Source organism: Novosphingobium sp. LASN5T, assembly GCF_003856955.1.
Classification (GTDB): domain Bacteria; phylum Pseudomonadota; class Alphaproteobacteria; order Sphingomonadales; family Sphingomonadaceae; genus Novosphingobium.
In genome coordinates, this window is the sequence record NZ_RQSI01000029.1 from 1 (window position 1) to 51504 (window position 51504).

Consider the following 51504-nt stretch of genomic DNA (forward strand, 5'->3'; position numbering starts at 1 on the left):
GAAACGGGATGCCAGTCTGATAGAGTGGCTCGACACCCTATGAAATAATGTGAAGGACGTGGCGAAATGTTCCCCGGTATTACGGGCGTTCGCCGCGTTCCTGCGCATTACCGCGACCTCGCGATAAGCGATCTTATGCGCAGCTGCGCATAAGATCGCCCACGCGTCGGCATAGGCGTCGTAAATCTCGATCTGGGCGGGTGTAAGCTTATGCTCAAGCGGGTCATATTCGACCCCGGCGAAGCTGAGTGCGCGGGCCGTGTAGAGGCCCATGGCCTTGGTGTCGCGCGCCACGATCTCCATCGCCGCGATACCGCCCTCCTCCATTGCCGCAAGGAAAGCGTCTCTGTCCCGGAAGGCGGTGCCTGGCCCCCACAGGCCGAGCCGCGCGGTGTAGCTCAGATTTTCCGGCTTGGTCGCTCCGGTCGCGGAGACATAGATGACCCGGGCGCGCGGCAACGCGATCTGCAGCCGGACGCCGGCAAGGCCCTGTTCGGACCCCTTGGCCGCGCCAAACTCGGTCTCAGTGCCGGCCGCGTTCCCGAGTGCATGCGATTCGTCGAGCAGGATGACGCCGTCGAAGTCTGGCCCCGCCCAATCGAGCAATTGTTGCAGACGCGATGCGCGGTCATGCCGCTGAGAGCGGAGCGTCGCATAAGTGAGGAAGACGATCCCGCTAGCCATGGCGACGGGTTCACCGAGGGGAAACGCATCGAGCGGCTGGATATCGATCGGCACGCCCCCGAGCGCGCTCCAGTCCCGCCTTGCGTCCTCGATCAAGGCCGAGCTGCGCGAAATCCAGATCGCCCGGCGGCGGCCGCGGTTCCATTGGTCGAGGATGATGCCCGCGCCTTCACGGCCTTTGCCGACACCGGTGCCGTCAGCGATGAAGAAGCCCGTCCGGTAAACCGCGCCTTCCGCATCCTCGTGCAACTGGTCGCCCGCCTTGTTGGGGGAGAAGGTGCCTTTGAGATCGCGCTCACACGCTTCGCCGGCATGGATGATCGTTTCGAGCTGGGCGTCAGACAGGGCCGCGAAAGCCTGCGGCTGGAACATCGGACGATAGCTGGGCGCTGGCGGCAGCACGGATGCCATGGCAACCGACTCCACCAATTGGTCCGGGTGGGGCCTTGCGCCGTGAATTTCGATGCGTGCAGGCCGCCAGGGCGCGTAATGTCCGAGCGGATCGCCCGCTGGCAGCGGCGTTGCGCGGATCGTATAGTCGACCGGACTGGCACTTCCATCGGCCGCTATGCGGTCGGGGACAACCAGCGCGCGCTTCTGGATGCCGCCGAAGATCGTCGACGGCGATGGCTTGGCGGAGGCGCGCGGTCGCAGGGGGATGACGGCCGGTGCTGGCGGCTCCGGCTCGGGCACGGAAAGGCGCGGCGGGACGCCTGCGACCAGCGCCGCGGCTTCCTCGATCGTTTGGGCAGTCAAGCGTTCCGTTGGCCCTGTCCAGCCTTTGTCGAGTATGATCAGGCGGACCGCGATGCTGGTGCCATGCTTGGCATAGGGGTTGCCGAGGATCGTGATTTCGACACGCGGCTTCGCGGTCTCGCAGACCATCGTATAGCCGGTGGCCGCTGTACCATCCGCTGCGAAGCTGGGTGGCATGATCGCGACGCAGCGGCCGCCCGGTGCAAGCCGCAGCAGCGCGGAACGCAAATGACGGGCGCCGGCGAAGCGGTCCTTGCCCCGACCGTCGCTCCGGCTGAAGGGCGGGTTCATCAGCACGAGGCTCGGGGAAACGCCGGGGGGTAGCAGGTCGTTGATGAATTCGGCGTCGTGGGTTGTGACAGGATCGCCGAGCAGCTTTCCAAGCAGCGCGGCGCGGCCGGGATCGCGCTCGTTCAGGGTCAGCGCGACACCGAGCCGAACCGCTTGAGCGGCCAGCATGCCGGTACCGGCAGAGGGTTCGAGCACCTGGTCGTCCTTGCGGATACGCGCGGCCTGCGCGGCGAGCCAGGCAAGCGAGATCGGCGTACTGAACTGCTGCATCTCGACCTGATGCTCGCTGCGATAGGTCTGGGTGGGGAGCGCCCGTTCGAAGCGGCGAAGCGAGGCGAATGCATCGGCGCCGTCCGGAACGATGCCGGTCCAGCCTCCAGGTGATTTGAGGAGGATAACCTGTGCCGCCTCGAGCGCATCATAAGCGTCGCGCATCGACCAGTTGCCGGTCGCGTCGGAGGCCGAGAAGGCTTCCTCCATCAGGCGTTTGAGGTCCTGGCGGCGAATAGAGTGGCCGCGTCGGAGCAGGTCAGACAACCGGGTGGCGACGTCGAGAAGACGCGTGGTCTTGGAAGTTTCAGGCTCGTCGGGATGTGCGAGCGCGAGCAAAGGAACAGACATGGCGGAACTCCGGATTGGATCAGGACCATCGCGGCCCACCACTCCTCCTCCCCCTTCCCTCCCGGTGTGCGGTCAGCATGAAAACAGGGCCGTGGCATGAGGCCAGGCCCTGAGTTGGAGGCAGAAGGTGAGACGGAGAACTTAGTGGCGCCCTATGATGATCCGAGAAGGATCACGGCAATCGACGGCTTCTCCTCAGACGGATGGTGCCGGCTGTCATAAGCATTGCGGCCCCCGCGACCGATGGTGAACAGGTCGAAGCTGGGCGATGTCCCACCATTCGCATTGGGGATGGTGGTCCCATCGTCGTGATATTGGATGTCGATGAAGCTCGGCGCAGCGCCGCGCTTATATTCGCCGAAGAAGAAGGTGATGCGGCGCCCATCGCTGGTGCGTGCGCTGATCGTGAAGTTCCCGTCGGGGATATCGATCGGCATGGTAGGCACATCGTTGAAACGGGCGAAACCGATCGATTCGGCGTCGCGTGCGGTCATGATGGGGAGCTGGGTGATATCGGCCATGGTCTGGTTCCTCGGACCTGGTTCGCCGCTTGAGGCGCAAGTGGACGAAAAAAGGGACCGCAACGCGAGGCTGCGGTCCCATGGACGTTGGATCAGGCGGCCTGCTGGAGTTCGTCATCCGAGCCGGTGACGCTCTCGTCATTTGCGGGCACCGGCTCAGGCGCGATGGCGGGCACGCTGAAACGCATGACGTCAGGCACCCAGGCGAGAGCCGCTTCGCGCAGTTCAGCCTCGATGGGGACGGAGCCGCCGAAGATCTTCTCGGCCGAGGTCGCGAGATCATGCTTCTTCGACGCACCGTAGCGGCTCGACAATTCCTTGCCCCCAATCTCTTCGAGATGGGTGAGGATCGCCGCCTTGCTGCTCAGGCGATCGAAATAGTTGTTCGCGGTCGGACGCCACCAGGCCGCTACATCGATTTCGAGCTTGGTGCCGAGATGGTCGATCATGGCCTCGCCAGTCTTGCCCGCGACGACTGCGTGGAGCGTCCGGGCGATTGCCCAGGCGAGCCAGGCCGCACGAACCTCATCGGGAAGCGCGCAGAAGGCGTCGTAGCGCTGACAGGCATCGCCAGCCTCGGTCCAGCTGCGATCGAGCGCCTCGTCGATCTTGCCCCATTCCTCGGCGGCAAGCGTGCCGCTCTGGTAGCCGGTGAGCCCGGAGAAGGGCTTATCGGCCTTGAGTTCGGTCGCAAGGTCGAAACCGCTGGAATGCCGGGTCGCCTTGTCGACCATCCAGAACGTTCCGAGATCGAGGGCGAAGCGCGGATCGCTGGCGATATGAACGCGCAGCAATTCGCTCTTCATCTCGGCCAGTTCCAGGCTGAGACGCTGGCTGTACGCGGACCTCCCCGTGGTGGCGACGACATCGTCGTTGTCGACCTCGCCTTCAGCCTGCTCGTCCTGCTCCTCATCATCAGGCTCGTCGACCGGAGCGACATAGAGTTGCTCGTGAAGGCGCGGCTGGCCGTCATGACCGATGACGACATAGGCGAGCGCCCCCGCCTTCTGCTCCTCGGAGATGATCGGTACGGGTTTCTCGATCGCGCGATATTCCGCTTCGAGCATTTCGACTCGGTTGGCCTGTTCGACCTGGCCGTCTTCATCAGCATCTTCCCAGGCTTCGTTGGCGGCCTCGATTTCAGCCTCAATCTCCTCGAGACGCGCCTGCTGCTCCGCCGTGAGTTCGGGCGCGTCGCCCTTGAGCGGGCGCAGGTCCCAGGTGTCGTTGTAGCTGACATGGGTCGAGGGAATGATGCGGACTTCCGCCAGCCCCTCACGGGTGCGCAGGTCTTCCGCGGCGGCCGCGAGCTTGTCCGCCACGAGACGGTTAAGGAGATCGCCGTCGATCCAGCGCTCGGTCGTCGAGTCGGTGAACAGGTCGAGATCGACCCGGCCGCCTGCCTCGATATAAGCATCGCGCCCGACCAGAAGCGCCTTGGGATCGCTGCCGACATAAGTGTCCTCAACGAGCTGACGTTTGATCTCGTTGACGTTGGCCCGGTAATAGCCATCCTTGAGGAGTTCGAACACCTCAGCCTGCTTGGTACGATCGCTATTGCTGGCATAGGCAACGGCTACATTCAGCGTGATCTCGCCGTTGCGCAGAGCTTCGAAAATCGGATCGGCGAGATCGGCAAGGCGAAGCCGACTGCGCACGAACCGCTCGGTGAGGCCGAAGCGCTTGGCGACGTCTTCGGGGGTCTTCTTCTCGCTCTCGATGATGTCCTGGAAGGCCCGGCAAGTATCGGCCGGGTTCATCGTGAGGTTGAAAAAGTTCTCTTCGAGGCTGGTCTCGATCGCGTCCTTGGCATTGCCCAGAACGAGGACCGCCAGCTGATAGTCGGCAGCGAACACGCCCTTCTCGATCAGGCGATGGACCGCGTCGAGCCGTCGTCCGCCCGCGATGATGCGGTAATGTCCCTTTTTGCGCGACACAGGCACGCCGATGAGGTTCTGGCGGACGCCCTTGACGGCAATATTCGCCTCGAGCTGGGCATCGGCGACGGGATCGCCGACAGTTCGAACGTTGCTCGGGGACTTGGCGAGGTTCGCCGCGGCCACGAGGATGGGTAGTTGGGTCATGTGGATAGTCTCCTGGCGGGGACAGCCTGACCATCAGGCCACTTTCCGCCACCACTCCCCCACTCCCTCCCCTCCCGCCCGAAGCACGTCGTTCCAGTCCTTGAAGCCGGGCGGCGGGAACTCGGTGTCGATATCGCGACCCGGCATCGCGTAGCTTTCGAGTGCGTGGGCGACGCCGATTTCGCCGGCGATGTCATTGTCAGGGAATAGAATCAGGCGCCTGACGCGGTCGGGGATCGCAATCTGATGGAGTCGCTCGCTGCCGAGCGTGGCCCAGACCGGAATCCCGAACAGGATCATTGCGGAGATTGCGGTTTCGACCCCTTCGGCGAGTCCAAGGATCGACGTCGCAGTGCCCAGCATGACTGCCGCGCGCTCGGGGCGGCCAAGCGTCATGCGTGGATCGGCAAGATCGCGGGCGCGCCGCGCATCGTCCCGATCGAAGAATGTGCGCTGGATGGCGATGAAGCGCCCCTCATCATGAAGGCCGCCGTCGTGAAGAGCCGTGATCATAGCGGGCCGGAACTCAACGTCGTCCCCCTGTCCGAGAGGTGTCCGGGGATGGAAACGCAAGGCACGGGGCAGCAGCGCTATTCGTCTGCGCCGCAGATAGATTTCGGCGGGTGTGCCGATCAATGGCCTGGCTTCATCCCATATCCGCAATGCCTGCTGACGCCGCCACAGGTCCGTTGGCATTCCCGCCGAGGCCTGAGAGGCCTTGTCCACATGGTGCAGTGCTTTTTCTTCGAGGCGCAGGATCTCATTGATGACGTCGCGAGAATCGCAGCCGGCGAAGCACTTGAAGAGCAGTGCATGGTCCCCCACGCGGACAGAGAGGCTGGGACTGCGGTCGGCATGGGCGGGACAACGGCACATCGCACCGCCCGGCTTCCAGACGCCCCCCAGACGCTTCACGATATCGGACCCGATAGCCTCGAGTTCCGGATTATATTTGCTTATGGTACGAGCCATGGGCGTGTCCCGAAAATGGGCTGCCCGCCGGTGGCCTCATCGGACGTGAAGAACGGCAGATGGGAAGAGACGGGCAAGCATTGGACGGGCGACCCGCAGATCACCCAACCAATTTCCGCCCACTCCCCTCCATCGCCTTGGCCGCGATGGTGCGACTGGTCTAAGTTTATGGCGAGCACCCATGCTCCCGGCCACCTACCCCAATGGGCCGAGATCTCCGGCAAACAACATAGGCTGGGACTCCAGCCTCTCGCCGATTTCTGGGTAGGTGATATCGAAACGCCGCAGCCTCTCGGTAAGATGCCGGGCGTCGTCGCCAATAGCGACTCTGCGGCGGACGCGGTCCGTCCCGACTAGCTCGCTCCGTAAGCTTGGCGAGGCGCTCGCAAGGGCAACCTCCAAATGAAGCGACAGCGTTGATTCGTCGAGTCGGGTCATCCCCTGAATGGAACAACGTAAGAACATTCTGTCAATGAGTGGAGGGCTGCAGCCTTCCCATATCGTCGGCGGGCATTGTGGGCACGCTTCGTTCCGCGTTGGCGAACACACGCCGCATCCGCAGCATCACGTCGGCCGGTTCGGGAGATTTCCGCCTTGACCTGGGCGATGTGATTGCTCCCGTCGCAGTGATTATTGATGACCATATTATCATCCAGAATGGAGCAAAGGGCATTGCGCAGCATTTACACGCAAAAATTTACAATATGAGCGACGCGACGTGAGTTTCCTTCTCGCATGAGAAAGGAGCTTCCCATGCCCATTCGCATCAGATTGAAGACCTATCGGCTGCGATCCGCGCGGCTCTCGGGACTGGAGAGCGCACAATGATCGAGGGGCAACGAATAACGACGACGGTCAGCCGATGCAGCATGATTGGATTGACCGAACAGGTACAACGACTGCGCGCCGACGAGTTTGGCAAGGATCTTTTCACGATTCCTGCATTCGAGATGTTACTCGATCTCTACACCCGCAGGAGCGTCCATCCGCGATCGCTGACATCGCTCACAGGCGCATCAAGCGCGTCGGAGCGAAACTCCCAACGCATTGTCCACCGCCTGGCAGAACGTGGCTTTGTCGACCTTCATCGTGATCCGTCCGATGGGCGCAGGATCATCGTCGAACTGAGAGAGGAAACGAACGAGATGCTCGATCGCTTCTTCGATCGACTGGTCGAGATGGCTGCCGACATGCCCATGCATCGTAGGCCTCAGAAGTGAAGGTTCGCCTGCTGCATCGCGGCATTGCGACATCCGATTTTCGCGCCTTGCCAGAGGTGAAAATCCGATGCACAGTTCTCATGCGGTCGGGAAATGGCTGGGATCCGGCTGCAGGATATTCCTTCCAAGCATGATGATGGGCTCATCCAAGGCGGTTGAGCGCAATTGTTGGACAATGTTGCCCGCCACCTTTGGGTGGTTTTGTCATGCTGTCTTCCGTTCAAAAAGGCGGCCGTACGTCGGTGCCCTTCGATCTCGTCCGGTGCGCCTGAGCATATGTACGGCGTACAACAAAACGAGGGCGCGTGCGCGCCTGCGGCCGCTGTATACGAGGAACGCCAGTTCGTGGCCATATATCGCGAGGAAGCACCGAAGCTGCGCTCCTTTCTCCGACGACGAATTTGGCTCGAGGACGACCGCGACGACATGGTGCAGGAGGCTTTCGCCAGGCTGGCAGCATCACGATCGGCCACAGCCTGGAGCAATCCCGGTGCCTATTTGCACGGCATCGTGCGGCATCTCCTCGCTGATCGGGTGCGAGCCTGGGCCAGGAGCCGTTCCTTGGACCCCGTGGTCTGCGCAGCCGGCCAGGAAGCGGCCGGGCCAGATGCAACGGCGGAGTTGAACCAAATGCGGGAGCGTTATCGTCTGGCTATCGACGGCCTTCCGCCCAGGACGAAAGAGGTATATTTGTTACATCGTGTTGAAGAACTCGGATACAGGCAGATTGCGGAACAGCTGAGCATCAGTATCCGAACTGTGGAGTGGCATGTGGCGGAGGCCATTACGCGCATCGGCAAGAGCATTGGCAATTCCAATGGCTGAGAACGAACAGCCGGAGGGTCTGCCTCGTATGGATCAGTTGACGCGCGAAGGGTCGCTATGGTTTGCGCGCATGCGCGGCCCCGATGCCCAGAGCTATCGGCCCCAGTTTGAACACTGGCTCTCGTTGGGTGCATCGCACCGCGATGCCTATGAGCGCGCGGGCGAAATCTTTGCATTGGGGCGCTTCCTCGCCAGTCAGAGGGAAGAAATCGAAGCTGAAGCCAACGACAATGGGCCGGCAGGTCATAATTGGAAATGGGCGGCCATCGCAGCCAGCCTTCTTCTTGCGCTCGGCACCGGCAGTTGGTTCGCGAACAGCGAGTTGCGCGGCCCGGCAGGTGGGACTCCCTTGGTGGCACAGGTGGATGCCCACACCGGCATCGAACGGGGTGTCTACGATACGGTGGTCGGTGGACGACGGAACATTCGACTCGCTGATGGATCTTTCGTCGAGCTCGACGAGGGCAGCGAATTGTCGACGACGTTCAGCGAGGGCAGGCGCGAACTGAGGCTCAAGCGCGGTCGCGCGCGTTTCGAGGTTGCACATGAAGGCCGTCCTTTCGTTGTATTGGCCGGCGGCGGCAGCGTGACGGCCCGTGGCACGGTGTTCGATGTCATTCTTGGCAGGGACAAGCGCGTCACGGTACGTTTGTTGCGAGGCGCTGTTGACGTCGAGCGCCCGCAGGGCGCGAAAGGCGGCCGGGGCGCAGCCGCCGCGGTGGCGAGACTGGAGCCCGGCGAGGTGCTGAGCTTCGCGGCCATAACCCCGGTGGCGCTCCCGAGCATTTCGGGCAAGGCCGCGATCGAGCCCGTCATGCTTAAACCGGATCAGCCGCTGATCCGGGAATATGAGCGCACGCCGCTGTCCGCCGTCGTTGCCGAAGCGAACAGGGACTCGGCGACCTCGATCAGATTGGCAGACCCCGTCATCGGGGCTCTCAGGGTCAGCGGGCGCTTTCGCGTGGACAATGCCGATCAGGTTGCGGACCGCCTCGCGATATTGTTCGATCTCGACGTCGAACGAACCAAATCGGACGAAATCACGCTTCGCAAAAGATAGTCCGAGATTTTTACACCCCCTACCCCGTAGATTGCAGTTTTGTTGCGATGCTCCCTGAAACTCCCGCCAGATTGTCGGGAATTTCATAGGGGGCAAGAATGGTCCAGATGCGGTCTCGGTCACGGTTTCGTTGTGCACTCCTCGCTGCGGTGGCGATTGGTACGCTTGTTCCGGGCGCCGCCGCACTTGCCCAGGAGCAACGCCGCGTCGAATACAAGATCGAGGCCGGCGATCTCGGGGAAGCCCTCAAGGCGGTCAGCCGCCAGTCGGGAAAGGACATCATCTTCACTTCCGAGGCAGTACTGGGACGGAGTGCTCCGGCGCTGCACGGAACCTATAGCGCTGACGAAGCGGTTCGGGCGCTGCTGGCAGGTTCCGACCTGGTGGCGCAGTTCCGGAAGGATGTCATCATCATCCGGGGGCGATCGAAGCCGTCGGGGGATCTAGCGGATCGCCCGGCGGATCAGCGCGACATCGTGGTTACGGGCTCGCGGATCAAGGGCGCTCCGGCGACATCGCCAGTCACGATCAGTTCCAGAGACCAAATTGAAAAGCAGGGCGCGACGGATCTTGGGAGCTACATCAGGCTTCTGCCGCAAAACTACAATGGTGGTCAAAATCCGAATGTCGCCGGCGGCGGGGCTCAGGGCAACAACAATAATGTGAGTTCCTCCTCCACGCTCAATCTGCGTGGACTTGGTCCGGACGCGACGCTTACATTGCTCAACGGCCATCGACTGGCTTACGACGCCTTGGCTCAGGGCGTGGACATCTCTGCGATCCCGTTAGCCGCGGTCGATCGTGTCGAAGTGGTGGCAGACGGCGCGTCCGCGCTCTATGGCTCCGATGCAGTTGGCGGCGTCGCGAACATCATTCTGCGTCCGGAGTTCCGCGGAACCGAGATCTCAACGCGCTTTGCAACGACGACAGATGGCGGCGGCAGACAAGCTCAAGTCTCGGCGGTGACAGGATCGACATGGTCGAGCGGTGGCTTCATGGTTGCAGCGGACTATCTATCTTCGGAGCGCATTAGCGCAGGGCAGCGCAGCTACACGGCCCTTATGGACGAGAGCGCGACGCTTGTACCCAGCGTGCGGCAAATCAGCATCGTCGCTACCGGCCATCAGCAGATGGCGGAAGGCGTAGAATTGAAGATCGATGGAACCTTCAGCCGGCGCAATTCAAAATATGATAATCCGTACCTGAATACAGGGGCAGTTACGGAAAACGGACTCCGGTCCAACCCCATCGTTCGCACCTATTCGGTCTCGCCGAGCCTGACCATAGCTTTGACGCCAGTCTGGTCGCTCAATTTCTCAGGGACGATCGCCGATAGCAAAGCGGACCTTCATTCAAGGCGATACGCTGCTTCGATCGAGACGCCGGGACGCCTTGTTTACGGAAACGACCTGAAAGCGTTGGAAGTGGGGGTCCAGGGGACTCTTGCAGAGCTGCCAGGGGGGAAGGTCAAGCTTGCGGCCGGAGGCGGAATCCGATCCTTGGGGCTCGGTGTTGAGGTATCCAACACGCCGTCCGGATCACCCACGATCGTGACCGAACAGTTTCATACGAGGCGGGCCGTCCAGTTTGCCTATGGCGAACTGACGATCCCGGTCATTGGCGCGGAAAACAGCCGGCCACTACTCTATCGGCTTGATTTCACAGCGGCGGGCCGGTTCGAGCATTATGAGGCGGTCGGATCGGTTGCGACCCCAAAGTTCGGCTTTCGCTATGCGCCATCGCCTGATTTGAGTCTGATGGGCAGTTGGGGCCGTTCATTCAAGGCGCCAACTCTTTATCAACAGAACCAGATACGACAAGGCGTATTGTTGCCCGGTTCAATCTTCTCCGATAATCCGAGCGGTCTTCCCGTCCTTTTGCTGGCTGGTGGGGGCACGCCCCTAAGCTCGGAGAAGGCTGAAACCTGGACGGCAACCATCTCGTTGACGCCGCGAGCGCTTTCAGGCCTGCATTTGCAGGCGAGCTATTTTGACGTGGCGTACAAGGATAGAGTTTCGGTACCAATTGTCGGCGCAACGGCCGCTCTGAACAATCCGATATATGCCAATCTTGTGCGCCTGTCGCCGTCGTCAGCCACTGTAGAGGCAGAAATCGCTCGTCTTCCTCAAGGACTTTCCAATTTTACTGGCGCAGCGTTTGATGCAGCCAGCCTCGCGGCGATCATCGACGCCACGGACCAGAATGTAGCTCGCCAGAACGCCCGAGGCATCGATCTCTCCGGCCAATATAAGTTCTCCATCGGTGGATCACAGACGCTGGAGCTATCAGCGAATGCGAGTTACCTCGAGAGCCGCCGCCAGGTGGCAACTGGCTTGCCATTCAGTCGATTGGCCGGCACCATTTTCAACCCACCGCACTGGCGCGCCGAAGGAGGTCTTACATATTCCCGCACGTCCTTCGACGCCTCTCTATTCGTCAACCATATTGGGGGAACCAGCGACACTCGATCGCTCCCCGAGCTCAATGTGGGATCGTTCACGTCATTCGACGCAACGCTAAGATATAAGGCCGATAAAACCAGTGGCATACTCGCCGGGACCGAGATCATGCTTTCGGTTCTCAATGTGTTGGATGAGAAGCCAGCTTCAATCGAGAACTCCGATCCATCGCTGCCGCCATATGACTCGTCCAACTATTCGGTGATCGGACGGCAGGTTTCTGTGACGATCCGTAAGCTATTCTAGTGAGCGTCATGAACAAGGCAGTCCATCTGCTCGCGCTGGCGTGCCTGGTGCCATATTCAGGCTCGGCCGCCCTGCCCAGTGACAATTCCTGCTTCGAACGGCTTACGGCCTACGCCATTGAGCGTCCACGCATACCGGGCTCGTGGATGGAACGGCCACAGTTCGATGTATCGCGAGACGGCAAGCACCTGATTTATGTTGAGCGATCTGCGAACGTTGCCGACAATTCGATCACCGACAGATTGTGGACCATCGACCTGAAGGACGGTCTCAAACGACATTTCGTAAGCGTGCTCCAGACCGCCCGTGACGGAGCTAATTTGCGGTTGCCAAGCCCCTCGTTCGATCCAGATGGAACTCGCGTTGCAGTTCTGGGGGGGAAGGTCACGACTGGCGTTACAGTCTTCGATCTGTCGGATAATCGATCCCGAGCATTCAGCCTGGAAAATGCAGCCATTGCAGATCTGCGTTGGTCTCCAGATGGGAAATCATTGGCCGTACTGGTCACGACTGCCCAAGCCGGTCTGCGACGCACCGCCTTTCAACCATCACTGGATTGGGATGGCTCGAGCCGAAGCACGCCCCGTCAAAGTGTCGCGATCCTTGATTCATCAAACGGTGCCGTCGTCGACGAGGTGCCGACTGCCTATGATCTTGTCGGGCTTGATGCCGATTTTTCCTGGTCGCCCGATGGCCGGAAAATTGCGTTCAGCGCGCAGCTATCGGGAGCGGACAGGTCGAGCCCTGCCGGGCCGAACATCTATGTGTGGGATCTCGTCACTAGGGCGATCAAGGTTCTGTCTGACCGACCGGGACCCAATCTTGACCCGCGCTGGTCTCCTGACGGAAGAAGGATAGCCTATCTGACCTCGGAGCGCCGAGACCTGCTGAAAGGCGGCTTGCAACTGGTCGTTCAGAGTAGTTCCGGCCACGAGCAGGTGATCGTATCGAAGCCGGACGAGACGACAGGTTCCCCCTATCTTCCGACCTGGATCGACGCCGAACATCTTACCTATGTCGCGATGCGTCAGATGGAATGTCCGGTTTTCAAGGTCGATGCCATTCGGGGAACAGCGGCGCTCTTGGGGCGGCAGTCATTAAATTGCTTCGGCGGAAGCAAAATCGGGATTGGTGGTTCGCTGCTCATGACCCGGCATAGCCTCGAAAATCCCGGGGAAGTCATCACGACCGCCGGGAATTTATGGTCGCCAAAAGCGCTGAGCCTTCAGCCGGGCGGCCCGCGCCTTCCTTGGCGCGCTGAGGCGGTATCATGGCAAAGCAAGGACGGCGATTACCTGATAAGCGGCGTGCTTATCCGGGCAGTCGGTCGCCAAGCAGATCAGGCAATGCTTGTTTCCGTCCCAGGCGGGCCGGCCATGGTTACACCGGATAGCTATAATGATGACGCCCCCTTTCTTCCCTATGGCCCTCTTATGAACGGCTTTTCTATATTGATCCCGAACACGAGAGGGCGCGGCGGATATGGACGTGATTTTGAAGCCGCGATCCGCGACCGGAAGGATTATGTGGAAGGCCCGCTGGAGGACGTCCTGGGAGGGGTCGATTATGCGGCGAAAAGGCTCGGCACTCCTCGATCCAGAATGGCTTTAGCTGGCTTCAGCTATGGCGGAATCCTTACCGCTTATGCAGCCAGCAACGTGCATGCATTTCGAGCGACCATAGCAATGGAAGGCGTTGTCGATTTCTACAGCAGAGCGTTGCTGGAATATGGCGGACCAAACCAACAAGCAGCCTACGCCAACATGGGTTTTGGAAATCCCTATGACATTGGTGAGAAGGAACGACTTCTATCACAATCGCCCCTGCTTTCGATCGACGCCCTTCAAACCCCTGTACTCCTGGAATGCGGAGAGAACAGTCTGGGACCCACTGATTGTCTGAAGTTTTTCCGTACCGGCAACACCCGCGGTTCGGCGCCCGTCGAGCTTGCGATCTATCCAAGAACCGGCCATCAGATTCTTGAACCTGCGCTTCGGTTCGACAGCGCGAGACGGCAGCTGGAATGGCTTCGCAGATGGATTCCTGCATCACCATCTGACTCTGATGAAAAGGGTTGCTATGGGCTCCAGTGAGACACCCAGGCTTCGGTATCGATCAAGGACAACAGGCGCGCCTGATCCGCTCCCATGGTCGGTTGATCATTGGAGAGAGCCGAGACGATTTCATCGCAGTCGATGATCTTCTGGCGCGCTAGATGGCCGCTGGTCAGCCGCTCAAGAATCTCGGCTCGATGCAAGGTTATGATCTGGTTCGCGAACCCATCAGGACCGCCCTTAGATCGCCTCTCAAATATCCGATTGGGCAGGATGCGGCTGAAAGCGCGTCGAGCCAAAGCCCTATCTCTTCCTCCTTCAACCCAAGCCCAGGACGGCACGGCAAGGCACGTCTCAAGAACTGGCTGACTCATAAGCGGGTTGATCATCGCTGGATGCCGACGGTCATATCCCTCCAGACCCGATTGTATTCTCAAAATGGCGGCTATGTGCGCTGCCTTTCCCGGCAGGCGCGCGCGACCATCCGATAGCCAGGGATGCTTCACCGGTTTTGTGGCGAGGCGAGCCACCAGATCGGCATGCAAGAAGCGAGAATCAGGTCGCCATTGGTATCCTTTTCCTCGCTCGTGGATCGATCTGATCGTTGCTGCAGCAGCTTCGACAGGCGTGCAGCCCGTCAGTCGGCAGACGTCGCGCCCCGTCCGAAGGGCACCGATACCTATACCGCCAACGAGAAGTCTATCAGCGACGGGATTTGCGGATTGAGTATAGTAGAATATATTGTCGCCACCGTTTCCACTGAAAAACGCTTCAATGCGTCGCTCGCGAGCGACACGGTGTATCGCGCGATCATACGCCAAGGCGTGGCTTCGGCCAATCGGACGGGCAAGGTGGGCAACGCACGACGTGGCGAGATCTATGTCCGCCAGATCATACTGTATTTCGAGAATTTCTAGCCCAATCTCACGCCCAAGATACCTCGTAAAGAGCCTTTCATCGCCATCTGGATCGTCGGTAACGAGGGTAACACCCACAACTTCCGTTCGTCGAGCTGGGATACTGGCCGCGACGATGGATGAATCTAGTCCCCCAGAAACACCGATCAGGATTGAGGGATATTTCGAAGACCATGACGAAACCACGTTCTGGATAGTTCGTTGAAGGATTTCTGCCTGGTCGGAGATATCGGATACGAATCCCAACGGTGTATAATCCCAGGGAGACCACAACTCTTTAACGCTCATCGAAGCATCGCAAATGTTGCATGCAGTGCCAGGCAGCAGCTCAGCTAACCCCTTAAGTGGCGTCACGGGGCCTGGTAGCCCCCGCGTGTATAGATGGATCGCTAAGTCTTCCCACGATACTGCGGGTTTCCAAAGTCCAGTGGCGGCTATGATCTCGGGATCGGAGCCTATCACGCAGGAACCAGCAGCGCCCGAATGGTAGGCCGGCAGCCCGCCAGATGGATCGCGCATAACGTTGAAATCAGTTCCATCACTTAAGAGAGAACAGTAGGATCCCCAATAGTTCTCAAGGAGGGCGCGCTCGCCTCTAGCAGAGATCAGCTTCTGCTGATCCATTTTCATTTCGCCTATGGGTTCTGGTGGACCGTGGCGGTCGAAGAGTGTCCCGAGAATTACGCCACGATCTCCACCGAGGCGAATGCCGTAGCCGGGCGACACGAAAGCCCGGACTCCACATGCATCGAAGCATAATTCGAGCCGGAAGCGTTCCGCAGCTTTCTCGACCCGCCTCCGGTCGGGAATAGCCCGATCAATCAGAAATCGCGGAGCGCTCACAGCGCGCATATCGGGGTGTATATCCGCGTGATGTCGATTGAATCGCCAACAACGACCGAACCTTGCTGCACCCAACAGTGGGCGGTGAACGGGTTGATCCGCACACCGATCACTAGGGAGGGATTGTGGCCCGCACGCAAGCACCGTCTGATGATCGCAATCGCCCGCGGTAGGCAACGATCATGGCGGCCAAACACAAAATCGCTGACCTCGAAGGCCGCTGACACGGCAAGGTTCGAGGTCGGAATACACGCTGAACGTCGGTGGGCGAACCGCAAGCGCTCTTGCGCTATCAGGCGTCGAACGTCAGCGATGGCTCGGCGTGCCGCGATCCGCTTTGAGCGCAGCCGTTCGAAGAGGGCTGCAGCAATTTCGATTGCTGGTGCATCATGGATGGAAAGCCGACCAAGATCGCCATTCGGCTCGACGACAGAAGCGGGTGTCGTCAGTCCGCCTTTCCTTGCATTTTCGCCTTGAATTATCTCCAGGGATATCAGGTCGGCGATCAAGGCATCTTCGGAGATCTCGCAGCGCTTTCCGTTCGCTAAGATCAGGCGTTGAAATGCTCGATCGACATCCTCAGGAATGCAAAAATACCGGCTCGTATCCTCATCAAGAAAGATGGTCCGACCATCAACCGTGCAAAAGTGCAATCCAGGCTTGATGTGAAGGTCCATCGCTAACTTTCCATACAGAAGGGAACGTCCGCAGCGATCGAGCCAACGGACGTTCCGAGGCATCCTGGTCAGTCGGCGGAGAGACCGCCGAAGATCGGACGAAGCCCGTTCTGGTTGTCGTTGACCGACATGGCGCCGCCCTTGGTCTGCTGCATGACCCCGCCGAGATCGAGGCGCTTCACGTCACGCTTGTCGTTCTTCCGTTGCATGGTTCATTCCTCTTCAATTGCCGCACTGATTTGTGGCCAAAGGAGGATAAATTGATCTCTGAGCGATCTCCCGAAATATACCCCGACAAGATGGCTGGAAATCCACACGATTCCCTTTCCAAAGCACGACAAATTGTCCAAGATGCTGATTACACGAAGATTTTAGACAGGCTGACGGTCTTCCGCTCATCTGAAAGCGGACTTCTGCCGGTCAATTCTCCGCATATGATAAGCCTCAAGCCTGCGCCGCATGCTCTTTTGGAGATCCGTCACCGAAATATTTGTCAAAATTCTGACCTCTTTCGCGGCGTCGCGGAGATCTTGAATTTCGCCGATTCGGACATAATGGAGCCGTTCATTCAGGTTGCTGACAGACAAGACCGCAAACTCATTGCCCGTCGCCGATGCAAGGGAAAGAAATAGCGAACCCACCGCGTGCGAGATTGCTACGGGCGTCCGTTGCAGATTCTGCGGGGTCGCCTCTTCAATTGCTCGTTTCAACGCTGATAGTCTGACTTCGTGAACCAGACCCATGAGAAGGCTCATGTTCCACGCATATAGGTGGGCCAACCTTTCACCACTATACATAGGTAATCGAAGACCACCGTCGGGGTGCGGCTCTATCAATCCCTCGCCCATCAACCGACAGAGGGCTTCCCGCGCAGGCGTTTTGCTTGCGCGATATCGGTCTGCAATCTCTTGCACATCGAGCCGGCGCCCTGGGGAAAATACGCCCGCAGCGTAATCTTCTTTCAATGATCTGTAGAGCATTTCCTGAAGCGGCGGATCCATCGCTGACATCATAATCCAGCACCCGCAGGAATTGCCGCCACCTGCCAGGCCGGGGTGAGGGCGCGCGTGAGATGATCAAGGTTCCGCTGCGCGATCATCTCGATACACATCCGCTCAAGATCGCTGAGGTCGCCCATCGCGAGCTGTCGCGGAAAGCACATCCGTTGGCCCGCAAAAAGCAGCGGTATCAGGATATGACCCGTCGATAGTCCGAGCCTGTAGGCGCAGAGCAGATGGTCGTCGAGCCGCGAGCGGGGATTGCCGGCCTCGATCTCGCGAAGCCAGCGTACACCCATGCCAAGTTCTCTCGCCAGATCGCGTTGCGTCAGGCGAAGTCTCTTCCGTGCCTCTTCAATTTGCCGCCCGGACTGCACTTTGACGTACAGGATTGGACATTCGGCAACGGAAGTCGCTAAATCATGCGACATGTCCGCGTCTCCTTACGGGAGATACCGCCCGCCAAGGCAATTCGTTAAATTGAAAGCTAAGGTGTACTTACCACCACCGTCAAGACACAACCTCGGCCACTTTGTCGCTATTTATCCGGCAAGATCATCAACCTCCCGACTTGCCGGTGTTCGCGCTCCAGACTGCAATGCGCGATCGAAGGCGTTTATCAGGTCTGATTTACCTGCCTTGGGGATCTGCATCAGCGCCAGGAGATAAATTGTACCGAGATTGGGTTGGCGACCCTCGGGCGATGTCTTCTGTACCCGTTCGGTAATGCTTGTGGCGATATCCCAGAGCCGATTGGACGCTCCGACATGGTGCTCTTCGGCGCCACCTAGACAATCAAGCTCCTGGAGCTGCATTTGGTCGACGATTTCGGTGGTTGACAAGGTGCTGAGATGTTCGACCGCAACATGAAGGGTCGTTCCCCACGCAATCAGGGACCGGGTAACGCGAATCAGGTGGCAATGCGAGTCGATAAGAACGTCGAGCCCTGCCGGCGAAAGCCGGAGTTTGAAACTGCGTCTAGCTCGAGCCATCACTCCTTCTCCTGCCTTAGCTGTTGCATTGTCCCGCGCCGGCGAGCCGAACGGGAGCATTTTCACGACGAATGGAAGCAGAAACGGCATTATAGTGCCGCTTCTTTCCAAATTTGATCTTTTCAACGCATCGCGAGATCAACTCCTCACTTTCGTCGTTCCGATGCTTTGTTTCACCGCTTCGGCACTTCAGTGCCCTCCCTATTGCAGCGGCGATACCTGATCGTCATGCCCTGGGACGCACCGGATCGGTGGCCACTGCGGACTCAAGTCCCGGCCATCCACCCGGCCTAACCAAACCCCGAACCCGAGCGCCTCGCGGCGCCACGAGGAGACATGTGCCATGGACTTCCCATGCCCATTACCGGCGCTTGCGGCAGCCCTGCTGCTCTGCGCAAGCGCTGTACCGGCCAGCGCTCAAACCTATCGGCCCGATGCGGAGGCTTACCCTTGCACTCGCGGCCCCCAGCTCGCCGTCGTTCAAAGCGACCTTGGCTTTTCCATCCGCGAAAAGACCGCACGCTCTTTGCCGCCTGTCGCCCCTGCCGCAATCAAGATCGGCAGCGCGCTAACGCTCGACAGCCGACTTTTCGCGTGCACCTCCCTCGTTCGTCCGGAGCCCAACCATGTTCCGCAGCGCTAAGCTGATCTCGGCTGCCCTGCTCTGTGCAACGGCACCCGCCTACGCTCAGGATAGCGGTGCCGAGCCCCTCACGGCCGCGGCCGCAGAAGCTCAGCGTCAATTGCGCCAGACCTTCACCAACCTGACCTTCGAGGACTTTGGTTCGGCGCCTGTCAAAGGCCCAATATATCAGGCCGTTGCGGGTGGACGAGTCATCTATTTCGCGCCGGAGAGCCAGCATCTCCTCTTCGCAGCGATCTACGACAAGAATGGCGTCAATCTGACAGCGTTGGCGCAGGACACCAGCGCCAGGAAGCGCGTCGGCGCCATCAATCCTGCCGATGCGCTGGTCGTGGGCCCCGCAGGCGCCCCTAAGGTGATTGAGTTCACCGATCCCGACTGTCCCTATTGCCAGGCGCTCGAGCGCTTCTGGCTGGCGAAGGAGGCCGAAGGCAAGCCGGTCCAGCGCCTCGTCTATTTCGTGAGCGGCATCCACCCGCAAGCGGCGGCCAAGGCCGAGCACATCCTGTGCTCGCCTGACCCCCAGGCGACCTTCAAGGCGGTCTATGCCGGCGCGCAGCCCGCATCGCTGCTCAAATGCCGGGCAGGTGCCGAGAAGGTTTCACGCGACGCGGACACGGTCCGCAAGATGGGCGTGTCGGGCACGCCGACGCTTTTCGTCGATGGGAAGCTCGTGTCGGGGTTCCAGCAAGCAGAGCTCGAGGCCTTTCTCGACGCCGAGAGCCCCAAACCCAAGCCCAGCCCCTGACGGCGACAGTTGACGATTTTGGCGGACCTCGCGTGCGCGTTCAACGCGCCGCCGGGACCGAGATGCCGGCGGGAGCGCGCCTCCAGGGGCCGTCCAGCACTGCCGCCGGCCGGACACGACCACCGATCGGTACCGGCAAGCATGTCCTGGACGGCCCCACGCACAAGGAGACTGCATATGTTGACTATGCTTCGGGGAAGGACGTTCCGCACGATCGACGCGGCGGTCCTTTTCCTCCTGGCCGCGATCGCTGGTACGAGCGTCGCTTACGCGTTCCAGGCCCCTGCCGCAGGCGACCTCGGTTACGACATCTACGACATCGTCGTGAACCAGGGTGTAAAGGGTCCGCTCGGCTTCGTGGGCGGCGTTGCCGCCTTCCTGTTCGGTGTCTCGCGGCTCTTCTCGAACATCATGATCGGCATCCCGACGATCGTGGCGGCGGTCTGCCTCATCAAGGCGGATTCGATCCTCCAGACCTTCGGCATGTTGATCTGAGACCAGGACCGGGCGCGCCGGGCGGGCCGGCCGCCCTCACGAGACGGAAGGCGATGGTCGCCTTCCGGAACCCACGCCCAGCGGCGTGGTGAAGCAAGGGAGAAGGGCGTGGACGAACGTCTGCCACAGTTCCTGCATCGGCCGCTCCAGATCCTCTGGTTCGACAGTCAGGAGTTCATCGTCGTGATGTCCACGATCTTCGTCGCGGTCATCGTCGGCGGGATCATCGGCTGGGCTCTCATCGGCGCCCTTCTCCTCTTCATCCCCTGGAAGCGGACCAAGCCGCGCGGGTTCATCCCGCACCTGGCCTGGCGCTGGGGCCTCGCCCGCTTCCGCAACTATCCGGGTCCGACCCAGACCCGCTTTTTCGAGTAAGCGAGATGGCTTTTCCCTTCAGGCGCAAGCCCCAGGCCGATATGATCGGCGATACGCGGCCGAGCTGGCACCTGCACCGCTACCTGCAGGGATCGGCCAACCTCTTCGAGGAAAATCGACTTCTCAAGGTCGCGATCGCCGGCCTCTTCGGCATCACCGCGGTCCTGGGCACGGTCATCTACACCTCGAACCAGAACACACGAACGGTGATCGTCCCGTTCGGCGCGGACGGCGACCTCTATGTGACGGGCAACAAGCCCTCCGAGGCCTATCTCCGGGCGATCACCTTCAACATCGTCGGCCTTGCCGGCACCTATTCCGCCTATTCGGCTGACCGGCAGTTCCACGAGCTGCTGCGGATCGCGCATCCCAGCGCCTATAATGGCCTGCGCGACAGCCTGAACCGGCTGCTCGATGAGCTCGGCAACAATCCGACGCTCTCGATCGCAACCTATATCCGGGGCGACCAGCCCGTCACCTGGACGGGCAGCGAGATCCTTGTCCCCGTCGAGAAAGTCCGCGTGATCGGCGGCGTGATCCGCAAGTTCCGGGGCAATCTGCGCATTCGCTACGCGCTCGAGAATGGCCGTTTCTGGCTGACCGCCCTGCAGGAGGAGAATTTCAATGCCGATATCCGGTAATCGGGCGAGGCGTGTCCGCCTTGCCGGGGCACCCGCCTTTTTGATCTTGGCCGCGACAATCCCTGCCGCTTCGCCCGCCCTCGCCCAGTCGATCGCGGCTTTGCCCGACCAGACAAGCCGCATCCGGCTGTCCAACCGTGACGTCAATCATATCGTCTGCGTGGGCGGCGAAATCGAGGACGTCAAATTTTCGGCCGAAAAGGGCCTCGCCGTCGAGCGCGGCGGTTCGGACGCCTGGGTCAAGTTCCTCGTGCTCGAGACCGACGATATGGGGGCCAAGACGCGCACCTATGTGACGACCCCTTCCGAATTCTTCGTCTCGTGCAACGGCGCGATCTACCCGCTCTATGCCGAACCGGCCGATATTCCGGCACAAACGGTGACGCTGGTTCCCGGCGGCGCGCAGCGCGCCCGCGCCAATGACGCGCTCCTGGGACCGCTGGTCGAAGAGGAACGGGCGGTCGGGATTGCGCTGGCGATCCTGCAGGACCGGGTACCGGCCTCCTTCTCCGAAGTGGCGCCCTCGCGCGACCGGCTGATCCTCGCTGATCTTCCGACCGCCTCGCTGTCGGAACGACGCCGCCTCGAGGTTGAGGGTGCGGGCCTGTCGGTCAGCGAATATCTCGTCCGCGCTGTTGCTACCACCACGCTCGATGAGCGCGACTTTCTCGATACCGCGCTCGGAGCCGACATCTTCGCCATCACGATCGATCGCCTCACGCTGGGTCCAGGTGAGACTGCGCGGCTGATCGTCGTTCGCAGGAGCGTTCAGCCATGACGACGCCAGAGGACACTCCGCAGACGTCTCCGGCCGCGACGCCCCGTGCCGGTGGCGACGAAAGCCTCAACGATACGTCGCCCCGCCCCGCGTTGCTCGATCTGAGGGCGCAGTGGTCGAAACTTACCTCGGATCAGAAGCTGCGCACCAAGCAGTTGGGCGTGGTCTCGACGATCGCGCTGCTCGGCCTCGGCCTCTACACCGCCAGCTCTAGCGGAAAGAAGGAAGCGCCCAAGGCGCCCCAGGCCAGCAATCTTGATATGGGCGCAGGGCTTCGCGGCGATAGCCTCGAGGTGAAACTGCGCGGCGACCTCCAGAAGATCCTCGACGGACAGAGCTTGCTCGGCGACCGGGTCACCGCGATCGAGGAGGGCAAGGTCGTTCCCGGTGGCAGCGCTGGCGCTCACACGCCAGCAGCAGGCGATGGCGGTGATCTCCCGCCCGCGATCCCCGGCGAGGCGCCCGCCTATCCGCCCGTACCTCGCGAGGCAAAGGGCGCGGCGGACGAAATTCCAGCACCGCCGACCCCGCCTGCCGCGCCCCCGGCACCGCCTGCTCCGCCTACCGAGCGCCAGATCGGCGCGATCGGCGCGGCGACCGCCGCGCAAGGAGCGGAGGGAGGCGCGAGCGGCGGGGCTGCATCAAAAAAAGGGAAGCGGACGATCTATTTGCCACCTGGTTTCATGAAGGCGCGGCTGCTGACCGGCATCGACGCGCTGGCGAGCCGGGACGCGACCAGTAACCCCGAGCCGATCATCGCCCGGGTCCAGGCGCCCGCCGTGCTTCCGAACGAGGTGAAGGCCAATCTCGCCGGCTGCTTCGTCATCGGCAATGCGACCGGCAGCCTCGCCAAGGAGCGGGTCGAGATCCAGCTGGTTTCGATCTCCTGCGTGGACTTTGAGAGTCATGCAGTCGTCGATCAGGCGATCAAGGGTTTCTTCGTCGATGCCGACGGCAAGAAGGGCCTGTCCGGCAAGGTCGTGACCCGTGCCGGCGCGACGCTCGCCCGCTCGTTCATCGCCGGCACGATCGCCGGCATCTCACAGAGCGTCGAAGGATCGTTCGGCAGCCTGTCGACGTCAGCGCTGGGCAGCGTGCGGAGCCTCGATGCCGGCGACGCCGTGAAGACCGGCATTGCCGGAGGGCTGTCCAAATCGTCGGACAAGCTCACCGACTTCTATCTCGATCTGGCCCGCCAGGCCGGCCCCGTCGTCGAAGTCGGCGCGGCGAAGGACGTCGTGGTCGTCATCCAGGAGGGCCTCGCCCTCGAGATCAAGCCATCGGTCGGGAGCAAATTCTGATGCTCCCCGCGCCCCAGTCCATAGGAGTCTCCGCCATGCATCTGCTGGCCCATCAGTCTCTTCATCGCTCGCTGCTCTCGCTCAGCCTGCTGGTTGCCCTAGGCGGCTGCGCCACGGTCGGCTCGATGATGTCGCCCTATTCGGAGAAGTTCGACTGCAAGAACAGCGATCACGGTCAGTGCATCCATCCTGACCGCGCCTATGCCGACGCTGTGGCCGGCGTCGCGTCGAAGTCCGACCCCAAAGTCACCAACGACCGCGCCATGCTGCGCGGCCAGGATGCGGACCGAGCGGGCATGCGGTCACAGGCCGAGGCTGCCGGCACTGCCTATGGCAGCTACCGCGACAGCGTCTATCGCGAACTCAAGGGTCTGATCGAGGCGCCCGTCACGCCGATGCTGAAGCCGGCGCGCACGGTGCGCACGCTGATCCTGCCCTATGCAGATCGCCAGCGCCCCGACCGTCTCTATATGCCGCGCTATGTCTATTCGGTGACCGACAAGCCTGTCTGGGTGGTAGGCGGCGCCCTCATCGCCTCGCCCGACCGCGCATCCCAGGCGCCGATCCTCGGCCAGGTCCGCGATACCAACGCGCCGGACGGCGAGCCTGCACCGGCTCAGGAGTCCGTCATCGCTCCTTCTGCCCCGGCGCCTGTCTCCCAAACGAACGCCCCGCCCGCACCGGAGCCGAAGCCATGAGCGCGCTTAGCTATAAGCGGTTGCGCAGTGCCGTCCGGCGCGACAGCTTTTCAGATCATCTCCCGCTCGTCGCATGGGATGAGGATACGGAAGCATTCCTGTGCATCGACGACACCTGGGGTCATGCCTGGGAGCTGGTGCCGACCGCCTATATGTTCGCCCATGTCCAGGGCGCGCTGCAGGGCTTGCTCAATATCCATTTCCCCGACGGCACGGTCCTGCAGCTGCACACCTTCGCGGACCCGCTGATCGACGGCGCGCTGGATGCGTTTCTTGACCTCAAGATCCGCGACGATCCGCTCATTCAGGCATCCGCGCGCCATACCCGCGCCTATCTGAGCGAGGGACGTCATGGCCTCAAAGCGCTGCACGGCATCCCGGTCCGCAACTTCCGGACATTGCTGTCGATCAAGACAAGGCGCCCGCTCGGCGAGGATCTGCGCCGACAGGTCGAGGAGCAATTGTCGAAACTCGGCATCCGCAGATTGCCGCCCGAGGACATGGTCGCCTTCTATCGTCGAGTCTTCAACGGCGTCGCGAACCCGGCGCCAGGCGTGTTTGCCGATGGCACCACCGTCGGCGCGCCGCCGATCGCGAAACAGATCATCGATGCGGGACCCGATCTCGTGTTCGAGGGCGCGGAGGTGTTCCTCGGCAATCAGGTCGCGCGCTGCCTGACCCCCAAGGCGCCGGCGCGGCGGATCACCGCCGAACGGGCCAACCGCTTCATGGGCGGGATGCGCGGGGCGTCCGAGGACAGTGACCAGATCGGCGGACCGTTTCTCTACACGCTCAACATCCTGTTCGATCATTCGCAGTTCGAGATTCATAAGCGCGCGCAAATTCTGTCGGCGCAGAAGGCAGCCGGAAGCTTCGCGGTCGAGGTCGGCAAGCAGATCGAGGAGATCGGCTGGATCCTTGACGAGGCGGGCAACAGCAAGTTCGTCCGCGTCATTCCCACGATTTGGGTGTTCGGCAGGGACCGCGCCCATGCCCGCGATCTCGCCGCGCGCGCCAAGCGGCTGTGGGAGGGCGAACCCTTGCCCTTCTCGATGCAGGAGGAGAGCTATCTCAACCCGACGCTACTGGTGATGAGCCTGCCTTTCGGGCTTTACCCTGACCGAACGACGCTACGCCTGCTCGAGCGTGACTTTCGTATGCCGGTCAAGACTGCGGTGCTGATGGCGCCGATCCAGACGGATTTCCGCGGCGGCGGGCGACCGGCCCTGCTCTACACAGGGCGCAAGGGCCAGCTCGTCACGCTCGACCTCTTCGATCCGCGCATCAACAATTATAACTTCATCGTCTCGGCCGAGAGTGGGGCCGGCAAGAGCTTCCTGCTCAACAATCTGTGCCAGCAATATTTCGCCTGCGGCGCGCTGATCCGCATCATCGATATCGGCGGCAGCTACCGCAAGCTCTGTACCCTCTGTTCGGGCCGGTACATCGACATTGGCGAAGAGCATCTCGTCCTCAACCCCTTCGATATGGGATTGGCGCTCGACGGCGACGACAAGCAGTCGGCCATCACCATGGCTGTGGCGATCGTCGCCGAGATGGCGAATGCGGCCACCCGCAAGGGCGTCACGACATCGGAATGGAATCTGCTGAAGTCGGCCGTCCAGTGGACGATCGACACGGGTCGCGCCGACCATGGCATCGACGCGGTGCGCGAGTGGCTCGGTACTTATCCCTCGCAAGTGGAGACCGCGCTCGACAGCGTCGATCACCTCGTCCCCGTCGCGCGTGAGCTCGCCTTCAACTTGCGCGATTTCGGGTCGGGCGGCGCCTATGGCCATTATTTCAACGGCCCCTCGACGCTCGACATCCGCAACGATGAATTCGTCGTGCTGGAACTCGAGCGCCTGAAGTCGATGCCCGACTTGTTCAACGTCATCGTCATGGTGGTGGTGAACGCGGTCACGCAGGAACTCTATCTCTCCGCCCGCGACCGTCCGCGATTTGTGCTGTGCGACGAGGCCGCGCAATTCATGACGCGCACCGACGGGCAGGATCTCTCGCGCCTCGCCGAGGCGTTCGGCCAGGGCTATCGCCGCGCGCGCAAATATCGGGGCTCGTTCGGTATCGTGCTCCAGTCGATGAACGACCTCACGCTGTTTGGCGGAACGGGCCAGGTCATCCTCGAAAATGCCGCGACCCGCTTCCTGTTGCAGGGCTCGACCTACGACCGGGCCGTCGACAACAAGATCCTCGATTATTCGGGCTTCGTCCTCGACCTTTTAAAGTCGGTTCGCAACTCGAAGCCCAATTATTCCGAGGTGTTCATCGACTCGCCGCTCGGGCTCGGCATCGCCCGGCTCGTGGTCGATCCCTTCTCCTACTGGATCAACACGAGCGCGCCCGACGAAGTGGCGGCGTTCGAGGCGTTGATGCGCCAGGGGCTGTCGCCACTCGAGGCGGTCTGCCGCCTGGCCGGCGTCGATCCATCCGAAATCCTGGGCGCGCCGACCGTGCCCGGCCTGGTGGAGGGCTGACCGTCATGGCCCGCTATACCCCGCACCCCGACCAGCTGCCGCTCAACTGGTCCGACAATGAGGCCATCGAGCTGATCGTCGAGCAGCGGCTCGCCGAGCGGTTCGAGGCGGAGTCCTTTCAGTGGCGCTTCCGGCTCGTGATGATCGAGACCGTGATGATGGGCCTGCTGGTGCTGGTGGCCGGGCTCCTTCTCAAGCAACCGACCATGATGGTGCTTCGCGCCTCGCTGCTCGTCGCGGCGTCCTGCATGGCGACGGGCCTGCTGTTGCTCAGTCTGTCGGCCGGCACCGCTAAGCTGATGAGCCGCCTTCGCCGGAGACGCGGCAAATGAATGGGCTTACCTCTTCCACGCCCTCGCAGGCGGCGATCCGTCTAACGGTCAGCGGCTTCCTGCTGATGCAGATCCAGAGCGCGCTGCTGCTGATGTCGCCATCGCTCGACCGTGAGTCCGGCATGCTGATCTGGATCCTCACGCCAATTGCCGTCTCAGCCTTCGTCGCCGCCCTGATCGGCATCCCCGAGCCGCCTGAAGGACATTGGAGACAGCGTCATGGCCGATAACCTGCTCCGCCGGCTTCGCCCTGGCCCGATCCTTGTTGCCTTTCTCGCCTGCAACGCCCTGGCCGCAGCCAGTGCGCTGGCGCTCACCGGGCCGGTGGCGGGCGGCACACGCAGCACCATCGGGCGCACCTGGCCAATCGCGGAGCCGGATGCGCTTGCCGAGATCGAGGGCAAGGTCGCGACGCTGCCGGGCGATATGAGCACAGCCTTTGGCCCGCGTGACAAGTGGACCGCGCTTAAGGCTGCTCCGCTGGGAGTAGCGGGCGCCGATCGGGTGCGCAGCGTCGTGCCCTTCTACACTCTCGAATTCGATATCACGCTGCCGGACGGGAAGACGCTCTACCCCAAGGGCTTTACCTTCAATCCGCTGACCTATGTGACGCTGCCACAGCGCCTCGTCGTCGTGCACCCCCGCGACCTGGGCTGGGCGCTGCGCAATGCCCGGGCCAGCGATTTCATCCTGCTCTCGGCGCTTGGGTCACAGAATGGCGACGCGATCGACCTCTCTGAAAAGACCGGGCGTCCGATCTACATCCTGGAGGAACGGGTCAAGCAGAGGTTCGGACTGACGGTGGCGCCGGTCATCGTCGAGCAGTCGGGCACGCGGCTCATGCTCACCGAATATGGTCCGAAGAGCCGGGTGACCGTGGTCGCGGCGAAAGGAGCGACGCGATGATTGGGCGCCTCCCCATCTTCGTCACTGGCCTCCTCATCGGGCTTGCGATGACGCTGGCCTGGCCGAGCCCGGCGCGCGCCTCCAAATGCGAGGCGGGCACCGTCTTCAACCCCATCACCAAGGTGCGCTGGACCTGCATCTTTCCGATCACGGTCGGAGGCATTCGGGTCGGAAGCTTCGACAAGCTCGACAAGGCGCTCGACGCGCAGTCCGCGTCCAAGCCGCTCTGTGCCTGCCGCAAGGGCATCCAGTTCTGGTTCGGCGTCAAGGTCTCCTACTGGTCGCCGAACCGGATGGTCGATGTCGTGACCGAACCCGGCTGCATGATGGCTCTGGGCGCCGATCTCCTGCCGACCGGCGGCAAGCTCCAGGGCAGCCAGTCGTCGATCTCGGACGGCACCAACACCCGCAAGATGTTCGCGCAAATGCATTATTACATCTCGCCGGTCTGGGCGATGCTTGACATGTTCACAGACCTGCCCTGCCTCGAGAATGACGGCTTCGACGTGGCCATGATGACCGAGGTGCTGCCCACCTGGCAGTCGGGGACGCTGGGCGCGATCATCCAGCCCGAGGGCATCCTGTTCGGCAATCCCGCCGCCGGGCTTGCCTGCATGGGCGACAGCGCGGCGGCGGCGGCCGGGAAGGTCATCGACCCGCTGTTTTGGTGCATGGGGAGCTGGGGCGCGACCTATCCGATCGCCGGCGACATCCATTTCGACGACAGCGTCGAGGCATGGGCGGGGCTTGCCGCGCGCGGTGTGTTCATGATGGGCCGTCTCGGCGCGCTCACGATCAGTTCGGCCGATGGCTGCTCGTTCGTGCCGCAGCCAGTGTGGACCAAGAGCCGCTACAAGCTCCAGATCATGGAGCCCGTGAAGGGCGGCAAGTGCGTCAATATCGGCCGTCCGGGATCGCTCTGGTCCTCGGCCAAGCATGCGCCTGGCAAGGACAATGCCCAGTTCATGCTCTTCGAAAAGGTGATCTGCTGCGCCGGGATACCGGTGCCATGAGCCGATCATTTTCCCCCGTTCCCGCACGCGCCAGCCATCCATTCCGGAGGTCTGTTCGCCAAGGCCCCTACGGCCGAGGGCTGCCGTGCGGGACAGGAGCGGCGCCGCCAAGCCCCCCTGGCGGCGTCGCTCCACCCCCGGCCAGCGCGGCCGCAATGTCCCGTCGGCAGAAAAGGCGTATCCTCTCCGCCTGCTCCGTCGTCGCGGTCGCGCTGGCCATTCCCTTCGCCACATCCGCCTCGGCACAAACGATGGAAGACCGTGCGCGCACCGCAGCGCAAGCGTCGCGTACAAAGACCAGCGACAGCGAGGCGCTCCAGCAGAATTATGTGACGCCGGGGCTTGCGGGTCAGTCGATCTCCACGGTCGACAACAGCCGCACCTTCGCGCCCAACATCGCCTGCCAGAAAACCGCGACGATGCTGGAGGTGCTGGTCCAACCCTCGGGGACCGGCGACCTGGGCTCGGTCACGATCGCGCGCGACACCGATCTCGACGGTACGGTCGACAGCACGTCAAAGCTTCCCGTCCCCGTGTCGGGCATCTGCGCCAATGGTGTGGTCTCCTGCCAGCCGGGCAGCTGGAACGGGTGCAGCTTCTTCCGCTGGGACGTGGACGCAGCCAACGCGCTCAAGCTGACGGCGGTCGATATGCCCAAGCTCGCCGGCTGCTACTGCATCAACAATAGCTGCGGCGCCAATCTTGCCTGGGGCAATATGCCCTCGGTCCTGCGCGATCTGGGCGGCGGGATGATCGGCGCACTCACGACCGCTGACCCACGCTATGGCGTCGCCGAAGCCGTGATCGATGGTCCGGCGATCCGATATGTGGGCGCGCAATCGACCGCATGCTCGTCCAACCCCGCTTTGCCCCAGACCGCCTACCGGTCCAATCCCGCGACCATCGCCTCCGACGCTTATGCCGCCTCGACCGGCAATAGCGTGTTCCAGGCGCTCAAGGGTTCGGCGATCGGCACCGGCACATCCCTGCAATATCGGCATTGCACGATCGAGCGGCGGGCGACCGTGCTCAAGCCCGGCGCGGAGGACATTATCAGCCGGACCGCCGGCGGCTATTCGACGATCCAGAACGGATCGTCCTTCGATTTCCTGATGGGGTCCCCGGCGGACAACAGTCTGGCTGGCGGGAGCTGCACGCTCATCGATTTCCGGATGACACTGCATGTGAGCGAGCCGGACCGGATCGTCGATGCACGCCTCACACAGTTCTTCGCCGATGACTGGGCGCAGGTACGCATCGACGGGCAGCTTGTCGGTTCGGGCCCTTCCGCCTGGACCACCCTTGGCCTCCCGCCCTCCAAATGCGAGCTCAAGAAGACCTTCTATGCCTATCCCAATCTCGACCTGAAGCCCTGGCTCACCGCCGGCGATCACGAGATCTGGTTGCGCGTCGCGGTCGCGGAAGGCGGCGAGGGTTTCGCGCAGGTCCATGTCGATGTCGACAATAGCTGCAAGACGCTGGAGCAGCTGGTCGACGGATGCGGGACGATCGCCGCCGATCCGCAATGCAAACTCGACAGCGAATTGGTCGATGGCGTCCAGACCTGGATCAACGGCGTCGCGACGGGCCTGAAGCCCCTGCCCCAGACCCGTATCCTGGGCGGCCCCGCCTGCCCGACCGATCTCACCCGCGACTTCTTTCTGAAAGACCGCACCTATCGCTGTTCGGTCGATGACATCGCCAAACCCGATACGAGCCGCGGCACCTATATCATCGACCATTCGACCGAGACGATGCTCGCCGACCGCGCCCGGCAGAGCGATGGCAGTTTCGCGACCTCGACCCGCGCCTTCAGCCTGCCAGACAGGGGTTCCGTTCCGGCCTGCGAGGCCGTCTGCAAGACGCGCGCGCCCAAAGCAAACAACGCGGCTGCGCCGGATGGAGTCGTCGGCGCCAAACAGAATGTGCCAACCGGCTACGACACCTTCTTCCACGCCTGCACGTCCGACAATCAGTGCCCCGCAGGTCCGGGTGAGGAAGTGGTCTCCGCCTGTGGATGCCTTGACGACTTTCCCGAGGCGGTCGTGATGATGCAGACCGTCCGCCTCGCCGGCGCCGACCTCGTCTGCACGGGGAGCGTGCAATGATCGGCCTGCCCAGCAAGAGAAGCCGGCCCCTCGATCCGCGCGGAGCTGCGCTCGCGATAGCGCTTTGCCTGGGCGCGAGCATCGCCTTCCCGAGCGCCGCCAGTGCGCAGCAGATCTGCGCCGCCGATCTCAACAATAATGGCGATGCTGCCGACGAAGGCGAGCAGGCTAGCTGCCTCGCCACGACAAGCGGCGCGTGGCTCTGCCCGATCCAGCAGGTCGACTGCGTGGCCGACGCCGCCGGACAATATAGCTGCCCGGCCGGACCGCAATTTGCCTGCATGGTGAAAAGCACAGGCGGCCCGCCGGCTTGCTCGCCCAATCAGTGCGCGGACCTCGCGACCAACCCGATCGTCAACGAACCGCCGATGGACGATCCGGGCAGCCAGCCCAATGGGGGCATCGATGCCGACGGCAATTGTATGGGCCAGATCGAGATTTTCTCCGGGCGTGGCGTGCGCTGCCGCCCGGCCGGGCTTTCGACCACCTTTTCCAATTGCTGCAAGGACAAGGGCAAGATCGTCAAGGACGGCATGGGCTCGTCGATTGGTTCGATCGGCACCAAGATCGCCGTCGCCAAAGGCGTGTTCACGGGCATGAAGGCGGCCTATGTCGCCTTCAAGGCGGGCGCGACCGCGAGCCAGGCGGCCAGCGCCGGTGCGAACGCGCTGATCGTTGGGCTCGACCCAACCTCGCTCGCGGTCAGCCTCGCGATCAATTTCATGATCGAGTTCCTTTTCTCCGGCTGTGATCAGCAGGATATGGAAACCGCCATGCTGCGGTCGTCGGGCATGTGTCACGAAATCGGTAGCTACTGTACGTCCAGCTTCCTGGGGATCTGCCTCCAGAAGGCGCGCGGCCATTGCTGCTTCAACACAAAGCTCGGCCGCATCATCCAGGAACAGGGCCGTCCCCAGCTTAAGGCCTTCAACGGCAATCTTTGGGGCACGGCCAAGAAGCCGATGTGCCGTGGGTTCACGCCTGAGGAGTTCCAGGCGCTAGATTTCAGCAAGATCGATCTCTCCGAATATTATGCGGACATCGAGGCCCGCGCCCAATCCGACATCCAGATAGACATGGGGGAGCGCGTCAATGCGTATCTCAAAGCCATCAATCCGTAACGCCGCTCTCCTCGTGGCTGCAGGCGCCGCAACCGCCGCGCTGGCACAGGATGCCACGCCCGTTGCCCCTCGCGGCGATGCCAGGGGATCCACCGCCGAGCAGGGCCAAAAAGCCATGGATCGGCTCGAGGGCATCGTCACGCGAGAGAAGGAGGCTGCGGGACACACGCCTGACCCGAGGCTGCCGCCGACTGACGATCCGGCTGTCCGTCGGCGCGCATTCGAAGGCCTGCGAGGCCGGACGCCTATGCCGGAGATGGAAGCACGCGCTCGCGCCGCCCAGGCGCGCGGCGAGGCGAGCCTTGCCGCCGAGCGAGAGCGACAGGCCAAAGCGCTCCGTCAGGCGCTGGGGCTCGAGCCCGCCGAGGAACAGGCGCTCGCCAAGGCCGCGCCGGCCGTTGCCGCCAGGGGCTGGGTGCCGGTCCTGTTCGTGTCTTCCTCCATGCCGATCTCGACACTGCGCAACTACGCCGCTCAGTTGGCGAAGGTTCACGGCGTCATGGCGTTCCGCGGCGTACCCGGGGGGCTCCGGAAAATGGGCCCGATGGCGAAGCTGACCGCGCAGATCCTCAGGCTCGATCCCGGCTGCGAAGGTCCGAACTGCGTGATGCGCGATGTGCAGCTGATCATCGATCCGATCGTGTTTCGCCAACATGGCATCGCCCAGGTCCCCGCACTCGCGATGATCCCGGGCGATCCGACCCAGGCCTATTGCGAGCGCGACGACGACAGTCCCCGCGCCAGCCATGTCGTGTTCGGCGACAGCGCTCTTTCCGGAATGCTCGAAGAATATGCCCGCCTCGGCGGAAAAGAGGAGGTCAGCCATGCTCAGGCTCTTCTGGTTGCTCGCTAGGTGGACGGCCGGCTTATGGCCACGCCTGCGGCGTCTTCCCCGCAAGGCCGCGGTCGCGCTCGGCGCTCCCGGCCCGGATCAGCCTGCGCGCCCCGACCGCCTATGGCGCGCGATGCTGGTCGTGTTGCCGCTCGCCCTCTGCGCAGCGCTGGTGATGCCGCAAGTGACCCTGGTCATGACCCCGTCGATCGAGGCCTTTGCCGTGCGCAAGAGCCCGGGGCCGATCCTGCGCGGCGACTATGTGATGTTCACCCTGCATCACCCGATCGCCGGGCCGAAGCCAGTCTCCGTTACCAAGCATGCGCTGTGCCTCCCCGGTGATCGGCTCACCATGTTCGAAACGCCCTCACCGCTGACCCAAAACGGCTGGGACGGCCATTATTATTGCAACGGCCAGTTGCTCGGCGTCAGCCTGCCCCAAGCCCATAACGGGCTGAAGCTTGACCATATGAAGTGGAGCGGCCTCATCCCCGCCGGGATGGCCTATGTCGGCTCGACGCACCCGCGCGGGTTCGACAGCCGCTATTTCGGGCTGCTGCCGATCGCAAACCTTACCAGGATGGAGCGCATCCTGTGAGCGCGCGGCGGCTGATCGTCGCGGCAGCGACATCTATCGTTCTTGCCTCGATGCCGGCGAACGCCCAGACAGAAGGGCAGGCTCAAGGACAGCGCCAAGGCTATTGGTGGTATGAAGCGCCCCGGCCAAAGCCTGAGGAAAGAGCCGAGCCGGACGGATTGGTCAAACCCGTCATACCACCGATGGCGGAACTGGCTACCTGGACCCCGCCGAAGATCCGCAAGCTCATCGAAGAGCAGCGCGATTATGCCGCGACCGTGCTGACGGTCGATGCCGTCGCCGATTTTTGGCGGCTTCAGGACTTCGCGCGGCGCAAGGCGCGCGCGTTCGCCGGCGTGACGCAGATCGCAATGCTGCAACATCCCGAGCTCAACTCGAAGTCCGCAAACCCCATGGTCGGCGATGCCCGCTCGGAGCTTGGCGCGCAGAAGGACGCCATCCGTCGGTCCTACCTGCGCGCCCATGCGGGCGAGTTCGCGCTCGTCATGTTCTCGCGTTCGACCTGCGGCTATTGCCGCGTCCAGTGGCCGATCATCCAGCGTTTCCAGGAAGAGATGGGCTGGCAGGTCACGCTCATGGATGTCGACAAGCGGCCGGATGTCAGCCAGCGGTTCGGGGTAGAGATCACGCCCACGACGATGATCATTCGCCGTGGAAGCCAGCAGCGCATGGTCATTGCGTCCGGCGTGGAGGCTTATCCCAATCTCGCGCAGATGGCGTATCAGGCGGTGCGCCTGCTGCGCGGCGATATCCGGCCCGAACAGTTCATGACGGGTCCGGGCGAGGATGCCGGCTTCTTCGACGCGCTCGGCAACGGCCCGGTCTCCGCCACCGACCCCCGCGCACTCGGCGGCGATCTTGTCGACGCCTCGACCGGACAGAAGCCGTGATGCGCGCGCTCATCCTCCTCGGCATCCCAGGCCTGGTGATCGGCATGGAGTCTGCGTCCGCACAGACCGTGACGCCCGATGACGCGATGCGGGCCGCGATCCATCCGGTTGGCGATGCAAAGACGATGCAGGCATGGCTGTCACGAGTGCCCGTAACGCGCGACTTCCCGGACGATTTCACCGCGACGCTGCGCGGCCACGGGGCCGCGTTCGTGATCGAGATGACCACGGCGCCCGGATGCGTGCCCTGCGGCGATCTCTGGAGCAAGCTGACGGCCCTCGGCACGCGCTATGGCTGGCAGGTTCGCACGATTGGCGCCCAGGAGGCGATGATCCGGTCGGGGCGCCTTGGTCTCCCCTGGGTCGGACATCCGGTCGCCTGGGTGCGGCCGATCGCGGACGACATCCGCGTCGTGCCGGTGGCGATTGGCACCGACCACGCGCCCAACCTCGCGCGCAATCTCTATCTTGCCGCAAAGATGCTGACGGGCGTGAGACCCGCGGTCGGCGTCCGCGCCATGTCCAAATTCACCGGCATCGTGGGGCTGCCGGCGACCCGCAACGGAAGGCACTGAGCAATGGCGGCCTCAGTCCTTCCGCCCCCAACCCAGATTGTCCGGAGTCCGCCATGTTCGGTCGGTATCGCACCGCTGCGCGCGCGCTGATCGCGCTTGTCCTTGCCACATTCGTCTCGACCGCGCCTGCCCATGCGCAGAGCTGGGCGGAAAGCTGGTTCGACAATGTCACCTATACCTCTCCCGGTTCGTTCGAGGACCAGACGCGCGGCTATGTGACGGCCGGCGGCATGTCGGGCCGTGTCGACGTCCATAATGATTATCTCATGTCCGTCAGCCTGCCAAAGGTGAAAGCCGGCTGCGGCGGTATCGACATGTTCCTGGGCGGCATGTCATTCCTTGATCCCGACTATCTGGTCCAGAAGCTCGAGAGCATTCTGCAGGCCGCGCCTGCGGTGGCGTTCCAGTATCTGCTCGAAACGCTGGACGAGAAGATGGGCAACATCATCTCGAAGATGGAAGCAGCGACCAATTTCCTGAACTCGATCCAGGTCAATGATTGCCGGCTCGCCAATCGCATGGTGCAGATAGCCAAGGGCGACGACAACATGTCGGGTATCATCGAGGAGATGACCGGCTATCGCTCGGTCAAGCAGGGCTTCGCCAAGAGCTATCAGCAGAGCCGCGAGAAGATCGAGGCGAACAACAACAACCCCACCGAGGATCTGAAGGACGCGCTCGCCAACTGCCCAGCGGAGGTGACCGACATCTTCCGTACCGGCTCGCTGTTGTCCCATGCCGCCTCGCGCGTCGGCGCTGGCGACTGGGCAAGCGTCATGCGGGCCCGGGTCGGTGACGTCTATATGCGCTGGGACGATGGCGACCGGGTACCGCTGTTCACAGCCATTCCCCAATGTCCCGCGCAGGATACGGAAAGCGCGCAGGACTTCCTGACCGGCCGGGTCCAACGCAGGACGCTCAATTTCCCGCCGACGGGTGCGGATTGCGCACAGGACGGCTCGGGACGGGGTGCCCTCGTGCTCGCCCGCGAGCGCATGCAGTCGATCGCCACCAAGATCCGCACGCGGGCGGCGCTCTCGGCCGAGGAACGACAGTTCGTCGCCAACGTCCGAACGCTGCCGGTCTACCGGATGCTCGAATGGGGCGTGCGCCAGGGCGTCGTCGATTCCGTGATTGCAGATACCGACGAACTGGTCGCGCTCACCCTCGCCTACCAGATGCTCAATGACCTGACCCGCACGATCGATTTCACCGTGACCAATGCCGAGCGCGGCGCGACCGTCGCGGGATCGGCAGACGGCAACAACAAGAATGTCTGTCAGACGCGCATCCTGTCCAAGGGGATCGAGCAGCTGCGTGACCTGAGAGACGAAGTGCTGCGCCAACGCGCGCAGATGCGCCAAAGCTACATGGCAGCTCTCAATCAGGCCAACCTCTCCACCAATTATGCCGGACTCCTGCGGGAGCGCGACCGCGACGCGCGCGATGCCGCCGGCGCCGCTGCCCGCAATCAATAGGACACACCATCATGCGCCGGCTTGCGAGGCTCTTTGCCGCCCTTCCCGCCCTGCTTCTCGCCACGCCCGCCCTGGCGGTCGATACGAGCTTCCACACCTATGACGGCTTCGCCGAGACGGTCGATGCCTTTCGCCTAGTCTCGATGATCTTCAGCGATCCGCGCTACGAGACGCTGGTGATGATCGTCGCGACGGTCGGCATCGGTCTCGGTGCAATCATCGCCAGCGTGCGCGGGACCGGCATGGGCCTAGTCGCCTTCGGCTTCCAGATCCTGATCGGTATCGGCCTGTTTGTCGGCCTCATCGCCACGACCGGGACGGTCCATGTCTATGACCGCGTGCGCAATGCCTATCAGCCTGTCGGCGGCGTCCCCAACCTCCTCGTACTCGTCGCCGGAGCGACCAACATGATGGAACGCGCGATGGTCGAGACGATCGACGACAACACGCTGGACCCCAATGCGAAGATCGAGTTCGGTGCCGGCGGGCACAGCTTCGACCTTTTCCTAAACGCCGTTTCGCCGCGCGGTCCGATGACCGACGTGTTCCTCGACGCGACGATCAAGGACTATGTCCGCCAATGCTATCCGGTCGCCCGTGTGTCGGCGGCTTATGGCGTGGACGATGACCAGCTGTTCCGGACCTCGACCGATCTGCCTGCTTCGTTCGCGGCGATGGCCGGGCCATCCACCTTCTCCACGGTCTACACGCAATCCGACAAGGGTGGAACGACGGTCAGCTGCAGCGACGCCTGGACGCACATCTCCGATCGCCTGTCCGATCCCGTCCTGTTCGAAAGCTACACCAACCAGATCTGCACCCGAACGGGCTATGATACTGGCAATGCACAGCAGATGACGCGTTGCCGCCAGCAGCTTGGGGAGATGGGGCAGATGATGCTTGGCCGGCCGCTCAGCGCGCAAGCCTTTCTGACCCACATCCTGCTGGGCAACACCGTAGGCGACGTCCTGTTCGAGGATTCCCCGGCGAGCGCCGCCAGGGTGATGGCCAACCGGGCGGTCATCTCCAATGGTCTCGCCACCATGTCGGTCGCGAACGAATGGATGCCGACGATCCGCGCCACGGTGTTCGGCATCATGTTGTTCATGATCCCGATCGCGCTGCTGTTCATCCTGACGCCCATCAACCTGCGCGTGGCGAGCTTTGCCCTCGGTATGTTCGTGTTCGTGGCGCTCTGGGGCGTGATCGACGCGGGGATCTATCAGTTGACCCTCGGGCGCGCGACCGCGACGCTCGCCGAACTGCGCTCGAACGCGCTCGCCGCCAATGCCTGGCTATTGGCGCCATCGGCGGCGATGAAGGCGCTGGCGATCTTCGGCAGCTTCCGGACCGCCGCCGCTGGCCTCGCCGGCGCGTTCGTTTTCACAGTCTTCCGCTTCAGCGGCAATGTGTTCACCTCCTTCACCTCAGGGTCGCTCGGGATAGCGAGCCAGGGCACGGCCGCCGCCGCGCCGATGGGCACCGCCGAGGGACAGGCATCCGCGCTCGAGGCCCAGGCTTCAGCCATGGGAACGCGTACCCGCGCGGCCGCCGCTTCGAGCTTTGGCGATTTTGGGGAGCGTTCGACCTTCAATGCGAACCGAAGCTATGGCGAGGCGGGACATATCCTTGGCGAGCGTCCTGGCACGCCGGGCGGAACGGCGTTCGCACTCGGCGGCATCGAAGGCTCGCGCCAGATGGGGAGCCTCGCTCCCGCGCTGGGTGGCCGGGACCTTGCCGATCCCGGGGTCGCGCGCGCCGTCCAGGCCAATGCGGCCACTACAGCGATCCATCAGTTCGCGGAGAAGGATGCCCTGAGGGGTCTGGGCACGAGCTATTTTGGTCAGGACGAGGCCGGCGAGAAGGCGTTCGCGGCCTTCAGCCAGAACCTCGTCCAGTGGCGCGCCTTCGGCGACCAGCGCGCTTACAGCATGATGATGCAGGGGGCGGCCCGGCATTTTGAACGCGCCGGTTATTCGCCGGCTGATGCCCAGCTCAAGGCATCAGGCGTGATCGGCGACGCCCAGGCTGATCCGACATTCGCCAAGCTGATCGCCAACACTTATGATCAGGAGCAGATGCTGCGCAACGACCTCACGTCCGCGCAGGTCCAGGTCGGCGCGATGGAGGGACGCCGCGACTATGCCGGCGACAATGTTGCAGGCGTCGAGCGTGCCAATGTCGCGACCGAGCAGGGCTGGCGAAGCGGCAGCAATCAGGGCCAGCGCGAAGCGGCGGCGATGCTCGGCCTGTCAGTCGATGAAACTTCGCGCCGGATCGGCTTCATCAATGCGCTGTCGGGCGAAGCGCGCAGTTCCGCCATAACTCAACTGTCCCGCGCGACGGGGCGCAATGAGGCGCAAATCGAGGCCGCGCTCGAACGCTATAATGCGGCCGTCCAGGTCGGGACAGCCGATGGCGCGACGGCCGAGGCCGGCCGCGAAGGGACCAGCATCTATGGACGCACGCGCGAGGCGTCGGGCTACGATTTCGCCGAACGGTCCGGCAAGCTTGACGCGCAGCGAGAGGTTGGAACAACGGGCACGCGAAGCGCGGCGCGCATCGGCGAGCAGCGGCGCCAATCGGAAAATTTCGGGTTCGCAGAGGGCGCAGCTGCGGCGGGCGTCTCGACGCGGGAGGCAGCACGGCTCGACAGCTTCATCCAGGCGCTGAGCCGCACAGCGGGGAACCAGGTCGATATGGCCGAAGGCGGCGCCGGGGGCATCGCTGATCGCGCGCGCAACGAGCGCATCACCTCGATCGTCGATCGGGAGCGCTTGACCCGTATGCAGGGTCTCCTTGCCGAGAACGGCATCAACCTCACGAAGCGCCAGATCGCCATGGACCAGAATGGTGACCTCGGCCTCAATCTCACCCCGGAGACCGCTGCTGCGATGTGGAAGGCCGGGCTTATCAACGAGAGCCAGCTTGGCGCGATCGCCAATGGCGGGCACGCACGGTTCAGTTTCGCGCACAATGATCTTCTGGTTTCCAGCGGCACGGATTTCAGCCGCTCGGCACGCAGCGACACCAGTACCCGGTTCGAGGCTGGCAAGCAGGCAGGGCCTGACACGATCGAGCATTTCATGGGCGGTGGCGCCGAGGGGCAGGCTATGCTCGCCAACTGGCTGCGCGGCGGATTCGAGATGGACCGCAAAGGCGAATGGAGATTGAAGCCACAGGTCGCCGACACGCTCCAGCGCGACGTCCAGGCGATCATGGCGCAAACAGGATGGCAGAGAACTCTCTCCCGTTCCGCCGCGGATCAGACAACAATGGGAACCACTTTCGGCCTCGAAATCGGGAGAACGATATCTACCTCCGATAGTGAAACCACGAGCGACAGCGCGCGGTCTGGCAAAGGACGGCAACGAGGACCTACCCAGACAACTAGCAAAGGGAGAACGACAGCCGGTCGGTTTGGTGGTAATATAGGTTTTCGAAGCACGGATCAGGGATCCACTACCGAAACCGCGCAATCCACGATGGACGTTATGAACTATGATGTCCGGGAATCCATTGCTGCCGCTGAGCGTGCCGCAGCGCGCTCCAGCGATCCGGCAGCAACCTTCTCCCGCGAACTTTCGAACCGCGTCCTTGGGAACGAAGGCATGCGCAATCGCTACCTTCAGGATGCGGACAATGGACGCGCCACCTTTGATATCACCGGCCCATTAACCTCGCTCGAGCAGAACTCAGTCCTCTCGAAGGGCAGTTTCTCGACCGACATCGCCGGCAGTCCTGGCGACGGAGACAGTAAATTCAAGAAGCGCTAACGATGCCTTCCGGTGTGGGGATCAATGTAGTCTGGATTCAGTGGGTTCGAAGGGTTGCCGATCCAGAGCGGTCCAGATCGGGGGTCGAATGGATCGGCGAAAGCGCGCGATCTCTCCACCATCCGCTCATGCTCTTCCCAAACACGCTGTCTCTCGGCGTCACCCTCCTCATCGGACAGCGGCACACCATCGCCTTGCCCGATGAAACTATCCAGGCGTTCGCGAACATAACCGACGCCCAGCACCATGACCGCAGTCATCGGAAAGAACAGGATGTCGAGATAGCCCGCGATCCCCCCACGATAGAAGGCTTCCAGCGTGTCGATGCGGGTGGAGAGGGCCATCCCTCCCCACCAGACCGGAATGGTCGCCCACCAGAGCTTCGCGTACCATGGACGCCAGAAAAAGTGTCGGGCGCGCAGCGTTTGCCCCCCGGTAGCAGGCGTAAGTGGTGGAGGCTGATCGGCGACAGAATCATGTGGCATGTGCACGCCCGTTCTGACCGAAAGGAGATCAGACCAGCTCGATGACGTGAGCCTGCCCGACGCCCTCATGCCGAGGGCTGACCTGATAGGCGACATCATGCCCGAGCTTCCTGAGAGCCGTCGCGATATAGGCTTCGCTGATGCCGTCCAACCTGCCGTTCAGGATCTTCGACAGCTTGGGCTGCGGAATGCCGATCATTCGGCTCGCGACAGTCTGGCTCAGTTTGAGCTCATGGATGGACCGGAGCATCAGTGCCGCCAGGTCGGATTTGACCTTGAGATCATCGGCATCGGCCAAGCCGAGATCGGCAAAGACGTTGCCTCCGCCGGAAGTTACATGTTCGACAGCCATATCAATGTCCTTTGCTCTTACTCGCGCTACGCTGATCTTCCGCGTCCCGCCTGGCATCTTTCAATCTGCTCTCAATCGTCGTCTTGTCGTGTTTCGGGATAGCGATCCCGTTCGTTGACTTCTTCTGGAAGCAATGCAGCACATAGACAGCGGAATCGATTCTAGTGGTGTAGACCGCCCGATAGGAATCGCCATCATGGTCCTCGATCAGTTCAACTGCTCCATCATAACCTTTCAGCGTCTTCGCATCCGGCGCACGCTCCCCCTTCTGGGCCAAGCGGAGACCGTAACCCAGTGGCCGCTTCACCTCGTCGGGCATGGCCGACAAATCCTTGAGCGTGCTCCCCAGCCATCTTATTTCCTTGTCTGACTCACTCATTCCCGGACCACATCATCTTACAACACCCATTTATACCTAAATGGGTATAGCGTCAATAGCCGGTCTGCTTTGTTCAGATGCGCCAGGCACTTGCAATCGCTCCGGGCGACGTCGCGCCAGAATCGCCAGCTGATTTCGAGGCGATCAGGGCTGCGCGCGAGAAGACCGCGCGCTTCCGCGACGATATGGCTCAGCGCGCCAGTAGGATGTTTGATCGCACTGATGTTACCGAGATGCTTGGCGTGACTGCGGTCGCCATCAAGAAGCAACGGCAGCGGCGGCAGATGCTCGGCGTCCCCTATGGCGCTGAAATCCCATATCCGGCTGCCCAGCTCGTCAATGGCGAGGCGCTTCCCAATCTCAAGCGATTGCTCGAGGCCTTCGGCGACACTCATCCCTGGGAGCAATTGATGCTCCTGACGACGCCGGTTGAAGGCTTCAGCGCCCACGAGGAAACACCGCTGGCGATCCTGGGGCGTCGCCCGGATCAGGAAACCTTGCGTCAGCTCGTCGCACTTGTCGCGAGTTGGGCGGTCTGACCAGGAATGGCCGCCACCATGTTGCGACGCGTCGGTGCGGGCGTGCATATGCACCGGATTCATCGTGCTGCCCATGATCCGCTTTTCTTCGGGCCGTTCGGGCCTAAACCCGAAGGCCGCTTCGACGCCCCCGATGGCAGCTACAAGGTACTCCACACCGCCCGCACGCTGGTAACGGCTTTTGGCGAAACGCTCGTCCGACGGCCTGCGATACCCTACATCCTGTCCAGTGCGGTCCAGGCTCGCGCTCGCAGTGAAATCGTCACCACACGAGCGCTCAGGCTCTATCCACTCCTCGATGGCGGCATATCGGTTCATGGCCTGTCCTTCACCGACCTGCACGGCGACGCCTATGGCAAGACCTGGGCTGCCAGCCGGCACATCCATCAAACGACCACGGCGGACGGGATTCTTTATACATCCCGGCTCGACAATCAGCCTTGCGTTGCCCTGTTCGAGCGTGCCGCAACCGCCATCGCCATCTCGGAGGTCAGCAACGTCAGCATCTCGCCGTCCGAGGCGACATCACTCGCCGCGCACTTTGGGAAGGACTATGTGGAACCGTAGATCACTCGATGTTTTTCAGCGGTTCTGAATAGCGCAGCGGACTGTCGAAGGCCGATGTCTGGCCGTCTCCGACCGGGCCAATAACTCAATCCGCGAAAATTGCGGACAAAACGCTCAATCTCGCGGGCGAGATGCCGCGACATTATGCACAGCCTCCCCGCCCTGTCCTGAAAGCGCAACTCCATCGCGATATCCAGGGACTTGACCGTGACATGATGTCAGACCTTATCTACAGCCGTAAAGGAGCAAGGCGATGCATGATCATCATGGCCATAGCGGCCATAGCTTCTCGCACGGCAAACCCGCGGGCGAAACCAAGGATCCCGTCTGCGGAATGAGCGTCGATCCTGGGAAGACGCACCAACATGCCGAGCACAATGGCGCTTCCTATCACTTCTGCAGCGCCAACTGCCGGGCGAAGTTCATCGCCGATCCCGCAAAATATCTGGCGCCGCAATCGGCATCCGCTCCTGTGGCATCGGCATCCAGGATCTGGACCTGCCCGATGCATCCGGAGATCCGTCGCGATGCCCCCGGCTCCTGCCCGATCTGCGGCATGGCGCTGGAGCCCGCTGAGCCTGGCGCCGACGAGGGGCCGAACCCCGAACTGGTCGACTTTACCCGCCGCCTCTGGGTGAGTGGGATCCTCGCGGTGCCGCTGCTGCTGCTTTCCATGGGTGGCGAGATGGTGGGGTTGCACCTCGTGCCCATGCGTTGGTCCCCCTGGGTGCAGCTCGCCCTCACCGCGCCGATCGTGCTGTGGGCCGGATGGCCGTTTTTCGAACGCGGATGGGCCTCGCTGAAGAGCCGCCACTATAATATGTTCACGCTGATCGCGATCGGCGTGGGGGCAGCGTTCCTCTACAGTCTGATCGCTACAGTCGCCCCCGGCCTCTTCCCGGCCGCTCTCCGCACGCATGGCGATATGGTTCCAGTCTATTATGAGGCTGCGGGCGTCGTCGTTGCGCTCGTCCTGCTCGGCCAGGTGCTGGAGTTGCGCGCACGGGCCTCCACGGGACGCGCCATCCGTGCATTGCTCAAACTCGCGCCCAAGACGGCACGGCGCATCAGCCCCGACGGCGCCGAAAGCGAAGTGCCGTTGGCAGACATTGCGAGAGGCGACCGCCTGCGCGTGCGCCCCGGCGAGGCGATCCCGGTCGACGGCGTCGTGAGCGACGGCCACTCGCCGGTCGATGAATCGATGCTCACCGGCGAGCCGGCGCCGGTGTTCAAGTTTCCCGGCGCGGCGGTCACGGGCGGCACAGTCAACGGCACCGGCAGCCTGGTCATGGAAGCACAAGCGATCGGCTCGGACACCATGTTGGCCCGCATCGTCGCGATGGTGGCAGAGGCGCAACGCAGCCGCGCGCCGATTCAGGCAGTCGCCGACCGCATAGCCGGCTGGTTCGTGCCGGCGGTGGTGCTGGTGGCGATCGCGACCTTCATCATCTGGAATCTGGTCGGGCCGGAGCCGCGCTTCGGCCACGCGCTGCTCAACGCCATCGCCGTCCTCATCATCGCCTGTCCCTGCGCGCTGGGACTCGCCACGCCGATGTCGATCATGGTTGGCACCGGACGCGGAGCGCAAGCCGGGGTGTTGGTCAAGAACGCCGAGGCTCTGCAGGCGCTCGATGGCGTCGATACGCTGGTGATCGACAAGACCGGCACGCTGACCGAGGGCAAGCCGAAGCTGATGGCAGTCGAACCGACCCAGGGGTTCACGGCGGACGAGCTGCTGGCACTGACCGCCGCGCTGGAGGAACGGTCCGAGCATCCGCTGGCTCTCGCGATCATCGCGGGCGCGAGCGATCGGGGGCTCACGCTCAGCGAGGTCCGCAATTTCGAATCGCAAACCGGGATGGGGATCAGCGGGACTGTCGGAGGCCGCACGATCGCCGTCGGCAATGCCGCGCAGATGGAGCGGATCGGTGCCGACAGCACATTGCTCGCCCCAGCCGCCGAACGCCATCGGGCCAATGCAGCCGGCGTGATGTTCGTTGCCGTCGGCGGGCGTGCCGCAGGCCTGATCGCGGTCGCCGATCCGATCAAGGCCTCGACGCGCGAGGCCCTCGCCGCGCTTCAAGCCGAAGGACTGCACATCGTCATGCTGACCGGCGACAGTCGCGGCACGGCCGAGGCGGTCGCGAACGCAATTGGCGGCATCGACGAGGTTCATGCCGATCTCAGGCCCGACGACAAGGCGCGGATCATCACCGAACTGAAGACAAAAGGCGCGCGCGTCGCCATGGCGGGTGACGGCATCAACGACGCGCCGGCGCTGGCCGCCGCAGATGTGGGGATCGCGATGGGAACGGGCACCGACGTCGCCATCGAAAGCGCCCGACTGACCCTGACCGCGGGCGATCTGGCGGCGATGGTACGGGCGCGCCGGCTCGCCCGGGCGACCATGTCCAATATCCGCCAGAACCTTTTCTTCTCCTTCCTCTTCAACGGCATCGGCGTTCCGGTCGCGGCGGGCGTGCTCTACCCGGTCGCCGGCATCCTGCTCTCGCCGATGTTCGCTGGCGCCGCCATGGCCCTGTCCTCTTTCACCTTGGTCGCCAATGCGCTGCGGCTGAGTGCCGTGAGGCTCGACGGGAGCTAGCCATGAACATCGGCCAGGCGTCACAGGCGAGCGGGGTGTCGCAGCGAATGATCCGGCATTATGAGAAGATCGGTCTCGTCCCGCCGCCGGCCCGGCGGCGCAGCGGTTATCGCGACTATTCGGACGCGGACGTGCATCGCCTCCGCTTCATTGCCAATGCCCGCGACCTTGGCTTCCCGATCGAGGAGATCCGCTCGCTCCTCGGCTTGTGGCAGGATCGTGGGCGATCGAGCGGCGACGTCAAGGCACTGGCCATGGCGCGCGCCGAGGAGCTGGGCCGAAAGGCCGCAAAGCTTCAGGCAATGAGGACGGCGTTGGTGACGCTGGCTGAGGCCTGTCATGGCGATGTTCGACCGGAATGCCCGATCATCGAGCGTCTCGCCCGCACATAGCCCGGGAGTTGACGCGGCCTGAAGCCGACACGCGCGGCTCGCTCAGAAGCACGCTCACGGCGGCACGCCCAGGCCGACCGTGGACTGGCGCTTCAATTTGCGTCACGCGCTCAGTTTCGCGTTGCCAAACTCCGTCCCAAGTCCTATATCTGACTAGCTAGTCAGGAGAATGCGAATGGGCACGGCAATCCGAAAGGACCCGGAAGCCAAGGACGGACAACGCGGCACCTGGAAACTCGAGGACGCCAAGGCGCGCTTCAGCGAGGTTGTCCGACGCGCTCAAAGCGAAGGCCCCCAGCGAGTCACCGTGCGAGGGCGCGAGACTGTTGCGGTCATCAGCGTGGAAGAGCTCGAACGGCTCCTGCCCACGGACGGCAGCAAGCCCGCCTTCGTACCCTTCCTCGAAGGCCTCGGGCTCGACGGTCTCGATCTGGAGCGCGAAATGGACCGGGGACGGGATATTCTTCTGTGAAGGGCTGGCTGTTGGATACCCATGTCGTGTCGGCCCTGGCCAGTCCGAATGGGGCTCCGAGTGTGAAGGCCTGGGCAGCGAGCCAGACCGAGCATAGCATGTATCTGAGCGTGCTCACTCTCGCGGAGATCGACAAGGGCATCCACAATCTGGACCCGGAAAGTCCGGACCGTTCCCGCTATCTCGCCGCGCGCGCCGCCCTCGCCGATCGGTTCAGCGGCCGGTTGTTGTCCGTCGAGGATGCTGTGGTCTTTCGGTGGGGCGTCATTTCCGGCGAGGTGAAGCGCCGCGTTGGTCAATCGCCTCCCGTCGTGGACACGCTGCTCGCCGCGACCGCGATCGAAAACGACCTTTTTCTGGTCACCCGTAACGTCAAGGACACACGAAACAGCGGAGCGGCGCTCTTCAACCCCTGGGAAGACGGGCCCGCTGATTTCTCCGTCACATAAGTTGAATGGCACCGAGGCAATGAAAACGGACATCGACCATCTTCCGGCCAGCAAGCGACACGAGCTTGATCGGGTCATTCAGATCCTGTTCGAGGAGTTCGACGATGCCCATGGCAACCCAACCGGTGCTCGCAAGCTCGGCCGCATCCTCAAGATCATTCTTTACGGTTCCTATGCAACGGGCCGCTGGGTGCATGAACCCCACACCGAGCGCGGCTACCGATCGGATTTCGATCTGCTTATCATCGTCAACCAGAAGGAACTGACCGACCGGCTCGAATATTGGGACAAGGCTGAAGAACGTCTCAACATCGAGACCATGATCCTCAACCGGCTGCGGACGCCGGTCAATTTCATCATTCACACACTGCAGGAAGTGAATGACGGGCTGGCGCACGGCCGCTATTTCTTCATGGACATCGCCCGCGACGGCATCGCGCTCTACCAGGCCGACGATAGCGAACTGCACAAACCCAAGCCCAAGACGCCGCAGCAAGCCTATGACATGGCCAAAGGCTATTACGACCAGTGGTTCGAGTTAGCCGTGTCGTCTCGTAGAATTTTCCAGTTCTGTTACGACACAAAGCAATTTCCCGACGCGGCCTACAATCTCCAGCAGGCCTGCGAGCGGCTCTATTATTGCGTCCTTCTCGTCTTCACATTTTACACCCCATACAGTCACAACCTGAAATTCCTGCGGCAGCAGGCGGAGCGGCTGTCGCCTCGCCTTGTCGAGGCGTGGCCGCGCGACAAGCGCAAGCTCGAGGCGCGTTTTCTCAAACTCAAGGACGCCTATGTGAAGGCCCGGCATTCCGACCATTTCAGGATGACTGACGAGGAGTTCGCCTATCTCTCCGAGCGCGTCGAGATCCTTGGCACGATCGTCAACGAACTCTGCCAGGAGAAACTCGCGGAACTCCACGCGGCGTTAGGATCCCAACCATGAGCATCCGGAAGCGCGAGGGAAACCGTCCTGATCGACGGTTTGCCGACGAAGAATTTCTGAAAGTGGAAGACCGCAAGGCTCTGTGTGCACGCCTCCGTTATGTCGGATCGGCAAATCATAAGCTGCGACCCGGGGATTATGGTTTTCATCCGTCGCACAATCCCCGCCCCTCCAAATCGCCCTGCGACGCGCTGCGAGCGGTTCTTCTGGCGGAAGCCTCGTCCCTGATGCAGCAGGGGATCATGCTCGGCATGGTCAGTCAATTCGGCGACGGCAGCGTTCCAAAGTATATTTGGGCCGTCGATGAGGCTAATGAGGTTTACGAAGCTAAAACACGACCGGAGCTAGAGACGGACTATCACGGATACAGGCTTGGCGATGACGAGCGCGACATGCGCGCCTACATTTTGAAGGAATGGAAGCGGCGGTGCCGGTAGGATTGGAATTTGGACTTGCGCCTGAGCGCCTCGACGAGGGAAGCCGCGAAGAGCGGGCTGCCTTCGGCCTGTTTACCATGCGCACGGCTCGCCAGTCGCTGACGGAGGGCTTCGACTCTTTCCTGAACGGCTTCCGGCAGGGACCGCTGGTCTCCGGTTATCATGTGGCGGAATGGCTGGCATGGAATTGGTGGCGCCTGCGCTGGGAACCCCGCTCGGCATCACCGGACTGGTCGCTCGCCCACAAGATGAACTCGATCGGCGAAGGGTATCTCTGGCCGAACATCGAGATCTGGTCGGATGGCGTGCGCACCATGTTAATTTCCCACGCCTCCGCGGAGCCTGACGCGAAGCCATTCCGATATGTGGGCGCATTTCCGACAATCGTCCCCTCGACACTTTTCGAGGCAGCCCTCGACGAATTTCTGCCAAGGATCATTGGTCGCTTGCACGAGCAAGGCGTTGGGGAAACCAATCTCGACCGGCTCTGGCGGGATGTCATTGCGGAGCGGGCGGACCCGGAGATTGCCAGGCGCCGACGTCTCGAGGCGCTGATGGGACGCGATCCCGACGCGTTCGACGACGACGCGGTGGAGGTGCTGATCGGCGATGCCGAACGTCTGGGTGAAGATGCTGTCCGGGAAGTCGCGGCTGAGCGTGCCCGGTTGCCGCACGAGAGCGAGGATCTCCTAACCGCGCGCCGGCTGGAAGAAATTGCCCAGACCCTCGGTCATCGTGGTTCTGCCAGGGACGCGGTGGTGCTCGACGCCCAGTATCGCGTTGTCAAGGACCCGGAAGTGCCCGCCTGGAAGCTCGGGACAAACGTCGCTGATGCGCTCCGCCAGCAGGAACGGCTCGGGGCCGATATCATTGATGATCGGCTGCTGGCGGCACTTGCCGGCACGACCCCTGACGCCTTGACCGAGCATCCGCGCGGGCCTGCCGCCCTCCCCTATGCTCTCGACGACGCCGCAGGAGACAAATCGCTCATCGTTCTGCCGGGAAAGCGGGAGGTCGGTCGGCGCTTCGCTCTGGCGCGCGTGCTCGGGGATAGGCTGATGAACCGCGAGGGCGCACTGCATGCAGCAACGCATGCCTACACCTATCGGCAAAAGGCCCAGCGATCGTTCGCAGCCGAATTCCTCGCGCCCTTCGACGTCGTCGAGGAGATGCTGCGCGGCGACTATTCGGACGAAAATCAGCAGGACGTGGCGGAGCATTTCCAGGTGTCACCGATGGTCGTGAACACGCTCCTCAAGAATCACGGCCGGATCGAGCGGGACTGGCCCGAAGAGGATTTCATGACGGCGATTGTCTGAAGCCTCGGAGCTTCATTAATCCGGGTCGAACGGGTGTCGAGGAGATCAGTTCGGTTGTGTGGCGCCGGAAATACCGCTTAACAGTATGCCTTGGCGAGGAGGCTTCATGAATGAGGATGCAATACCGGATGCGGCCGCCCGACGTATCGCACTCGCCCTTGTCGAGCAATGCGTCCGCAACACATGTCTCGAGGAGTTTCATGCCGGAAAGGTGCCGGAGAGTGTTACCGAAGACTATAGCGACGTGATGGTAGTCACGCCTTACGGCGAAATTCCCTGGCCGGAGGTGTCGAGAATATCAGACGCAGAGATGAAAGCCCTGATGATCGAGGTCGTCAACAAGGTCTACACGTTCCTCACGCATCTTGAAGATGTGATTGTTCTGCGCGATTCTGCGCGCTGGAACCGGCCTGAGCACGACCCCGCCCTGCTCGCCTTCGTAAAGCGCCGTGCCGCTGCCCGGCAAGCGGACGGTGAACAAAGGGAATAGGCAATATCATCCGACATCCAAAGATAGGAATGGACGTCGACATCTATAGGATCATCACCTTCCGCGCATTCACGAATATGGTCCGGTGACTAATCCAAGGTCCCGATCTCGATGGCTAGTCAGAGAACGGATGCGGAGGCCGGGCATCAGGACACCGGGCGATCAACTCCTTTATTTTTCGTGTCGCAGGTGCTCAACAATTCATGCGAACCCGGCGTGATGTCAGGTTGCGCAGATTTGACAACGACGCCACTTTGCAGGCGTGAGGCCGGACGCCTTGGCAAACGCCTTGGTGAAGTGAGCCTGGTCGGAGAATCCGCATTCGAGAGCGACCTGCGCCAGCGGCAGCGCGGTATTGGCCAGGAGGTGCTTTGCGCAGACGATACGCTGCTGTACGAACCATGCATAGGGCGCTATCCCCACTGTATTTGTGAACGCGCGCACGAAGTAGTAGAGCGATAATCTGCAACGTGACGCGACCTCGGAGATGGAAATCGGGTTACTGATGTCTTCGCACATAGCCCGCATGGCGAGACCAACCTGCCATGGTGCCAGGCTCGGCTGGCTACTGATTGAGCCAAAGCCCCGTCCGTCATTATATCCCGGCCGTTTAGCCGGTCCAGCATGCGCCCGGGTCTGCACCTGTCCTGCGCAGGGCATCGGCCCGGCGCCCGCACTTCCAAAAGCCGCCATCGCGACCCCCAATGGGTTGCAGGGTAGACTTCTGACGCCGGGAACTTCAGCGCCCTACCCTATCGGCCGCCACCGCGAGGCACGACGGACCGAGCCGTCGGGTTCTCGAAGGGGGAGGCCCTACTATTCCCATTTGATGGGACACATGAGGGGAACCAAAGGCGGCCAACTTTCTTCCGACCCAAATTGCAGACGCCCCATGATCGAGCAGGAGCAGGACCAGGACCAGGATTGGGATACGGCGCTGTTAAGATTGCCCCTTGGGCCGACGCAGGATCTTGCGAAGATAGGTTTCGGCGCGAACCAGCTCCTTTTGAACAGAGCGCTTGTGCAAACCGAAATCAGCGGCGATCTCGTTCTGCTGCTTTTCGTCACGCCATCGGGCCAAAAAAATCGCCTGCCGCTTAAGGGGAAGAGAGTGAAGCGCCTCGAGAGCCCGGTCCATCTCATCTGCAGCAAGGACAGCAGCTTCCTGGTCCGGTGTGCTATCGGGAAATTCGGAAAGCTCGGCCACATCCAAGTTCACGGTGCGCCACTCGCTACGACGCCGGTTGATCGCGAGATTTACGGCCATCCGGTAGAGATACGAGCGCGGGCTGCGCAGATCGCCGATGCTGGGCTCAGACCTCAGTTTAACGTAGACATCGTGGAGCGCTTCCGCGGCCGCCTCCGGAGAGCGCAGATGCGCTGAGAGACGCCTCAGCAGCGAGTCATACTCGCTCTCAAGCAGGGCTAGTAGCCTGTGAGCCGGGCCTTCACTATCGGTCTCGAGGGAAGCGTCAAATTCGCTTGCCTGTTGAGGTCGAGATGATTCTGTTTCGTCAGTCATTGCCGTCAGGGCTCTAGCGGTAGCCCGCTCGTCCAGGGATCCGACGTGAATTCATTGAGAAGCTGTGCAGCAACGAAGTAAATGATCGGTGTTCGATCGCCCATTTTTGCCAGTATCTCGCCATTTCCGCCACGAGTGGATCACGGAATGTCACCCTTCCCGGCCAGATAATAGCAGCCCTCCTCGTCAGGAACACAAAAGAAGATGCGATTAAATGATATTTACATATCTAAACATATACAATTCCAGTTTAAGATATATTTACAATTATCAAATAAAAAATGGGATAGTTATCTTATGCATAGTTCACACAATCCGAAGTATTTTGGTTAACATGATTTGGCGGATCGCGGCGGGATCGCCTGTGTGACCACATCGCACGTTGCGCCATCTGCCGGCCTGTTGAGTTGCACTGAGAAGTGACCCGGGATTTTCATTGAGAAGTGACCCGGGTGGGCGTGGTTGATGTGCTGCCTGCGACGAGCAGGGTCAAGCGGGTGATTTGTCCTTTCTGGATTTTGGGGCGG

Annotated in this window: 51 protein-coding genes; 36 read left to right on the forward strand and 15 right to left on the reverse strand. The window is 62.2% G+C overall.

All coding sequences use genetic code 11. The features are described from left to right. From EH199_RS16870 to EH199_RS16885, 4 genes are all read right to left on the reverse strand, one after another. The coding region (locus EH199_RS16870) for a strawberry notch-like NTP hydrolase domain-containing protein (protein WP_223806737.1) at positions 1-2352 on the reverse strand (2352 nt) is incomplete at its 3' end. 152 nt (positions 2353-2504) lie between these two features. Further along, complete coding sequence (locus tag EH199_RS16875) at positions 2505-2873, reverse strand: hypothetical protein (protein ID WP_124810432.1); 369 nt, start codon at positions 2871-2873, stop codon at positions 2505-2507. A 92-nt stretch (positions 2874-2965) separates the two neighbouring features. Then, positions 2966-4957, reverse strand: a complete 1992-nt coding sequence (locus tag EH199_RS16880; protein WP_070157234.1) for a ParB/Srx family N-terminal domain-containing protein — start codon at positions 4955-4957, stop codon at positions 2966-2968. Positions 4958-4990: 33 nt separating this feature from the next. After that, positions 4991-5929: a toprim domain-containing protein gene (locus tag EH199_RS16885; RefSeq protein WP_070157236.1), complete on the reverse strand. Its 939-nt coding sequence runs from the start codon at positions 5927-5929 to the stop codon at positions 4991-4993. A gap of 515 nt (positions 5930-6444) precedes the next feature. On the opposite strand from EH199_RS16885, the gene EH199_RS16890 reads away from it, so the two are divergent. The 6 genes from EH199_RS16890 (at position 6445) to EH199_RS16915 (ending at position 13832) form a co-directional block, all read left to right on the forward strand. Next, a complete protein-coding gene (locus EH199_RS16890; RefSeq protein WP_124810433.1) occupies positions 6445-6651 on the forward strand; it encodes a hypothetical protein in 207 nt (68 codons plus the stop codon). A gap of 102 nt (positions 6652-6753) precedes the next feature. Continuing rightward, positions 6754-7149 (forward strand): hypothetical protein, encoded by a 396-nt coding sequence (locus EH199_RS16895; protein ID WP_070157108.1) that lies wholly within the window; start codon positions 6754-6756, stop codon positions 7147-7149. A 345-nt stretch (positions 7150-7494) separates the two neighbouring features. After that, the gene (locus tag EH199_RS16900) at positions 7495-7974 is read left to right on the forward strand and encodes an RNA polymerase sigma factor (protein WP_234419338.1); all 480 of its coding nucleotides are present in this window, start codon (positions 7495-7497) and stop codon (positions 7972-7974) included. Continuing rightward, positions 7967-9034: a FecR family protein gene (locus tag EH199_RS16905; RefSeq protein ID WP_070157106.1), complete on the forward strand. Its 1068-nt coding sequence runs from the start codon at positions 7967-7969 to the stop codon at positions 9032-9034. The genes EH199_RS16900 and EH199_RS16905 overlap by 8 nt, the downstream gene beginning before the upstream one ends. 98 nt (positions 9035-9132) lie before the next feature. Then, positions 9133-11739: a TonB-dependent receptor gene (locus EH199_RS16910; protein ID WP_070157105.1), complete on the forward strand. Its 2607-nt coding sequence runs from the start codon at positions 9133-9135 to the stop codon at positions 11737-11739. A gap of 8 nt (positions 11740-11747) precedes the next feature. Continuing rightward, on the forward strand, positions 11748-13832 hold the full coding sequence (locus EH199_RS16915) for a prolyl oligopeptidase family serine peptidase (RefSeq protein ID WP_124810434.1): 2085 nt from the start codon (positions 11748-11750) through the stop codon (positions 13830-13832). Here the strand turns inward: EH199_RS16915 and EH199_RS16920 are convergent. The 6 genes from EH199_RS16920 to EH199_RS16940 form a co-directional block, all read right to left on the reverse strand. Next, the gene (locus EH199_RS16920) at positions 13817-15436 is read right to left on the reverse strand and encodes an asparagine synthetase B family protein (RefSeq protein WP_171905894.1); all 1620 of its coding nucleotides are present in this window, start codon (positions 15434-15436) and stop codon (positions 13817-13819) included. The genes EH199_RS16915 and EH199_RS16920 overlap by 16 nt on opposite strands. 113 nt (positions 15437-15549) lie before the next feature. Continuing rightward, a complete protein-coding gene (locus tag EH199_RS16925) occupies positions 15550-16230 on the reverse strand; it encodes a lasso peptide biosynthesis B2 protein (RefSeq protein ID WP_070157101.1) in 681 nt (226 codons plus the stop codon). A 68-nt stretch (positions 16231-16298) separates the two neighbouring features. Continuing rightward, entirely contained in the window at positions 16299-16439 is a 141-nt protein-coding gene (locus EH199_RS24450; protein ID WP_171905893.1) for a hypothetical protein, read from the reverse strand. A 186-nt stretch (positions 16440-16625) separates the two neighbouring features. Then, positions 16626-17231, reverse strand: coding sequence for a GntR family transcriptional regulator (locus EH199_RS16930; protein WP_190287314.1), 606 nt, complete (start codon positions 17229-17231; stop codon positions 16626-16628). 8 nt (positions 17232-17239) lie between these two features. Then, positions 17240-17659: a helix-turn-helix domain-containing protein gene (locus EH199_RS16935; protein ID WP_070157099.1), complete on the reverse strand. Its 420-nt coding sequence runs from the start codon at positions 17657-17659 to the stop codon at positions 17240-17242. Between the two features lie 111 nt (positions 17660-17770). Further along, the gene (locus tag EH199_RS16940; RefSeq protein ID WP_070157098.1) at positions 17771-18310 is read right to left on the reverse strand and encodes a hypothetical protein; all 540 of its coding nucleotides are present in this window, start codon (positions 18308-18310) and stop codon (positions 17771-17773) included. A gap of 536 nt (positions 18311-18846) precedes the next feature. On the opposite strand from EH199_RS16940, the gene EH199_RS16945 reads away from it, so the two are divergent. The 20 genes from EH199_RS16945 (at position 18847) to EH199_RS17040 (ending at position 40023) form a co-directional block, all read left to right on the forward strand. Next, positions 18847-19611, forward strand: coding sequence for a DsbC family protein (locus EH199_RS16945; RefSeq protein ID WP_070157097.1), 765 nt, complete (start codon positions 18847-18849; stop codon positions 19609-19611). 177 nt (positions 19612-19788) lie between these two features. Then, positions 19789-20106 carry a hypothetical protein gene (locus EH199_RS16950; protein ID WP_070157096.1) on the forward strand — a complete coding sequence of 106 codons (318 nt, stop codon included), beginning with the start codon at positions 19789-19791 and terminating at the stop codon, positions 20104-20106. A gap of 108 nt (positions 20107-20214) precedes the next feature. Next, positions 20215-20481 (forward strand): type IV conjugative transfer system protein TraL, encoded by a 267-nt coding sequence (locus EH199_RS16955; RefSeq protein WP_070157095.1) that lies wholly within the window; start codon positions 20215-20217, stop codon positions 20479-20481. Positions 20482-20486: 5 nt separating this feature from the next. Continuing rightward, positions 20487-21122, forward strand: coding sequence for a TraE/TraK family type IV conjugative transfer system protein (locus EH199_RS16960; protein ID WP_070157094.1), 636 nt, complete (start codon positions 20487-20489; stop codon positions 21120-21122). Positions 21123-21168: 46 nt separating this feature from the next. Next, on the forward strand, positions 21169-21900 hold the full coding sequence (locus tag EH199_RS16965; protein WP_199857378.1) for a type-F conjugative transfer system secretin TraK: 732 nt from the start codon (positions 21169-21171) through the stop codon (positions 21898-21900). Beyond that, the gene (locus EH199_RS16970) at positions 21897-23201 is read left to right on the forward strand and encodes a TraB/VirB10 family protein (RefSeq protein ID WP_070157092.1); all 1305 of its coding nucleotides are present in this window, start codon (positions 21897-21899) and stop codon (positions 23199-23201) included. The genes EH199_RS16965 and EH199_RS16970 overlap by 4 nt, the downstream gene beginning before the upstream one ends. Before the next feature lie 35 nt (positions 23202-23236). After that, positions 23237-23899 carry a TraV family lipoprotein gene (locus EH199_RS16975; protein ID WP_070157091.1) on the forward strand — a complete coding sequence of 221 codons (663 nt, stop codon included), beginning with the start codon at positions 23237-23239 and terminating at the stop codon, positions 23897-23899. Then, entirely contained in the window at positions 23896-26394 is a 2499-nt protein-coding gene (locus EH199_RS16980; RefSeq protein WP_124810435.1) for a TraC family protein, read from the forward strand. Before EH199_RS16975 ends, EH199_RS16980 begins: the two co-directional genes overlap by 4 nt. Before the next feature lie 5 nt (positions 26395-26399). Then, positions 26400-26726 carry a hypothetical protein gene (locus EH199_RS16985; RefSeq protein ID WP_070157089.1) on the forward strand — a complete coding sequence of 109 codons (327 nt, stop codon included), beginning with the start codon at positions 26400-26402 and terminating at the stop codon, positions 26724-26726. Further along, entirely contained in the window at positions 26723-26956 is a 234-nt protein-coding gene (locus EH199_RS16990; RefSeq protein WP_124810436.1) for a hypothetical protein, read from the forward strand. Before EH199_RS16985 ends, EH199_RS16990 begins: the two co-directional genes overlap by 4 nt. Further along, positions 26946-27632, forward strand: a complete 687-nt coding sequence (locus EH199_RS16995; RefSeq protein ID WP_070157087.1) for a conjugal transfer protein TraW — start codon at positions 26946-26948, stop codon at positions 27630-27632. The genes EH199_RS16990 and EH199_RS16995 overlap by 11 nt, the downstream gene beginning before the upstream one ends. Then, a complete protein-coding gene (locus EH199_RS17000; RefSeq protein WP_070157086.1) occupies positions 27629-28645 on the forward strand; it encodes a TraU family protein in 1017 nt (338 codons plus the stop codon). The genes EH199_RS16995 and EH199_RS17000 overlap by 4 nt, the downstream gene beginning before the upstream one ends. Positions 28646-28896: 251 nt before the next feature. Further along, entirely contained in the window at positions 28897-30753 is a 1857-nt protein-coding gene (locus EH199_RS17005) for a hypothetical protein (protein WP_070157085.1), read from the forward strand. Further along, positions 30750-31874, forward strand: a complete 1125-nt coding sequence (gene traN, locus EH199_RS17010; RefSeq protein WP_070157084.1) for a conjugal transfer protein TraN — start codon at positions 30750-30752, stop codon at positions 31872-31874. The genes EH199_RS17005 and traN overlap by 4 nt, the downstream gene beginning before the upstream one ends. Continuing rightward, positions 31846-32727, forward strand: coding sequence for a type-F conjugative transfer system pilin assembly protein TrbC (locus EH199_RS17015; protein WP_124810437.1), 882 nt, complete (start codon positions 31846-31848; stop codon positions 32725-32727). Before traN ends, EH199_RS17015 begins: the two co-directional genes overlap by 29 nt. Continuing rightward, positions 32699-33304, forward strand: a complete 606-nt coding sequence (locus EH199_RS17020; RefSeq protein WP_070156731.1) for a S26 family signal peptidase — start codon at positions 32699-32701, stop codon at positions 33302-33304. The genes EH199_RS17015 and EH199_RS17020 overlap by 29 nt, the downstream gene beginning before the upstream one ends. A gap of 50 nt (positions 33305-33354) precedes the next feature. After that, entirely contained in the window at positions 33355-34194 is an 840-nt protein-coding gene (locus EH199_RS17025) for a conjugal transfer protein TraF (protein WP_070156742.1), read from the forward strand. Further along, positions 34194-34769, forward strand: a complete 576-nt coding sequence (locus EH199_RS17030) for a hypothetical protein (RefSeq protein WP_124810438.1) — start codon at positions 34194-34196, stop codon at positions 34767-34769. The genes EH199_RS17025 and EH199_RS17030 overlap by 1 nt, the downstream gene beginning before the upstream one ends. Before the next feature lie 53 nt (positions 34770-34822). Beyond that, entirely contained in the window at positions 34823-36247 is a 1425-nt protein-coding gene (locus tag EH199_RS17035) for a conjugal transfer protein TraH (protein ID WP_070156729.1), read from the forward strand. A gap of 11 nt (positions 36248-36258) precedes the next feature. Then, positions 36259-40023 carry a conjugal transfer protein TraG N-terminal domain-containing protein gene (locus tag EH199_RS17040; protein WP_070156728.1) on the forward strand — a complete coding sequence of 1255 codons (3765 nt, stop codon included), beginning with the start codon at positions 36259-36261 and terminating at the stop codon, positions 40021-40023. Here EH199_RS17040 and EH199_RS17045 read toward each other — a convergent pair. The 3 genes from EH199_RS17045 to EH199_RS17055 all read right to left on the reverse strand — a co-directional run bounded on the left by EH199_RS17045 (position 40020) and on the right by EH199_RS17055 (position 41239). After that, on the reverse strand, positions 40020-40367 hold the full coding sequence (locus EH199_RS17045) for a hypothetical protein (protein WP_190287315.1): 348 nt from the start codon (positions 40365-40367) through the stop codon (positions 40020-40022). The two genes, EH199_RS17040 and EH199_RS17045, sit on opposite strands and share 4 nt — an antisense overlap. A gap of 169 nt (positions 40368-40536) precedes the next feature. Beyond that, entirely contained in the window at positions 40537-40860 is a 324-nt protein-coding gene (locus tag EH199_RS17050; protein WP_070156726.1) for a helix-turn-helix domain-containing protein, read from the reverse strand. Between the two features lies 1 nt (position 40861). Continuing rightward, positions 40862-41239 carry a type II toxin-antitoxin system RelE/ParE family toxin gene (locus EH199_RS17055; RefSeq protein WP_070156725.1) on the reverse strand — a complete coding sequence of 126 codons (378 nt, stop codon included), beginning with the start codon at positions 41237-41239 and terminating at the stop codon, positions 40862-40864. Between the two features lie 77 nt (positions 41240-41316). Here EH199_RS17055 and EH199_RS17060 point away from each other — a divergent pair, with 77 nt between their 5' ends. From EH199_RS17060 to EH199_RS17105, 10 genes are all read left to right on the forward strand, one after another. Continuing rightward, on the forward strand, positions 41317-41778 hold the full coding sequence (locus EH199_RS17060) for a hypothetical protein (protein WP_070156724.1): 462 nt from the start codon (positions 41317-41319) through the stop codon (positions 41776-41778). 6 nt (positions 41779-41784) lie between these two features. Further along, entirely contained in the window at positions 41785-42345 is a 561-nt protein-coding gene (locus EH199_RS17065) for an RES family NAD+ phosphorylase (protein WP_070156723.1), read from the forward strand. A gap of 253 nt (positions 42346-42598) precedes the next feature. Further along, complete coding sequence (locus tag EH199_RS17070; protein WP_083276966.1) at positions 42599-44950, forward strand: heavy metal translocating P-type ATPase; 2352 nt, start codon at positions 42599-42601, stop codon at positions 44948-44950. A 2-nt stretch (positions 44951-44952) separates the two neighbouring features. Next, the gene (cueR, locus tag EH199_RS17075; protein WP_070156722.1) at positions 44953-45342 is read left to right on the forward strand and encodes a Cu(I)-responsive transcriptional regulator; all 390 of its coding nucleotides are present in this window, start codon (positions 44953-44955) and stop codon (positions 45340-45342) included. A gap of 175 nt (positions 45343-45517) precedes the next feature. Beyond that, positions 45518-45814, forward strand: coding sequence for a type II toxin-antitoxin system Phd/YefM family antitoxin (locus EH199_RS17080; RefSeq protein ID WP_124810439.1), 297 nt, complete (start codon positions 45518-45520; stop codon positions 45812-45814). Beyond that, complete coding sequence (locus EH199_RS17085) at positions 45811-46263, forward strand: type II toxin-antitoxin system VapC family toxin (RefSeq protein WP_070156720.1); 453 nt, start codon at positions 45811-45813, stop codon at positions 46261-46263. Before EH199_RS17080 ends, EH199_RS17085 begins: the two co-directional genes overlap by 4 nt. Positions 46264-46282: 19 nt before the next feature. Beyond that, entirely contained in the window at positions 46283-47209 is a 927-nt protein-coding gene (locus EH199_RS17090; RefSeq protein WP_070156740.1) for a HEPN domain-containing protein, read from the forward strand. Continuing rightward, complete coding sequence (locus EH199_RS17095) at positions 47206-47646, forward strand: hypothetical protein (protein WP_070156719.1); 441 nt, start codon at positions 47206-47208, stop codon at positions 47644-47646. The genes EH199_RS17090 and EH199_RS17095 overlap by 4 nt, the downstream gene beginning before the upstream one ends. Further along, positions 47625-48965 carry an ImmA/IrrE family metallo-endopeptidase gene (locus EH199_RS17100; RefSeq protein ID WP_070156718.1) on the forward strand — a complete coding sequence of 447 codons (1341 nt, stop codon included), beginning with the start codon at positions 47625-47627 and terminating at the stop codon, positions 48963-48965. Before EH199_RS17095 ends, EH199_RS17100 begins: the two co-directional genes overlap by 22 nt. 106 nt (positions 48966-49071) lie before the next feature. Beyond that, the gene (locus EH199_RS17105; protein WP_070156717.1) at positions 49072-49455 is read left to right on the forward strand and encodes a hypothetical protein; all 384 of its coding nucleotides are present in this window, start codon (positions 49072-49074) and stop codon (positions 49453-49455) included. Between the two features lie 222 nt (positions 49456-49677). Here EH199_RS17105 and EH199_RS17110 read toward each other — a convergent pair whose 3' ends face one another. Together EH199_RS17110 and EH199_RS17115 are read right to left on the reverse strand one after the other, a co-directional pair. Continuing rightward, the gene (locus EH199_RS17110) at positions 49678-49974 is read right to left on the reverse strand and encodes an AraC family transcriptional regulator (protein WP_070156739.1); all 297 of its coding nucleotides are present in this window, start codon (positions 49972-49974) and stop codon (positions 49678-49680) included. Between the two features lie 421 nt (positions 49975-50395). After that, positions 50396-50977 (reverse strand): RNA polymerase sigma factor, encoded by a 582-nt coding sequence (locus tag EH199_RS17115; RefSeq protein WP_083276964.1) that lies wholly within the window; start codon positions 50975-50977, stop codon positions 50396-50398. Between the last annotated feature and the right edge of the window lie 527 nt (positions 50978-51504).

What these genes read in the sequence shown, in the direction of transcription:
- EH199_RS17055 (WP_070156725.1), bottom strand. Translation starts at nt 41,239, where the DNA reads ATGAGTGAGTCAGACAAGGAAATAAGATGGCTGGGGAGCACGCTCAAG.
- EH199_RS16935 (WP_070157099.1), bottom strand. Translation starts at nt 17,659, where the DNA reads ATGTCGCATGATTTAGCGACTTCCGTTGCCGAATGTCCAATCCTGTAC.
- EH199_RS24450 (WP_171905893.1), bottom strand. Translation starts at nt 16,439, where the DNA reads ATGCAACGGAAGAACGACAAGCGTGACGTGAAGCGCCTCGATCTCGGC.
- EH199_RS17000 (WP_070157086.1), top strand. Translation starts at nt 27,629, where the DNA reads ATGATTGGGCGCCTCCCCATCTTCGTCACTGGCCTCCTCATCGGGCTT.
- EH199_RS16910 (WP_070157105.1), top strand. Translation starts at nt 9,133, where the DNA reads ATGGTCCAGATGCGGTCTCGGTCACGGTTTCGTTGTGCACTCCTCGCT.
- EH199_RS16905 (WP_070157106.1), top strand. Translation starts at nt 7,967, where the DNA reads ATGGCTGAGAACGAACAGCCGGAGGGTCTGCCTCGTATGGATCAGTTG.
- EH199_RS17070 (WP_083276966.1), top strand. Translation starts at nt 42,599, where the DNA reads ATGCATGATCATCATGGCCATAGCGGCCATAGCTTCTCGCACGGCAAA.
- EH199_RS17095 (WP_070156719.1), top strand. Translation starts at nt 47,206, where the DNA reads ATGAGCATCCGGAAGCGCGAGGGAAACCGTCCTGATCGACGGTTTGCC.
- EH199_RS17110 (WP_070156739.1), bottom strand. Translation starts at nt 49,974, where the DNA reads ATGTGCGAAGACATCAGTAACCCGATTTCCATCTCCGAGGTCGCGTCA.
- EH199_RS16875 (WP_124810432.1), bottom strand. Translation starts at nt 2,873, where the DNA reads ATGGCCGATATCACCCAGCTCCCCATCATGACCGCACGCGACGCCGAA.
- EH199_RS17040 (WP_070156728.1), top strand. Translation starts at nt 36,259, where the DNA reads ATGCGCCGGCTTGCGAGGCTCTTTGCCGCCCTTCCCGCCCTGCTTCTC.
- EH199_RS17060 (WP_070156724.1), top strand. Translation starts at nt 41,317, where the DNA reads ATGCGCCAGGCACTTGCAATCGCTCCGGGCGACGTCGCGCCAGAATCG.
- EH199_RS17030 (WP_124810438.1), top strand. Translation starts at nt 34,194, where the DNA reads ATGCGCGCGCTCATCCTCCTCGGCATCCCAGGCCTGGTGATCGGCATG.
- EH199_RS17015 (WP_124810437.1), top strand. Translation starts at nt 31,846, where the DNA reads ATGCGTATCTCAAAGCCATCAATCCGTAACGCCGCTCTCCTCGTGGCT.
- EH199_RS17020 (WP_070156731.1), top strand. Translation starts at nt 32,699, where the DNA reads ATGCTCAGGCTCTTCTGGTTGCTCGCTAGGTGGACGGCCGGCTTATGG.
- EH199_RS16960 (WP_070157094.1), top strand. Translation starts at nt 20,487, where the DNA reads ATGGCTTTTCCCTTCAGGCGCAAGCCCCAGGCCGATATGATCGGCGAT.
- EH199_RS16980 (WP_124810435.1), top strand. Translation starts at nt 23,896, where the DNA reads ATGAGCGCGCTTAGCTATAAGCGGTTGCGCAGTGCCGTCCGGCGCGAC.
- EH199_RS16880 (WP_070157234.1), bottom strand. Translation starts at nt 4,957, where the DNA reads ATGACCCAACTACCCATCCTCGTGGCCGCGGCGAACCTCGCCAAGTCC.
- EH199_RS17080 (WP_124810439.1), top strand. Translation starts at nt 45,518, where the DNA reads ATGGGCACGGCAATCCGAAAGGACCCGGAAGCCAAGGACGGACAACGC.
- cueR (WP_070156722.1), top strand. Translation starts at nt 44,953, where the DNA reads ATGAACATCGGCCAGGCGTCACAGGCGAGCGGGGTGTCGCAGCGAATG.
- EH199_RS17100 (WP_070156718.1), top strand. Translation starts at nt 47,625, where the DNA reads ATGGAAGCGGCGGTGCCGGTAGGATTGGAATTTGGACTTGCGCCTGAG.
- traN (WP_070157084.1), top strand. Translation starts at nt 30,750, where the DNA reads ATGATCGGCCTGCCCAGCAAGAGAAGCCGGCCCCTCGATCCGCGCGGA.
- EH199_RS16975 (WP_070157091.1), top strand. Translation starts at nt 23,237, where the DNA reads ATGCATCTGCTGGCCCATCAGTCTCTTCATCGCTCGCTGCTCTCGCTC.
- EH199_RS17050 (WP_070156726.1), bottom strand. Translation starts at nt 40,860, where the DNA reads ATGGCTGTCGAACATGTAACTTCCGGCGGAGGCAACGTCTTTGCCGAT.
- EH199_RS16915 (WP_124810434.1), top strand. Translation starts at nt 11,748, where the DNA reads ATGAACAAGGCAGTCCATCTGCTCGCGCTGGCGTGCCTGGTGCCATAT.
- EH199_RS17035 (WP_070156729.1), top strand. Translation starts at nt 34,823, where the DNA reads ATGTTCGGTCGGTATCGCACCGCTGCGCGCGCGCTGATCGCGCTTGTC.
- EH199_RS16925 (WP_070157101.1), bottom strand. Translation starts at nt 16,230, where the DNA reads ATGGACCTTCACATCAAGCCTGGATTGCACTTTTGCACGGTTGATGGT.
- EH199_RS17005 (WP_070157085.1), top strand. Translation starts at nt 28,897, where the DNA reads ATGGAAGACCGTGCGCGCACCGCAGCGCAAGCGTCGCGTACAAAGACC.
- EH199_RS17115 (WP_083276964.1), bottom strand. Translation starts at nt 50,977, where the DNA reads ATGACTGACGAAACAGAATCATCTCGACCTCAACAGGCAAGCGAATTT.
- EH199_RS16970 (WP_070157092.1), top strand. Translation starts at nt 21,897, where the DNA reads ATGACGACGCCAGAGGACACTCCGCAGACGTCTCCGGCCGCGACGCCC.
- EH199_RS17065 (WP_070156723.1), top strand. Translation starts at nt 41,785, where the DNA reads ATGGCCGCCACCATGTTGCGACGCGTCGGTGCGGGCGTGCATATGCAC.
- EH199_RS16990 (WP_124810436.1), top strand. Translation starts at nt 26,723, where the DNA reads ATGAATGGGCTTACCTCTTCCACGCCCTCGCAGGCGGCGATCCGTCTA.
- EH199_RS17090 (WP_070156740.1), top strand. Translation starts at nt 46,283, where the DNA reads ATGAAAACGGACATCGACCATCTTCCGGCCAGCAAGCGACACGAGCTT.
- EH199_RS16930 (WP_190287314.1), bottom strand. Translation starts at nt 17,231, where the DNA reads ATGGATCCGCCGCTTCAGGAAATGCTCTACAGATCATTGAAAGAAGAT.
- EH199_RS17045 (WP_190287315.1), bottom strand. Translation starts at nt 40,367, where the DNA reads ATGGCCCTCTCCACCCGCATCGACACGCTGGAAGCCTTCTATCGTGGG.
- EH199_RS17105 (WP_070156717.1), top strand. Translation starts at nt 49,072, where the DNA reads ATGAATGAGGATGCAATACCGGATGCGGCCGCCCGACGTATCGCACTC.
- EH199_RS16945 (WP_070157097.1), top strand. Translation starts at nt 18,847, where the DNA reads ATGTTCCGCAGCGCTAAGCTGATCTCGGCTGCCCTGCTCTGTGCAACG.
- EH199_RS16995 (WP_070157087.1), top strand. Translation starts at nt 26,946, where the DNA reads ATGGCCGATAACCTGCTCCGCCGGCTTCGCCCTGGCCCGATCCTTGTT.
- EH199_RS16940 (WP_070157098.1), bottom strand. Translation starts at nt 18,310, where the DNA reads ATGCCGTTTCTGCTTCCATTCGTCGTGAAAATGCTCCCGTTCGGCTCG.
- EH199_RS16885 (WP_070157236.1), bottom strand. Translation starts at nt 5,929, where the DNA reads ATGGCTCGTACCATAAGCAAATATAATCCGGAACTCGAGGCTATCGGG.
- EH199_RS17025 (WP_070156742.1), top strand. Translation starts at nt 33,355, where the DNA reads ATGCCGGCGAACGCCCAGACAGAAGGGCAGGCTCAAGGACAGCGCCAA.
- EH199_RS16895 (WP_070157108.1), top strand. Translation starts at nt 6,754, where the DNA reads ATGATCGAGGGGCAACGAATAACGACGACGGTCAGCCGATGCAGCATG.
- EH199_RS16950 (WP_070157096.1), top strand. Translation starts at nt 19,789, where the DNA reads ATGTTGACTATGCTTCGGGGAAGGACGTTCCGCACGATCGACGCGGCG.
- EH199_RS16985 (WP_070157089.1), top strand. Translation starts at nt 26,400, where the DNA reads ATGGCCCGCTATACCCCGCACCCCGACCAGCTGCCGCTCAACTGGTCC.